General features: G+C 38.9%; 49 protein-coding genes (2 of these 49 cut by a window edge). 47 read left to right on the top strand and 2 right to left on the bottom strand.

What is annotated here, in order from left to right:
• The 37 genes from JFU01_RS01510 to JFU01_RS01330 all read left to right on the top strand — a co-directional run.
• On the top strand, window positions 1–778 hold the 3' portion of the coding sequence (locus JFU01_RS01510; protein ID WP_195855573.1) for a DUF1538 domain-containing protein. Its footprint begins 683 nt before the window's first position; only the last 778 of its 1,461 coding nucleotides appear in the window; its start codon lies off the left edge, out of view; it ends in the stop codon at window positions 776–778.
• A 32-nt stretch (window positions 779–810) separates the two neighbouring features.
• Complete coding sequence (locus JFU01_RS01505) at window positions 811–1,470, top strand: P-II family nitrogen regulator (RefSeq protein ID WP_230081907.1); 660 nt, start codon at window positions 811–813, stop codon at window positions 1,468–1,470.
• A 106-nt stretch (window positions 1,471–1,576) separates the two neighbouring features.
• Window positions 1,577–2,050 carry a ribosome maturation factor RimP gene (gene rimP / locus JFU01_RS01500; RefSeq protein WP_013668712.1) on the top strand — a complete coding sequence of 158 codons (474 nt, stop codon included), beginning with the start codon at window positions 1,577–1,579 and terminating at the stop codon, window positions 2,048–2,050.
• A 12-nt stretch (window positions 2,051–2,062) separates the two neighbouring features.
• A complete protein-coding gene (gene nusA, locus JFU01_RS01495; protein WP_195855572.1) occupies window positions 2,063–3,430 on the top strand; it encodes a transcription termination factor NusA in 1,368 nt (455 codons plus the stop codon).
• Window positions 3,431–3,441: 11 nt separating this feature from the next.
• On the top strand, window positions 3,442–3,738 hold the full coding sequence (rnpM, locus tag JFU01_RS01490; protein ID WP_195855571.1) for an RNase P modulator RnpM: 297 nt from the start codon (window positions 3,442–3,444) through the stop codon (window positions 3,736–3,738).
• Complete coding sequence (locus JFU01_RS01485; protein WP_195855570.1) at window positions 3,731–4,012, top strand: L7Ae/L30e/S12e/Gadd45 family ribosomal protein; 282 nt, start codon at window positions 3,731–3,733, stop codon at window positions 4,010–4,012. The genes rnpM and JFU01_RS01485 overlap by 8 nt, the downstream gene beginning before the upstream one ends.
• Before the next feature lie 71 nt (window positions 4,013–4,083).
• Window positions 4,084–6,348 carry a translation initiation factor IF-2 gene (gene infB / locus JFU01_RS01480; protein WP_195855569.1) on the top strand — a complete coding sequence of 755 codons (2,265 nt, stop codon included), beginning with the start codon at window positions 4,084–4,086 and terminating at the stop codon, window positions 6,346–6,348.
• Between the two features lie 21 nt (window positions 6,349–6,369).
• A complete protein-coding gene (gene rbfA / locus JFU01_RS01475) occupies window positions 6,370–6,723 on the top strand; it encodes a 30S ribosome-binding factor RbfA (RefSeq protein WP_013669767.1) in 354 nt (117 codons plus the stop codon).
• Window positions 6,724–7,513: 790 nt separating this feature from the next.
• On the top strand, window positions 7,514–8,482 hold the full coding sequence (locus JFU01_RS01470; RefSeq protein WP_195855568.1) for an ABC transporter substrate-binding protein: 969 nt from the start codon (window positions 7,514–7,516) through the stop codon (window positions 8,480–8,482).
• A gap of 79 nt (window positions 8,483–8,561) precedes the next feature.
• Window positions 8,562–9,446, top strand: a complete 885-nt coding sequence (locus JFU01_RS01465) for an ABC transporter permease (RefSeq protein ID WP_195855567.1) — start codon at window positions 8,562–8,564, stop codon at window positions 9,444–9,446.
• A gap of 16 nt (window positions 9,447–9,462) precedes the next feature.
• Window positions 9,463–10,305, top strand: coding sequence for an ABC transporter ATP-binding protein (locus tag JFU01_RS01460; protein ID WP_195855566.1), 843 nt, complete (start codon window positions 9,463–9,465; stop codon window positions 10,303–10,305).
• A gap of 52 nt (window positions 10,306–10,357) precedes the next feature.
• Window positions 10,358–11,839, top strand: a complete 1,482-nt coding sequence (locus JFU01_RS01455) for an aldehyde dehydrogenase family protein (RefSeq protein ID WP_195855565.1) — start codon at window positions 10,358–10,360, stop codon at window positions 11,837–11,839.
• Window positions 11,840–12,043: 204 nt separating this feature from the next.
• Complete coding sequence (recQ, locus tag JFU01_RS01450; RefSeq protein ID WP_195855564.1) at window positions 12,044–13,834, top strand: DNA helicase RecQ; 1,791 nt, start codon at window positions 12,044–12,046, stop codon at window positions 13,832–13,834.
• A gap of 14 nt (window positions 13,835–13,848) precedes the next feature.
• Window positions 13,849–14,760 carry a tRNA pseudouridine(55) synthase TruB gene (gene truB, locus JFU01_RS01445; RefSeq protein ID WP_195855563.1) on the top strand — a complete coding sequence of 304 codons (912 nt, stop codon included), beginning with the start codon at window positions 13,849–13,851 and terminating at the stop codon, window positions 14,758–14,760.
• 27 nt (window positions 14,761–14,787) lie between these two features.
• On the top strand, window positions 14,788–15,744 hold the full coding sequence (ribF, locus tag JFU01_RS01440; protein WP_195855562.1) for a riboflavin biosynthesis protein RibF: 957 nt from the start codon (window positions 14,788–14,790) through the stop codon (window positions 15,742–15,744).
• 308 nt (window positions 15,745–16,052) lie between these two features.
• Window positions 16,053–17,123 (top strand): heat-inducible transcriptional repressor HrcA, encoded by a 1,071-nt coding sequence (gene hrcA / locus JFU01_RS01435; RefSeq protein WP_060778223.1) that lies wholly within the window; start codon window positions 16,053–16,055, stop codon window positions 17,121–17,123.
• A gap of 4 nt (window positions 17,124–17,127) precedes the next feature.
• Window positions 17,128–17,790, top strand: coding sequence for a nucleotide exchange factor GrpE (gene grpE, locus JFU01_RS01430; protein WP_195855561.1), 663 nt, complete (start codon window positions 17,128–17,130; stop codon window positions 17,788–17,790).
• Between the two features lie 21 nt (window positions 17,791–17,811).
• Window positions 17,812–19,629, top strand: a complete 1,818-nt coding sequence (gene dnaK, locus JFU01_RS01425) for a molecular chaperone DnaK (protein ID WP_195855560.1) — start codon at window positions 17,812–17,814, stop codon at window positions 19,627–19,629.
• Between the two features lie 71 nt (window positions 19,630–19,700).
• Window positions 19,701–20,861 (top strand): molecular chaperone DnaJ, encoded by a 1,161-nt coding sequence (dnaJ, locus tag JFU01_RS01420; RefSeq protein ID WP_060778225.1) that lies wholly within the window; start codon window positions 19,701–19,703, stop codon window positions 20,859–20,861.
• A 213-nt stretch (window positions 20,862–21,074) separates the two neighbouring features.
• Window positions 21,075–22,901 (top strand): translation elongation factor 4, encoded by a 1,827-nt coding sequence (gene lepA / locus JFU01_RS01415; RefSeq protein WP_195855703.1) that lies wholly within the window; start codon window positions 21,075–21,077, stop codon window positions 22,899–22,901.
• Between the two features lie 65 nt (window positions 22,902–22,966).
• The gene (locus JFU01_RS01410; RefSeq protein ID WP_195855559.1) at window positions 22,967–23,191 is read left to right on the top strand and encodes a hypothetical protein; all 225 of its coding nucleotides are present in this window, start codon (window positions 22,967–22,969) and stop codon (window positions 23,189–23,191) included.
• Window positions 23,191–23,532, top strand: a complete 342-nt coding sequence (locus tag JFU01_RS01405) for a type II toxin-antitoxin system PemK/MazF family toxin (protein WP_070560232.1) — start codon at window positions 23,191–23,193, stop codon at window positions 23,530–23,532. Before JFU01_RS01410 ends, JFU01_RS01405 begins: the two co-directional genes overlap by 1 nt.
• Before the next feature lie 101 nt (window positions 23,533–23,633).
• Window positions 23,634–24,704, top strand: coding sequence for a baeRF3 domain-containing protein (locus tag JFU01_RS01400; protein WP_195855558.1), 1,071 nt, complete (start codon window positions 23,634–23,636; stop codon window positions 24,702–24,704).
• 248 nt (window positions 24,705–24,952) lie between these two features.
• Window positions 24,953–26,635: a formate--tetrahydrofolate ligase gene (locus tag JFU01_RS01395; protein ID WP_195855557.1), complete on the top strand. Its 1,683-nt coding sequence runs from the start codon at window positions 24,953–24,955 to the stop codon at window positions 26,633–26,635.
• Between the two features lie 72 nt (window positions 26,636–26,707).
• Window positions 26,708–28,624 (top strand): ABC-F family ATP-binding cassette domain-containing protein, encoded by a 1,917-nt coding sequence (locus tag JFU01_RS01390; RefSeq protein ID WP_195855556.1) that lies wholly within the window; start codon window positions 26,708–26,710, stop codon window positions 28,622–28,624.
• Between the two features lie 74 nt (window positions 28,625–28,698).
• On the top strand, window positions 28,699–29,640 hold the full coding sequence (locus tag JFU01_RS01385) for a thymidylate synthase (protein ID WP_195855555.1): 942 nt from the start codon (window positions 28,699–28,701) through the stop codon (window positions 29,638–29,640).
• A gap of 41 nt (window positions 29,641–29,681) precedes the next feature.
• Complete coding sequence (locus JFU01_RS01380) at window positions 29,682–30,182, top strand: dihydrofolate reductase (protein ID WP_195855554.1); 501 nt, start codon at window positions 29,682–29,684, stop codon at window positions 30,180–30,182.
• 18 nt (window positions 30,183–30,200) lie between these two features.
• Window positions 30,201–30,833, top strand: coding sequence for a YpmS family protein (locus JFU01_RS01375; RefSeq protein ID WP_195855553.1), 633 nt, complete (start codon window positions 30,201–30,203; stop codon window positions 30,831–30,833).
• Window position 30,834: 1 nt separating this feature from the next.
• Complete coding sequence (locus JFU01_RS01370; RefSeq protein WP_195855552.1) at window positions 30,835–31,056, top strand: YozE family protein; 222 nt, start codon at window positions 30,835–30,837, stop codon at window positions 31,054–31,056.
• A gap of 18 nt (window positions 31,057–31,074) precedes the next feature.
• Window positions 31,075–32,691 (top strand): S41 family peptidase, encoded by a 1,617-nt coding sequence (locus tag JFU01_RS01365; RefSeq protein ID WP_230086925.1) that lies wholly within the window; start codon window positions 31,075–31,077, stop codon window positions 32,689–32,691.
• A 17-nt stretch (window positions 32,692–32,708) separates the two neighbouring features.
• Window positions 32,709–33,236, top strand: a complete 528-nt coding sequence (gene lepB, locus JFU01_RS01360; protein WP_195855551.1) for a signal peptidase I — start codon at window positions 32,709–32,711, stop codon at window positions 33,234–33,236.
• A gap of 72 nt (window positions 33,237–33,308) precedes the next feature.
• Complete coding sequence (ylqF, locus tag JFU01_RS01355; RefSeq protein ID WP_195855550.1) at window positions 33,309–34,190, top strand: ribosome biogenesis GTPase YlqF; 882 nt, start codon at window positions 33,309–33,311, stop codon at window positions 34,188–34,190.
• Complete coding sequence (locus tag JFU01_RS01350) at window positions 34,183–34,959, top strand: ribonuclease HII (RefSeq protein ID WP_195855549.1); 777 nt, start codon at window positions 34,183–34,185, stop codon at window positions 34,957–34,959. The genes ylqF and JFU01_RS01350 overlap by 8 nt, the downstream gene beginning before the upstream one ends.
• A 49-nt stretch (window positions 34,960–35,008) precedes the next feature.
• Window positions 35,009–35,893 (top strand): DNA-processing protein DprA, encoded by an 885-nt coding sequence (dprA, locus tag JFU01_RS01345; RefSeq protein WP_195855548.1) that lies wholly within the window; start codon window positions 35,009–35,011, stop codon window positions 35,891–35,893.
• Window positions 35,894–35,980: 87 nt separating this feature from the next.
• Entirely contained in the window at window positions 35,981–38,071 is a 2,091-nt protein-coding gene (gene topA / locus JFU01_RS01340) for a type I DNA topoisomerase (RefSeq protein ID WP_195855547.1), read from the top strand.
• Between the two features lie 165 nt (window positions 38,072–38,236).
• Window positions 38,237–39,166 carry a tyrosine recombinase XerC gene (locus JFU01_RS01335; protein WP_195855546.1) on the top strand — a complete coding sequence of 310 codons (930 nt, stop codon included), beginning with the start codon at window positions 38,237–38,239 and terminating at the stop codon, window positions 39,164–39,166.
• Window positions 39,163–39,984: a GTP-sensing pleiotropic transcriptional regulator CodY gene (locus tag JFU01_RS01330; protein WP_195855545.1), complete on the top strand. Its 822-nt coding sequence runs from the start codon at window positions 39,163–39,165 to the stop codon at window positions 39,982–39,984. Before JFU01_RS01335 ends, JFU01_RS01330 begins: the two co-directional genes overlap by 4 nt.
• A gap of 32 nt (window positions 39,985–40,016) precedes the next feature.
• Here the strand turns inward: JFU01_RS01330 and plsY are convergent, their stop codons facing one another.
• A complete protein-coding gene (gene plsY / locus JFU01_RS01325) occupies window positions 40,017–40,628 on the bottom strand; it encodes a glycerol-3-phosphate 1-O-acyltransferase PlsY (RefSeq protein ID WP_232617429.1) in 612 nt (203 codons plus the stop codon).
• A gap of 142 nt (window positions 40,629–40,770) precedes the next feature.
• Between plsY and parE the strand changes: the two genes are divergently transcribed.
• The 8 genes from parE (at window position 40,771) to JFU01_RS01285 (ending at window position 53,576) form a co-directional block, all read left to right on the top strand.
• Window positions 40,771–42,846, top strand: a complete 2,076-nt coding sequence (gene parE, locus JFU01_RS01320) for a DNA topoisomerase IV subunit B (protein ID WP_195855543.1) — start codon at window positions 40,771–40,773, stop codon at window positions 42,844–42,846.
• Entirely contained in the window at window positions 42,836–45,292 is a 2,457-nt protein-coding gene (gene parC / locus JFU01_RS01315; RefSeq protein WP_195855542.1) for a DNA topoisomerase IV subunit A, read from the top strand. Before parE ends, parC begins: the two co-directional genes overlap by 11 nt.
• Window positions 45,293–45,424: 132 nt before the next feature.
• On the top strand, window positions 45,425–46,360 hold the full coding sequence (locus tag JFU01_RS01310) for a manganese-dependent inorganic pyrophosphatase (protein WP_195855541.1): 936 nt from the start codon (window positions 45,425–45,427) through the stop codon (window positions 46,358–46,360).
• Window positions 46,361–46,736: 376 nt separating this feature from the next.
• Window positions 46,737–49,520, top strand: coding sequence for an AAA family ATPase (locus JFU01_RS01305; RefSeq protein ID WP_230086924.1), 2,784 nt, complete (start codon window positions 46,737–46,739; stop codon window positions 49,518–49,520).
• Between the two features lie 3 nt (window positions 49,521–49,523).
• Complete coding sequence (locus JFU01_RS01300; protein WP_195855540.1) at window positions 49,524–50,150, top strand: hypothetical protein; 627 nt, start codon at window positions 49,524–49,526, stop codon at window positions 50,148–50,150.
• A 757-nt stretch (window positions 50,151–50,907) separates the two neighbouring features.
• On the top strand, window positions 50,908–51,861 hold the full coding sequence (locus JFU01_RS01295; RefSeq protein ID WP_230086923.1) for an ABC transporter substrate-binding protein: 954 nt from the start codon (window positions 50,908–50,910) through the stop codon (window positions 51,859–51,861).
• Between the two features lie 4 nt (window positions 51,862–51,865).
• A complete protein-coding gene (locus JFU01_RS01290; protein WP_195855539.1) occupies window positions 51,866–52,753 on the top strand; it encodes an ABC transporter permease in 888 nt (295 codons plus the stop codon).
• Window positions 52,754–52,769: 16 nt separating this feature from the next.
• Complete coding sequence (locus JFU01_RS01285; protein WP_195855538.1) at window positions 52,770–53,576, top strand: ABC transporter ATP-binding protein; 807 nt, start codon at window positions 52,770–52,772, stop codon at window positions 53,574–53,576.
• Window positions 53,577–53,647: 71 nt separating this feature from the next.
• Here the strand turns inward: JFU01_RS01285 and JFU01_RS01280 are convergent, their stop codons facing one another.
• Window positions 53,648–54,337, bottom strand: a complete 690-nt coding sequence (locus JFU01_RS01280; protein ID WP_195855537.1) for a MurR/RpiR family transcriptional regulator — start codon at window positions 54,335–54,337, stop codon at window positions 53,648–53,650.
• A 218-nt stretch (window positions 54,338–54,555) separates the two neighbouring features.
• Here JFU01_RS01280 and JFU01_RS01275 point away from each other — a divergent pair, with 218 nt between their 5' ends.
• Both JFU01_RS01275 and JFU01_RS01270 read left to right on the top strand, forming a co-directional pair.
• Window positions 54,556–56,427: a flavocytochrome c gene (locus JFU01_RS01275; protein WP_195855536.1), complete on the top strand. Its 1,872-nt coding sequence runs from the start codon at window positions 54,556–54,558 to the stop codon at window positions 56,425–56,427.
• A 30-nt stretch (window positions 56,428–56,457) separates the two neighbouring features.
• On the top strand, window positions 56,458–57,671 hold the 5' portion of the coding sequence (locus JFU01_RS01270; RefSeq protein ID WP_060778250.1) for a GntP family permease. Its footprint extends 121 nt past the window's final position; only the first 1,214 of its 1,335 coding nucleotides appear in the window; the start codon lies at window positions 56,458–56,460; the stop codon falls past the right edge of the window.

Below are 57,671 nucleotides of genomic sequence, written 5' to 3'. Positions count from 1 at the left end.
ATCGCAAAGTAATATTCAACCGGCTGAATCGGTGGTTGAACCGACACAAAATGTGTTTTATGCGATTGTATCCAGTTTTCTGCCGACTCTAGTTGAATCGATCATTGCCCTTATCCCGATTGTTCTCTTGTTTATCTATATGAACTGGAGACATTTCCAACTTGATAAAGAAGAATTGATGGATATTTTTAAAGGAATTATTTATACGGTAATTGGTTTAACTATTTTCCTAGTTGGTGTCCATGAAGGTTTCATGGATATGGGAAAATTTCTTGGCCAGGCCATGGCTGAAAGAGGAAATCTATGGTTAATCATTACTGGATTTATTCTTGGCTTAGTTGTTGTTCTCGCTGAGCCTGCTGTACATGTCTTGGGAGACCAAGTTGAGGATGTTACAGGTGGATATATTCCTAATAAAATCCTTATGATTGCACTCTCTATAGGGGTGGCTCTAGCAGTCGGTTTATCCATGTTACGAATTTCCAGTGATCAGTTAATGGTCTGGCATTTCCTCTTACCTGGTTTTGCCTTGGCAATTCTCTTGTCTTACCAAGTCCCTAATCTATTTACTGGGATCGCCTTTGATGCTGGTGGTGTAGCCTCTGGTCCGATGACAGCTACTTTTATTTTAGCCTTTGCCCAAGGAGCAGCTGACTATCTCCCCAATGCAAATGCATTAGATGCCTTTGGTGTGATTGCTTTTGTTGCTATGATTCCAGTGATCATGGTAGAATTACTCGGATTAATATTTAAGATTCAAACAAAGACAAGTGATTAAGTATAAGCGCTAATGGAGAAAGGGGAATAAAAGTGAATAAAGAACCGGTTTTATTTTTAGCCATTGTTAAAGAAGGGATGGCTAGCCGTTTATTGAAGCGTGCCAAACAAGCTGGTGCATCAGGAGGAACGATTATTAGAGCCTATGGGACTGTTCAAAGCAACTTATTGCGGTCCTTGGGTTTACAAGGAACTGAACGTGAAATCTTTTTAACCATTGTTCCAAAAGAAAAAGAAGCGGATATTCATGCCCATTTAGAAGATGCCTTGAAATTAAAGAAAAAGGGGACAGGTGTCCTATTCTCTTTTGATGTGTCTTCTTATTTAGGAAATCAAAACCATAGCTATCTCTTTAATGAGGCAGACCAGGAAAACAAAGACCAGCTCCTGGTAACCATAGTACAAAGGGATTTAGCTGATCAAGTGGTTGATGCTGCCCGTGATGAAGGGGCTAAGGGAGCAACGATTTTACATGGACGCGGAAGTGGCGCCCATGAAAAATCCAGCATTTTTTCCATTCAAATTGAACCCGAAAAAGAAATTGTTTGGATGGTTCTTCCCGCTAATAAAATTAAACAAGTAACAGATAACATTTCAGAGACAATGAAAATTACGGAGCCAGGCCATGGTCTAATTTTTTCCTTGCCGATCTCAAGTGTCAGTGGCTTGATAGGTCAGGGCAAAAAAGCCTAGCTATTGCTAGTTAATGAAAAATATGTTAGGATAATAGTGTTGTTATAGGAAGGAAGGAGTGAGCGCTAGCGCTCACTCTTTTTCATGAGTAGAAAGTGAGGGAAGTATGGCTAAAGTTACTGACCAAGTGAAAGCATTAATTGAAGCTGATATTAATGAAATGGGATATCAATTATTTGATATCACTTTTTCCAAAGAGGGTAAGGATTGGTATTTACGCATCTACATAGATAATAATGACGGCATAACGATCGCTGATTGTGTAAAAGCAAGTGAAAAGATTTCTGAAATCTTAGACAATGTCGAAGACGACCCTATTCCCCAAGCTTACTACCTAGAAGTGTCTTCTCCTGGAGCGGAACGTCCTTTAAATAATGATAATGCCATCCAACAAGCAATTGGTAAATGGGTTCATTTAAATTTTTATCATGAAATTGATGGTAGCAAATTTGTTGAAGGACGCCTTTTAGAAGCTAGTGAACAATACTTTACTTTAGAAGTAAAAGATAAGACCCGACGTTTAGTTCAAGACTTTCCGCGTAAAAGCGTGTCTTTAATTCGTTTGGCAATAGAATTTTAAAGAGGGATAGAAATGAGCAAACAACTAATTCAAGCCTTTGAAATGTTAGAACAAGAAAAAGGTATATCAAAGGATACCATTATAGATGCTGTGCAATCAGCATTGGTCTTTGCTTACAAGCGAAATTTTGACCAGGCGCAAAATGTCGAAGTTGTTTTTGATGATAAAAAAGGGAGTTTCCACGTTTATTCTGTAAAAGAAGTGGTGGAAACCGTGATGGACTCTAATTTAGAAGTTTCTCTAGAGGATGCCTTGGAAATCAATCGGGGTTACGAAATTGGCGATAAAATTCGCTTTGAAGTCACACCAGAAGATTTTGGGCGTATCGCAGCACAAACAGCCAAACAGGTTATCACCCAACGTTTACGTGAAGCAGAACGTGAAATCATTTATGAAGAATTTATCGATTATGAAGATGATTTGTTAACGGGGACCGTGGAAAGACAAGACCGGCGTTATATCTATGTGAATTTAGGTAAAATTGAGGCAGTTTTAACCCCTGAGGGACAAATCCCTGGAGAGTATTTCCAACCCCATGACCGTATCCAAGTTTATGTGGAAAGGGTTGAAAATACCACAAAGGGACCTCAAATCTACGTGAGTCGTACTCATCCAAATATGCTAAAACGCTTATTTGAGCAAGAAGTTCCCGAAATTTACGATGGGACCGTTGAAATTCGCGCAATTGCTAGAGAAGCAGGCGATCGGTCTAAGCTAGCTGTTTATTCTAATGACCCTAATGTGGATCCGGTGGGGACCTGTGTGGGGCCTAGAGGTAGCCGAGTGCAAACAGTAGTTAATGAACTAAAGGGAGAAAATATGGATATTATCGAATGGGATGAGGATCCTGCGGTTCTCATTGCCAATGCTTTAAATCCTGCTGATGTTCTCGCTGTTCACTTTGTTCCTAATGAACAGGCATGTGTGGTCGTTGTTCCAGATAATCATTTGTCTTTAGCCATCGGTAAGCGAGGGCAAAACGCTCGTCTAGCAGCTAAGTTAACAGGTTATAAGATTGATATTAAGTCTGAAACTGAGTATGAAGACTATCAAGATTCTGAAGAATACCAAGAAAAATTTTTACAAGATCAAAATCTTGAAGCTGAGAGTGAAGAAGTCGAAAGCCTCTTAAACGATGTTAACGTAGAGGAAGAACTCATGAGTGATCCGGCTGCCTTAGCCTCTGATTCTCTTGTTAGTGAGGGAACTGATCCTTTATTATCAGAAGTCTCAGCAGATGACCAAGCTGGTTTCGAAAATTACGATGAAGAAAATATCCATCCTGATGATATGGAAGAAATTGTTTCAGATGTTGAAGAATCCGATGAAGTGACTTACGATGAATTGTTGGATGAAGGTCAAGATCTTGAAAAAGAATAGAGGGGATATTTATGAAAAAGCGCAAAATACCGATGCGTCGGTGTGTGGTGTCTAATGAGCAATTTCCAAAAAAAGAGTTAATTCGGGTTGTCCGTACACCAGAGGGTAAAGTTGCTATTGACCCGAGTGGGAAAATGAATGGACGAGGTGCCTATATAGCGACCGACCCTGACTTAGTTCAAAAGGCATGGGATAAGCACCTACTGGACAAGCACTTGGAAGTTAGCGTTGATGACGCTTTTTATAATGAATTAAAGGATTACGCTGATCATATGAAAGCTAGAAAAGAGCTATATGGCAATGAATAAGCGCTTAAATCTTTTAGGCCTTGCCCAGGTTGCCGGCGGTTTGATCAGTGGAGAAAGCAGTGTTATTGAAGCTGTTCAAAACGGTAAGGCACTTCACGTCATCGCAGCGATAGATATAAGTGAGCGTTCATTAAAAACCATTAAGAACAAATGTGATTTTTACCAAGTTCCCTTGAGTTTAGAATTTACCCAAGCAGAGATAAGCCAAGCCCTCGGTAAGAAGCGGTCAGTTTGCGCTTTTACTAACCAAGGCTTTGCTAAAAAATTTAATTGATTGTGTTTCAAGTGATATTTCTTATAGGAGAGAACAAATCATGAAGCGATAAGATTAAGGAAGGTGATGACATGTCAAAAAAACGTGTCTATGAATATGCAAAAGAAAAAAATATTTCTAGTAAGGAGTTATTAGCTAGTGCTAAAAAGGCTGGATTATCCTACACTAGCCATATGTCGTCGATGACTGATGAAGATATCCAAACCATGGAAAAGTATTTTGCAAAGGAAAAAAGTCAGCCTAAGCAAAAAGAGTCTAGCCAAGACAAACAAGGCAATAAGCAATCTCAGTCTGAAAAAGCTGGTAAAAAACAAGATAAGCATAATAATAACAAAGGCGAAAAAAAACCAGCGAATAAGCAAGAAGAAAAAGGCCAAGACCATAAAAAGAATGATGGTCAATCCGGCAAAAATAGCCAATCAAATACCAATAAAAAGGCCAATAAGAAGAACAATAAAAAGAATCGCCGTAAAAATAACAAGCAATCAAAATATGAGGACAAGCATTTAAAACATAATCAACGTAAAAAAGTCCAACATAATAATTCTTCGGCTCCTAGCCGCAAGAAAAAAGAAAGTCCAGAAAAAATTGAATTTACTGATGGCATGACCGTTGCTGAGTTAGCTAAAAAAATCAAACGGTCTCCAGCTGATATTATTAAGAGTTTGATGATGCTTGGTGTCATGGCCAACCAAAACCAAGCTTTAGATTCAGACACTATTCAATTAATTTTAGCTGAATATGGCATTGAAGCTGAAGAAAAGGTTATCATTGATCCTACTGACTTCGATCATTATTTTGAAGAGGCTAAAGAAGAAAAAGCGGATAATTTAGAAGAACGTCCAGCCGTTGTAACCATTATGGGTCACGTTGACCACGGGAAAACTACCTTACTAGATTACTTAAGACACGCTAACGTGGTTGAAGGGGAAGCTGGTGGCATTACCCAACATATTGGAGCCTACCAAGTCCATGCTAATGACAAAGAAATTACCTTCTTAGATACTCCGGGGCACGCGGCCTTCACTACCATGCGTTCACGTGGAGCTGACGTTACCGATATTGTCGTCATTGTTGTAGCCGCTGATGATGGCGTTATGCCACAAACTGTTGAAGCAATTAACCATGCTAAGGCCGCTGAAGTACCTATTATCGTAGCAGTTAATAAAATTGATAAACCACAGGCCAACCCTGACCGCGTTAAACAAGAATTAACCGAATATGAGTTGATTCCAGAAGAATGGGGTGGCGATACCATTTTTGTTAATATTTCAGCCAAGTTTGGTGAAAATATCGATGAATTACTTGAAATGATTCTCTTAGTGGCTGAAGTTGAAGAACTAAAAGCCAATCCTAATCGCAACGCCCTTGGTTCTGTGATTGAAGCGGAATTAGATGCCCATCGTGGTGCCGTAGCGACTATTTTGGTTCAAGAAGGGACTTTACACCAAGGAGACGCTATTGTTGTAGGAGACACTTATGGACGGGTTCGTACCATGACTAACGACCAAGGTCGTCGGATTAAGTCAGCAGGTCCTTCAACGCCTGTTGAAATTACCGGTCTCCAAGAAGCTCCTCAGGCAGGCGACCGTTTTGTGGTCTTTGATGATGAAAAGACTGCCAGAAATATTGGTGAACGTCGTGCCCAACAAGCTCAAGAATTACGCCGCCATCAAACCCATAAGGTAACCCTTGATAACCTGTTTGATACCATTAAAGAAGGCGAAATGAAGACCGTTAACATTATTATTAAGGCCGATGTCCAAGGTTCTGTTGAAGCGATTGCCTCCAGTATGAAGAAAATTGATGTTGAAGGCGTTAAAGTTGATATTATTCATGGTGCTGTCGGTGCCATTAACGAGAGTGATGTGTCCTTAGCGGCAGCTTCCAATGCAGTTATTATTGGTTTCAATGTCAGACCAACGCCAACAGCTAAAACCCAAGCCCAAGAAGAAGAAGTCGAAATTCGTCTTCATAACGTGATCTACAACGCGCTTCAAGAAGTTGAGGATGCAATGAAAGGTCAGTTAGATCCAGAATATAAAGAAGAAATTACGGGTTATGTAACGATTCGGGAAACCTACCATGTTTCTAAGTTAGGAACCATCGGTGGAGGTTATGTCACGGATGGATATATCGAAAGAAACAGTAAAATTCGCTTAATTCGCGATAATATTGTTATCTACGAAGGCCAATTATCTTCCCTACGCCGCTTCCAAGATGATGTTAAACAAGTTAATAAAGGCTATGAATGTGGGTTGATGATTGAAGACTATAATGATATTAAAGTGGACGATCAAATCGAAGCCTACCATATGGTAGAAGTGAAGCGTTAATATTTAACAAGGAGGGATTTTATGTCTACGAATCGACGTGTAGAGCGAGTTAGCCAAGAAATCTTACGTGAAGTTAACTCGATTCTACGCAAAGAAGTTAAAGATCCTCGTGTCAAAAATATTACTATTACTGATGTTGATTTAACTGGTGATTTACAAAACGCTACCATCTATTATTCCACCTTATCCGATTCACAAAGTGAACATGAAAAAGTGCAAAAGGGACTTGATAAGGTCAGTGGCTTAGTACGTTCGTTGTTAGGTCAACGCTTACGTATCTATAAGACACCAGAAGTTGTCTTTAAGCGGGATGAATCGATCGAATATGGTCAACGTATTGACCAGTTATTGGCTCAGTTAAATAAAGAAGATTAATATTTCAGAAGCGAGTGTGACAAGCGCGTCAAAGAGCAAGATCGCTGGAAGGAAAATGTGTCAAAATTTTACCACCATTTTCTGAAGTAGCCGCTTGTCCAGAGCTTGAAAAGCATTTTGAAAAGAGGCTGTGTATTTGTAGGCCTCTTTTTTCTTTTAACTGAAACTTAGAAATGAAATTTTAATAAAAGACTAGCCGAGTGGATTAAGAAATCAGAGCTTATTTTGAAATAATGATCAAGATCGATCAAAATAATAGATCGGTTTAAAAAAATACTCTCCAAGAATACCCTTATATAAGTCTTTTCCTTCTATTATTTATATAATCAAATTTTAAATTTAGAAATATAAACTTATGTTTTAAATTAAGAGTTGACTTTACCTTAAAAATTGTTTACTATTACTTCAACAGCTTAAGAAAGGAGCATGTGATTATGTTAGTTAAATACCTTATCAACCAGAGCGCATGCTCTACTTATCAAAATGTACGATTTTACTTTAGCTATTTTAGATAGCGTTTGTACTATGAAACATCATAGATACAAACGTCAAACTCAAGTTTGTATCTATGATGGCTAAGGATCTTAAGCGTGTCTAGCCCTCATAGAATGGATAAATTCTAAATGGGCTATACCACTATTAATATATGCTATTATTCAGCCCATTTAGTTTTTTCCAAACTAGGTGGGCTTTTTTTATACCTTTTAGGGGAGTGATAGTATGGAAGGCCCGTTTAACAGTCAAAAACAATAGAAAATCAACTGTGTTTATTTAGTGTTATGGAGGAAAAATGATGAAAAAATATTTACGTTACCTAGCAGCAGGTTTATTAACATGTACATTAGCAGCTTGTTCCAATCAAGGTAGTGAAAGCAGTACTGAAAAGGTCGATGTGGGGATCATTCAATACATGGAACATGATTCCTTACAAAGAGCTAAGGAAGGCTTCCAAGATAGCCTGAAAGAAGCTGGCTATGAAGAAGGGAAGAATTTAGCGATTGAATTCCATAACTCCCAAGGCGACCAATCCAACTTGCAAAGTATTACCCAACAATTAAAAGGGAAAAAGGACCTGATTTTAAGTATAGCTACTCCAGCTGCCCAAGCCATGCTGAACACTGACAAGGAGACTCCGCAATTATTTACGGCTGTTACTGATCCGGTCGGCGCTAAATTAGTCGAGAGTATGGAAAAACCTGGTAAAAATATGACCGGTACCAGTGATATGGCCCCGGTTGCTGATGTCGTTGATTTATTATTAAAGGCTGATCCATCCATTAAAACCATCGGGATTTTATATAATTCAAGTGAAGTAAACTCAGAAGTTCAATATGAACAAGCCAAGGAATATATCGAATCCAAGGGCTTAAAGGTCGAAAGTATGACAGTGACCTCAACTAATGATGTGCAACAAGCGACTAAAATTTTAGCAGAAAAAGTCGATGGCATCTATCTACCAACAGATAATACCATTGCTAACACCATTCAAACCATTGGTAAGGTCCTAATGGAGAACAAGACGCCATCAGTAGCCGCTTTCGATGCCGCTATCGAAGGTTCTCTATGTGCCTATGGGGTAGATTACTATAAATTAGGACAACAAACGGGGAACATGGCAGTAGATATTCTGAAGGAAAATAAAAAACTAGAAGACATTCCAGTAGAAAATTCTAAGGACCTAGTCGTTAAGGTGAATGATGAAATGGCTGCTGCTTTGGGAATAGATAGTGAAGAATTAAAGGCGCGTTTAAAAGAATAATTTAAATGTTATTCATTAAGTTAATTAAAAATAAAAGATAAATAGCCATACCAGGCGTATTAGAAGAGGTGCAAGAAGAATGGATTTATTGATATCTAGTGTTTCGCAAGGAATGATGTGGTCTATCCTGGCCATAGGGGTATATATTACTTTTAGAATCTTAGGCTTAGCCGACTTATCAGCTGAGGGGAGTTTCCCCTTAGGCGCGGCTGTCTGTGCTAAATTATTAGTCAATCAGGTACCCCCTTTATTAGCGGTTCTAGCAGCACTTCTAGCAGGCGCTTTGGCTGGCTTTCTAACCGGTTTCATGACCACAAGGATGAAAATACCGGCCCTCTTGTCAGGGATCTTAACTATGACCGGACTTTACTCCATTAACTTAAGAGTCATGGGGCAAGCCAATACCCCCTTACTAGGAGAAAAAACCTTGTTAACTTCAATAGAGAACTTAGGCATATCGACAACATGGTCACCATTTTTACTAGGCTTATTAACCGTCATGGTTATCATTTTAGGACTTGTGATTTTTATGGGAACTGAGTACGGATTGGCTTTAATTGCAACTGGTGATAATGCCCTAATGGCAGAAGCTAACGGGATTCGGACGGACCACGTGCAATTAGTGGGCTACATGATTTCTAATGCCTTGATTGCTCTATCAGGGGCTTTAATCGCTCAGTATAACGGCTATGCTGACTTATCAATGGGAACCGGAACCATCGTCATTGGTCTAGCTGCCATTGTGATTGGCGAAGTCTTATTAAGCCAAGTAAAATTACCAAGTCGTTTATTTTCAATTATATTGGGTGCGATTATCTACCGAGTAATTATTGACTTAATCATGAAATATATTCCGATTTTACCAAGTGATATCAAGATACTATCCGCCATAGTATTGGCAATTATCCTATGGGGCCCACAAATAGAATGGAAGACTAAGAAAAGCGCTCGCTTAAATGATTAAAGAAAGGAAAATTATCATGAATGAATTAGTTCAATTAAAGAATTTAAATAAGGTATTTCAAACGCAATCGAGTAAACCCCATCAAGTCATTAAAAATTTAAATCTCTCCATTAAGGATAACGATTTTATCAGTGTCATTGGCAGTAACGGCGCCGGAAAGTCAACCATGATGAATCTTATTGCCGGAACGATTCCCTTAAGCTCGGGGCAGATTTATTTAGAAGACCGTGAAATTTCTGCTTTACCAGCTTATAAACGTGCAAAAATGATTAGTCGGGTCTTCCAAGACCCACAAATGGGTACAGCCAAATCTTTAAGCGTGGAAGAAAACTTAGCCATTGCTTATAAGCGAGGACACAAACGCAGCTTCCAAACATCTATTACAAAAGATATGCGTGAAGAATTCCGTTCTCGTTTAAGCACCTTAGCTATGGGCTTAGAAAACCGCATGCAAGAACGGGTAAGCTCCTTATCCGGGGGACAGCGCCAAGTGTTAACCTTACTGATGGCTGTCTTACAAACGCCAAAACTATTACTTCTTGACGAGCATACGGCTGCTTTAGATCCGCGCACAAGTGCAATGGTAATGTCTTTAACCCAAGACTTGGTCAGCGAATATCAATTGACAACCTTAATGATAACCCATGATATGAATGATGCGCTAGCTTATGGCAATCGTTTAATCATGCTTCATGACGGTCAGGTAGTCGTTGATATCTCTGGAGAAGAGAAAGAAAATTGTAGCATTGACGACTTACTACAACTCTTCCATCATAATGTAGGTGAAAGCCTTAATAATGATGAGTTATTATTAGCTAACTATGCAAAGCCAAATTCTTTTAATGAAAGCGCTTTTTAGGTATACTGAGATTACATTTTTAACTGTATTTTGAGATGAAAGGGAGATAACAATGGATATTAAGGACCTTAAACTTGAAAAGCGTTATCAATTGTTAATCAATGGTGAATGGACTAATGGCAGCGGTCAAGAGACGATTGAAGATTATAGCCCGGCAGATGGCGAAAAATTAGCTGAAATTACCGATGCCACTGAGGAAGATGTCAATCAAGCTGTTGCAGCTGCCCGCCAAGCCTTTCCTAATTGGGGAAGAACGGATGTCAAAGAAAGAGCTAAAATTCTCAATCAAATTGCTGATGTTATCGAAGATAACCAAGAGCGTTTGGCTTTGGTTGAAACGATGGATAATGGTAAGCCGATTCGAGAAACCCAAGGAGCTGATATTCCTTTAGCAGCTGACCATTTTCGTTACTTTGCTAGTGTTATCCGTAGCGAAGAAGATCACTTTAAAATGCTTGACGACAATACCTTATCCATGGTTCTTCGGGAACCAATTGGCGTTGTCGGCCAGATTATTCCTTGGAACTTTCCCTTTTTAATGGCGGCCTGGAAAATAGCGCCAGCCTTAGCAGCAGGGGATACTATTGTATTAAAACCCTCCTCTTCCACTTCGCTAAGCGTTTTAGAGTTAGCTAAATTAATTAATGATCTCTTACCCAAGGGCGTATTAAATATTATTACTGGAAGTGGTTCAAAGAGTGGAGAATACCTCCAACACCATCCAGATATTGATAAAATTGCCTTTACTGGATCAACTTCGGTTGGCCGCCAAGTAGGAATTTCAGCTGCTGAAAACCTCATCCCAGCAACCTTGGAATTAGGTGGAAAATCGGCCAATATTTTCTTTGAAGATATGGATATGGAACAAGCCTTAGAGGGAGCTCAATTGGGTATCTTATTCAATCAAGGGGAAGTATGCTCAGCAGGTTCACGAATTTTAGTGCAAGAATCGATCTATGATGAATTTATCGGTCGCTTAAAAGAAGAATTTAAAAAGGTAAAAGTTGGTTTGCCTTGGGAAAAAGACACTCAACTTGGTGCCCAAGCTAGTCATGCTCAACATCAAAAGGTGAGCGAATATATCCAAGTGGCTTTAGATGAAGGAGCTGAAATTATAACCGGTGGCCATTCAGCTTCAGAAGGAGATCTTGAAAAGGGCTATTATTTTGAACCTACTTTATTATTAGCAGACAATAGTATGCGGGTGGCTCAAGAAGAAATTTTTGGTCCCGTTGCTACTGTGATTAAATTCAAAGATGTTGAAGATGCCATCCGTATTGCTAATGATAGTGATTATGGTTTAGCAGGCGGTGTTTTCACTAAAAACTTAGACACGGCCTTTAAGGTAGCTCGTGGAGTAAGAACAGGACGAATTTGGATTAATACCTATAATAGCTTTGAAGCTGGGGCACCATTTGGAGGCTACAAAGATTCAGGGATTGGTCGAGAAACCCACAAAATGATTCTTAATGCCTATACCCAAGCGAAAAATATCTATATTAATTTAGCTGATGGCAGATCAGGAATGTATTAATCATTGGCTAAGTTGATCTATGAAGAGCTAGAAAAGCTAATTAAATAGTAAAACATCAAGGACTAGAAAATGCTACTTCACTTTGTTAAAGAGACAAGTTGGAGCATTTCTAGTCTTTTTTTCTTTGCATCTTAAAGGTGAAATATCCCTAAGCCTCTAGAAAATTTGTTATAATAAAAAGACGTGATGGAGAGGGAGGTTTCTATGCTAATTGAGCATGCTTTGGAAAAATATTTTGGCTATAAAACGTTTCGCCCCGGACAAAAGGAACTCATTGAGAGTATTCTAGCTGGTCGCGATAGTTTGGGGATTCTCCCCACTGGCGGAGGCAAATCAATTTGCTATCAATTACCTGCTTTAACCTTACCTGGTATTACTTTAGTAATCTCTCCTTTAATCTCATTAATGAAGGACCAAGTAGATAGTCTTAATGAACATGGAATTCATAGTGTCTACCTCAACTCCAGTCTATCCAGTGAGGATTATTTTGCTGTCCTGGATAGGATTAATTCTGGACAAGTCAAGCTGATTTATGTATCACCAGAAAGGCTAAAGAGCGAGTCTTTTCTACAATTAGCTAATGACTTACCCTTAGCTCAAATAGCTATTGATGAAGCCCACTGTGTTTCTCAATGGGGACACGACTTTAGAGCCTCTTACCGAGAGATTGCTAACTTTATTGGTCAGTTAAGTCACCGACCGGTTGTGAGTGCCTTTACAGCCACAGCTACCAATCGGGTTCAACAGGATATTATTCATCAATTGGCTCTTGAGAATCCCTATGTCCTCATTAATTCCTTTGATCGTCCCAATCTGACTTTTGAGGTTATGGAACCAGAATCAAAGAAGAAGACTGTAATTGATTTAATAGATAAAGAAGAAGCAGCTATCATTTATGCTTCTTCTCGAAAAACTGTTGACCGTTTGAGTGAATGGTTAAGAGACCAAGGACTTCCGGTGAGCGCTTATCATGCGGGAATGAGCCCAGCGGATCGGATGGCTTCGCAAAATGACTTCATCTATGAGCGTACTAATATTATTGTGGCAACCAATGCCTTTGGGATGGGAATTGATAAACCTGATGTTCGGCAGGTGATCCATTACAACTTGCCCACTAATTTAGAGAGTTACTACCAAGAAGCAGGCCGGGCAGGCAGAGATGGCTTGCCGGCTAGAGCCATTCTTCTCTACAGCCCCAAGGATATCTTGACCGCAAAATTTTTGATTAGTCAAAGCAATGATCCCACTAGTGAAGGTCGCTTAAATGATATGATTAATTATGCAACGACCTCTTCTTGCTTGAGACAACACATTTTAGCCTACTTCGGTCAGGAAGCTCCTGACCATTGCCAAAATTGCTCCAATTGTTTGCAGCAAGTCAAAAAGGTTGATGTCAGTCGAGAAGGACAAATGATCCTCTCTTGTATTGTTAGAATGGCTTATCCTTATGGCATGACCCTAGTCACAGATGTCTTAAAAGGAAAAAAACATCAAAAAATTAAAGACAAACATTTTGACCAATTATCAACCTACGCTTTATTAAAAGATATGAATGAGCAAACCATTAAGAATATTATTTCTCAATTAATTTCTGAAGGGGCCTTGGCGGTTAATGAATATAAGGGACTTAGCCTTACGGAAAAGGCGCTCCCAATTCTAAAAGGAATTAAGTGCCTTTATATTAAAGAATCTGCCTATATTCGATCAGAAAATAAAACGAAGACTAGTCAGAAAGCTCAATCACTGACTGATCATTTATCGCCAGAAGATGAAGAATTATTTGAAGCACTTCGTGAATTACGCTATAGTTTAGCTAGTGAAGAAAATGTTCCTGCCTATATTATCTTTAATAACCAGAGTCTCCTTGATATGGTGGAAATAAAGCCTAAGAACTATCAGGAATTTCTTGATATTAGCGGAGTAGGTCCAGTAAAGGCAGATAAATATGCAGATGACTTCTGTCAGTTAATCGAAGATTTTGTAAGTATTAAATAATAGGAGGTGAAGCCATGGATGGCATAATTCCTTTATGGAAGGAAAGAGGGATGACTAGTCACGATTGTGTCAATGCCTTGCGTAAATTGTTAAAGACCAGACGGGTGGGCCATACCGGTACCTTGGATCCCAATGTGAGCGGTGTATTGCCAATTTGTGTGAATAAGGCGACAAAAATGGCTAATTGGATCACTGATAAGGAAAAGGTCTATCAAGGAGAAATTACCTTAGGCTTTCAAACAGAAACAGAAGATTTAGACGGGGAAATTGTTCGTCAAACACCTGTCAAAGAAGCTGTCGATGGACAGCTTATTCAACAAGCGATGGATAGCATGTTAGGTACAATTACTCAAATCCCTCCCATGTATTCGGCTGTTAAAGTTAACGGCCGAAAGTTATATGACTATGCCCGTCATGGAGAAAAGGTTGACCGCCCGAAAAGACTGGTTAATGTCTTTGAATTTGACCTTCTAAAGCCCTGTCGATACGACCAAGACCAGCAAGTGCAAAGTTTTAATTTCCGCGTCCGTTGTGGCAAGGGGACCTATGTGAGGACCCTTGCTTCAGACCTAGGAGAGTCACTAGGCTATGCTGCGACCATGACTGACCTGAGTCGGATAGCTTCAAGCCCCTTTACCCAATCACAATGCTTTACTTTATCTGAAATTGAAGATCAAATTAGTCAAGAAAAAAATGATTTTATTTTTCCCATTGATTTTTTGATCCAAGACTTAGCTCATATTGAGATTAGTGGCAAATTAGAAAAACTCGTCAGCAATGGAGCGGTTCTAAACAAAAATAATTTGGCCGAAGAATATCGAGACCAATTGCCGGTGGCTTTTTATGGCCATCAAGGTCTCATGGCTATTTATGGACAACATCCTAGTGATGAAGAACAAATGAAACCGTTAAAAATGCTGATATAACTGATGACTTTAACAATGAGGTGTCTTATGCAAGTAATAACCATTCATCATCCCATAGACCAGAATCTTAAAAATAATGAGGGCATCGTTTTAGCTTTGGGTTTTTTTGATGGCGTCCATCGTGGCCATCAAGCAGTGATTAAAGCTGCAAGGAAGGAAGCCTTCAAACGCAAGCTTCCATTAGCAGTGATGACATTTAATATTTCACCTTTAATTGTTAATCAAGACCTTCACCCTAATCAAATGAAATACCTGACGCAAAATCAAGAAAAGATGCATTTACTTGAGACTTTTGGGGTAGACCGGGTTTACTTAGTTGATTATACCAGTGCCTTTTCTAATCAAAGTCCCAAAGCTTTCGTTGATAATTATCTGGTTGGCTTAAATGCTAAGGTAGTTGTTGCGGGCTTTGATTATACCTATGGTGCTAAAGCCATAGCCAATATGAAAAACTTGCCAGACTATGCTGAAGATCGCTTTAAAATTATTGAGGTCCCCGTATTGAATGAAAATAATAATAAAATTGCTTCCAAACAGATTCGCAAGGAGCTGACTGAGGGATCACTGGAAGAAGCGAACCAGGCTCTGGGCTATCCTTATTTCTTCCGTGGTTTAGTCATAAACGGCTTTAAACGAGGCCGTACTCTAGGCTTTCCAACGGCTAATATCTATACCCAGGCCAGTACTTTAATTCCCAAAGTGGGTGTTTATTTGGTTCAATGTCAAATCAACCATCAGCTATTCTGGGGGATGGCTTCCATTGGATATAATGTCACTTTTGGTGATGATAATGACAAGACCATTGAAATTAACTTGTTTGATTTTGAGTCAGAAATTTATGGAGAAGAAATGCTGGTATTTTGGTACGAATATTTACGGGGTGAAAAGAAATTCTCTAGTGTAGAGGCTATGGTGGAACAGTTGAATCAAGATAAAAGTGACTGTCTGAGTCGTCTACAAAAATATGAAAATTATCAAAATTAAATTCTCTAAAAGTTGGTGTCAATTTTGCCAACTTTTTTTATTTTGTCATTTTTTGTATGAGGCTAGAGACCGATCCAAGGTAAAGGTTGAGTCGCTAGTAAGTCATCACTGCCAGCTGTTATTACTGAGTAAGGGCTATCTTTTAACTTTATCTATAAAATCGTTTTGCTAAAGGTCAAAATAGGAATCGGAATGACTAGGAAATTCTTTGAAAAACAGTTTGACTTTTATTGACATATGCACTTAACCATGTTAGTATATAGATATGTTAGCAGAAGGAGCTGTCAAGTGCTAAAAGAGGTGATAAGATGTTAAGTAAAAGACAAATTATTGTTTTAAAAGCGATTATTGACGCCTATAGTCAAAGTGAAGAACCGATTGGCTCTAAATCGATTCTAAAACTGACTGGCCTTGAGGCAAGTTCTGCAACTATTAGAAATGATATGGCAAAACTTGAAAAACTTGATTTGATTAAAAAGATGCACTCGTCTTCCGGAAGAGTGCCCACTGAAGCCGGCTATCGTTTCTACATTAATTATATTCTTCCCAAGAACGGTGGAATTATCGATAGTGGATTAAGTGAAGCGGAAAATGAAAAGGTGAGTGAAATATTTCAATCACCTTACTTGGCTTTAGATGAAATTGTCAATCGCTCAACTGAACTTTTAGCTGAGCTAACTAACTATGTAGCGATTTCATTAGGACCTGACGCTTACCATTACCACTTAGCTGGCTTTCGCTTTGTACCGGTAACTAGCCGGCAAGTGATGCTTGTCTTAGTGACAGAAGAAGGGACAGTGGAAACGCAAATCTATCGTTTGCCAGACAGTGTATCTATGGAAGCTTTAGAGGATATGGCAAATATTATTAACCGTGATTTAATTGGTTTAAGTCTTCCTAGCGTTCTTGTACGCCTTAAAAGTAACTATATGTCCTATTTTGATGAATCAATTCGACGTTTACTTTATGAAGGAAGTATAATCGAAGATTTACTTAAAAAAATGGATGCCTCACGCGTCTTTGTTAAAGGTAAGGCAAATCTTTATAACCATCTCTATCAAAGTGATGCTTATCAACAGGTAGAGAATTTAAATCGTCTATTTGCTAATCCTAACTTATTAGATACACTCATTGATCCGGGTGATCAAGGGATTCAAGTGAAGGTAGGTAAGGACATGCAGGCTGATGGCCTCAATCATTTATCTATTATGGCTACCAATTTTGTTGGTGGTAATAATGATCAACAAACGATTTCTGTGGCTATTCTCGGCCCAGAAAATATGTCTTACCTGCGTATGGCTCAACTATTTCAAGGTGTGAGACTACAGCTCAATCACTATATCGATTCATATTATAAAAATGATAAAGAGGAGGGGTAAACAGATGAGCAAAGTTCATGATAAGAACAATCAGGATGTTGACCCAGAAAATATACATGAAGATGAAAAGTCAGTCCAGGATAAAAACAAGGCTCAAGATTTGAAACAAAATCAAAATATTAAAGCCGATAAGGATAATGAGTCAGAAAACCTGGCTGATGATGAGAAAAATAAAACCGCAGATGAAGATCAAGAAGTCCATGAGAATGATAAAGAGAGTGAACTTCAAAGTATAAAGAAAGAACTTGAAGAAAAAAATGATCAAATTCTTCGCTTATCTGCAGAAATTAAGAATATTCAAAGAAGAAATAATAAGGAAAGACAAGATGCTGCTAAGTACCGTTCCCAACATTTAGCTGAAAAACTCTTAGGTGCAGTTGATAACTTAGAACGGGCCTTGACTATTGAAGCAGATGATGAAGCGAGTCGCAGTATGAAACGCGGCATTGAAATGGTATTGGAAAGTATTCAAAGTGCCTTTAATGATGAAGAAATAAAAACGATTGATCCTAAAGGCGAAAAATTCGATCCTAACTTCCACCAATCTGTTTCATCTGTTCCTGCCAATGATGGTCAAGAATCAGATACTATAGTTGAAGTCTATCAAAAAGGCTATGTCATTAAAGACCGTGTCTTAAGACCAGCTATGGTAGTCGTTGCACAATAATAAAAAAGGAGATAATAAATAATGAGTAAAATTATAGGAATTGACTTAGGAACTACAAACTCTGCCGTTTCAGTATTAGAAGGTGGAGAACCAGTAATTATTACTAACCCAGAAGGCAATCGTACTTCACCCTCTGTAGTAGCTTTTAAAGATGGCGAAATTCAAGTAGGAGAAGTCGCTAAACGCCAAATGGTGACAAACCCAAATACAGTTGCTTCGATTAAACGTCATATGGGGGAATCCGGTTACAAGGTTCATGTCAATGATAAAGATTACACCCCAGAAGAAATTTCTGCTATGATCTTACAATACCTAAAAGGCTACGCTGAAGATTACTTAGGAGAAAGTGTAAGTAAAGCTGTTATTACTGTTCCAGCTTACTTTAATGACGCCCAACGTCAAGCAACCAAAGATGCTGGTAAAATTGCCGGCTTAGAAGTTGAACGTATTGTTAACGAACCTACTGCAGCTGCTTTAGCTTATGGTTTAGACAAAGATGATAAAGACGAACAAATCCTAGTCTTTGACCTAGGTGGCGGGACCTTTGACGTTTCTGTCTTAGAACTCGGTGATGGAGTCTTTGAAGTTTTATCTACTGCCGGTGATAATAAATTAGGTGGGGATGACTTTGACCAACGCATTGTGGATTACTTAGTTGAAGAATTTAAGAAGGATAATGGGATTGATCTTTCCAATGACAAAATGGCTATGCAACGTCTAAAAGATGCTGCAGAAAAAGCGAAAAAGGATTTATCCGGAGTTACCTCTACACAAATCAGCCTACCATTCATCTCTGCTGGGGAAAGTGGCCCATTACACTTAGAATTAACCTTAACTCGGGCAAAATTCAACGAACTTACTGATGACTTAGTTGACCGGACCACTAAACCCGTTCAACAAGCTTTAGCTGATGCTGATTTATCCAAGTCAGATATTGACCAAGTGATTTTAGTTGGTGGTTCTACTCGTATTCCTGCAGTGGTTGACCATGTTAAAGAATTAACTGGCCAAGACCCACACCGTGGTGTTAACCCTGATGAAGTGGTTGCTATGGGTGCTGCTATTCAAGGTGGTGTGATTACTGGTGACGTTAAAGACGTTGTCTTACTCGACGTTACGCCACTATCCTTAGGTATTGAAACCATGGGTGGAGTCTTCACCAAATTAATTGATCGGAACACGACTATCCCAACCTCTAAATCCCAAGTCTTTTCAACGGCTGCAGATAACCAACCCGCTGTAGATATCCACGTCTTACAAGGTGAACGTCCTATGGCTGCTGACAATAAGACTTTAGGTCGTTTCCAATTAACTGATATTAATCCAGCTCCTCGTGGTGTCCCTCAAATTGAAGTAAAATTTGATATTGACAAAAACGGGATCGTTAATGTTTCAGCCACAGATAAAGGCACCGGTAAGGAACAAGCGATTACCATTCAATCCAATTCTGGTTTAACCGATGAAGAAATTGACCGCATGATGAAAGATGCTGAAGCTAACGCTGAAGAAGATAACAAGCGTAAAGAAGAAGCAGAATTGAAGAATGAAGTTGAACAAATCATCCATCAAACTGAAAAAACTACTAAGGATGTTGAAGGTAAAGCGGATCAAGCAGATATTGATAAAGCCAACCAATTAAAAGACGAACTAAAGGCTGCTCAAGAAGCTGGAAATACTGATGAAATGAAGGCTAAGAAGGACGAATTAATGGAAGTTCTTCAACAACTAACGGTAAAACTTTACGAAGCCAACCAAGCAGAAGGCCAAAGTGAAAATCAAGATAATAATGATGATGGTACTTTTGAAGGTGACTTCGAGGAAGTAAATGACGATAAATAATCGACTATAGTAGGCTTGTCCCTGTCTTAAGGCAGGGACAAACTATTGTATCGAGGATAAGGGGGTAAAATATGGCTAAAGGAGATTACTATGACATTTTAGGTGTCAGTAAAGACGCCAGCCAGAAAGATATCAAGCGTGCTTACCGTAAACTAGCAAAAAAATACCATCCTGACTTAAACCATGATCCCGGTGCTGAAGAAAAATATAAAGAAGTAACGGAAGCATATGAAGTTTTAAGTGATGAAAACAAACGAAAACAATACGATCAGTTTGGTCATGCTGGTGCAAATGGTGGCTTCGGTGGCTTTGGCAATGGAAGTTATCAATCCTACTCAGGACAAGGTTTCTCTGGCTTTGAAGATATCTTCGATCAGTTCTTTGGTGGTCAAGGTGGCTTCGGTGGCTTTGGCTCATCTGCTAGTCAACGGTCTAGGACTGCACCTCGCCGTGGGGACGACTTACAATACACCATGGATTTAAGCTTTGAAGAAGCTATCTTTGGTAAAGAAGAAACGATCTCCTATAAACGCGAAGAAGCTTGCCAGGTTTGTGAAGGCTCTGGTGCTAAGCCGGGAACGTCCAAGAAAACTTGTCCAACCTGTAATGGCCAAGGGGTAGTTCAACAAGTAAGAAATACCCCATTTGGACAAATGGCTAGTCAAACCACCTGTAGCCAGTGTCAAGGTGAAGGTAAGATTATCGAAGACCCATGTACTAATTGCCAAGGAAGCGGTCGAGAAGAGAAGACCCATACGGTTAAAGTGAAGGTTCCAGCCGGTGTAGAAGATGGGCAATCGATTCGTCTTTCCGGACAAGGGTCAGCTGGCTACAATAAGGGGCCAGCCGGTGACCTCTATGTGGTCTTCCGAGTAGCTAAAAGCAATATCTTTCAAAGGAAAGGCTCGCAAATCAGTATTGACTTGCCTCTAAACTTTGCCCAAGCCGCTCTGGGTGATGAAGTTGAGGTCCCAACCGTTCACGGCAAAGTGAACCTTAAAATTCCTGCAGGTACACAAAGTGGCGATACCATCCGTTTACGTGGCAAAGGCGCCCCAGTATTAAACCGTGATCGCAATGGGGACCAATTGGTCAATATTAAGATCATTACACCTAAACATCTCAATGACAAACAAAAGGCCGCTCTTCGCGACTATGCTAAGGCATCAGGAAATAATGTCACTGAAGAAGAGAAGAATTTCTTTGATAAAATTAAAGATGCCTTTTCATAAGCAAAATAAGGTTAAATTTTTTAACTGATTTTAATCATCTAAAAACCGTAATCTTCTGCCTAGGAAGGTTACGGTTTTTGCTTTAGCTTTACTAGAACTTTTTTTAATGCTTTGTTTTAGATATCATCTGATCTCTGGATGGCTATATGTTATAATGAAGGGTGAACTCTTTATAGATTAGATAAGGAAGTGAGCAAACGAGTGACAAAATCAATTGATATTAATGAATTAAAAGAAAGACAGAAACGCATTAGAAATTTTTCGATTGTGGCCCATATTGACCACGGTAAGTCAACCTTAGCTGACCGTATTTTGCAAAAGACTGGGACGGTCTCTGATCGGGAAATGCATGATCAACTACTTGACTCCATGGACTTGGAGCAAGAACGTGGCATCACCATTAAACTAAATGCCGTTGAATTAGAGTACCAAGCTGAAGATGGGGAACAATATATCTTTCATTTGATCGATACTCCTGGTCACGTCGACTTCGCCTATGAAGTATCACGGAGTCTGCAAGCCTGTGAAGGGGCGCTCTTGGTGGTTGATGCGGCTCAGGGGATTGAAGCTCAAACCTTGGCTAATGCTTACTTAGCCGTGGATAATGATTTAGAGTTAGTGCCAGTCATCAATAAGATCGATCTTCCTGCAGCTAATCCTGAATATGTTAGAACTGAAATTGAGGATATTATTGGTATTGATGCCAGCGAGGCGGTCTTGTGTAGTGCTAAGACTGGGATTGGTATTGAGGAAATCCTGGAACAAATTGTAACTAAAATACCTGCTCCCCAAGGGGATATCGAAGCGCCTCTCCAGGCACTGATTTTCGACTCCGTCTATGATTCTTATCGGGGAGTCGTTCTTAGTGTGCGGATTGAAAACGGCATAGTAAAACCTGGTGATACCATTGAATTGATGAGTAATGGTAAGCAGTTTGATGTCACTGACCTAGGAATTATGTCGCCTCACCCCATTAGTCGGGATTATTTAATGGCAGGGGATGTTGGCTATATTACTGCAAGTATCAAGACTATCCAAGATACTAAGGTGGGCGATACTGTGACTTTAGCGGATCGTCCTGCGGCAGAAGCCTTACCTGGTTATCGTCCCATGATGCCTATGGTATATAGTGGTCTATATCCGGTAGATTCTGCTGACTATGTTGCGCTTAGAGAAGCCTTAGAAAAGCTGCAATTAAATGACGCCTCTCTAACCTTTGAGCCAGAATCTTCTCAAGCTTTAGGTTTTGGCTATCGGTGTGGTTTCTTAGGTATGCTCCATATGGATGTTACTCAAGAACGACTCGAACGTGATTTCAACCTAGATTTAATCATGACTGCACCATCGGTAATTTACCATGTATATAAAACCGATGGGGAAATGGTAGAAGTCTCCAACCCTTCTGAAATGCCAGATAATACCCAAATTGATTGGATTGAAGAGCCTTACGTCCGTGCTGAAATTATGGTACCTAAGGATTTTGTTGGAAATGTCATGGAACTCGCCCAACAAAAGCGAGGGAATTTTATCAACATGGAATATCTGGATGATATTCGAGTAAATATTATTTATGAAATGCCCCTGAATGAAGTGATTTTTGACTTCTTTGACCGTCTAAAATCCGGCACCAAGGGCTATGCTTCGCTTGACTATCAACTGATTGGTTATCAAAAGAGCAGTTTAGTCAAACTCGATATCTTACTAAGCGGAGAACCTGTCGACGCCTTGAGTACTATCGTCCACCGTGATTTTGCCTATGATCGCGGGCGTAAACTAGCCGAAAAATTAAAAGAAGTGATTCCCCGGCAAATGTTTGAAGTGCCTGTTCAAGCAGCTATTGGCAATAAAATTATTGCCCGTACCACGATCAAAGCTTACCGAAAAGATGTTACTGCCAAGTTATACGGTGGTGACGTCACCAGAAGACAGAAGCTGTTGAAGAAACAAAAAGAAGGTAAGAAGCGTATGAAGGCAGTAGGATCTGTTGAAGTGCCTCAGGAAGCCTTCCTGGCCATCTTGGATATGGATGATGAGAAATAGAGTAAAGAAAAAAGACTGCTTAGGCGGTCTTTTTTCACATGAAGAATTAAACTTGAGGAGGCTAAATGTTGGATTTAAAAATTATTCACACTGAAGAGGGGCCTGCTTTACTGCTGCCAAATGAAGAAATATTTAAAGAATATAGTCAATGGACTTTAAAGGAAAATGACGACCAAGAAGATAGCTTTATTTTACTTCCTCGGGTAGATAACCCTTATCGTCATGCTTGTGATGGGGAATTTTACCTGGGAGAGGCCTGGGATGATTACGATCATAAGGAGGTGGACTGATGGCCTACCAACCACGGCAAAAAGACATTGTCTGGATTAATTTTAACCCTTCCAAGGGTCACGAAATTCAAAAACGCCGGCCAGCTTTAATCGTTTCCTCCGATGACTACAACCATGCCACCCATTTTGTCATTGTCTGCCCGATAACCAATACAAAAAGGAAACTTAAAACTCATTTAAGACTTAAGGGCTACCAAACTACAGGTCAAGTGATGACCCAGCAAATGTATTCTTTAGATGTGACTGAAGCTGGTGGAAGAGAAATTCAATACATCGAAAGATTGTCTAAGAAAGATTTCCATCTTATTAAACAACTGATTCAATATAATTTTGACTTTTAACCATTTGATTATTTTAAAGTAAACCTTTCCGTTAGTAAAAAGCCAATATTTATTTTATAGTAGATATAGAAGTTGAAGCGCTTAAGGGAAAGGAGACTACTATGACTGTCGACAAACGTTTATATCGTGTAGTTAAAGCCAATGCTGAAAAGGGGAACCCGAAAATTTCAATATATATGCCAACCCATCGAGCTGCTCCGGAAAATCAGCAAGATCCTATCCGTTATGAAAATTTACTCAATGAAGTCAAGACTCAATTAGAGACTAATTATCCCGATAGTGATTGGCAAAGGACTTTTGATCATTTGTCTAAATTAATTGATGAAAAAGTCGATTTTTGGCAAAAAAATAAAGAGGGCTTGGTGATATTAGCTAGTGATCAGTTGATTGAGATCTTTAGATTACGGCAAGAGCAAGAGGAAATCGCCTATGTAGGAGATTATTTCCATTTGGTTCCCTTATTAGCTTACTATGAGGAAGCTTTTGATGTCATTTTGGCCGATATTGCTAAAGACCAAGTTCAATTATACTTAGCTGACCAGTATTCTTATGAACCGACTGAAATTGATGAAATCAAAAGTTCATTTTACGATATTTATGATGATAATGATTCCGAAAACAAGCAAACGACATCTAGGGGCCAAAGGTCTATTCATTCTAATCAAAGCAAGTCCGCCCAAGTTGAAAGAGATCGTGATAAATATTTCAGCTACCTAGATCAAGAATTTGACAAACTGGCTAAGGAAGTGGAAAGAAAAATATTATTAGCTGGAACCAAGGAGAATATAGCTGCCTTTAAAAAGGAATCTTCATCGAAGGTTTACTTGGATACAGCGATTGATCAGCCCATTAGTGGCGAAAACCACCAAAGAATTAAAGAGCTTTTAGCTGAGACTCTATCACCACTAGCCAAAGACAATGTTAAAACCATAGAAGATAATATTGAAGAGGCTAGGGGAGCTTCTCTTCTTATGGAAGAAGTTGAGGATATTCAGCTAGCTGCTAATGAAGGGCGGATTGCTGAGCTAGTAATTTTCTATGGAGAGTCGTCGACTTATGCGAGTTTGATTGATAAATTAATCCATCAAACCATTATAAATGGTGGGGAGATTTCAGTTATTCCTGCTAGCTCTGTTTCAGAGACGTCTACTTATGCCTTGTTACGTTATTAGGAGAATGAGCTTATTAAAACGGACTAAGTATAAACGGATATGAAATTCTGGTGTTGATTGAGGACTTAAATTCCTCGTCGACACCATTTTTCTTGGTTAAAACCGTAGCTAAGATAGGGACTCCTTTCCTTGATCGAAATAGTCAAAGCTTAAGTTTTTAATTTTAAAATAGAAAATTATTTTCTTAAGGCTCAAGTTAAATTCCTATAGTATAATTTAACTACTAAGCAGTGAAATGAGGTTATAACATGTTAACGGATATCGAAATTGCACAAGCTAATAAGTCTTTACCTATTAAAGAGATTGCCAAAGAAGTCAATTTAAGCGAAGAGGATCTGATTCCTTATGGCCATGATAAGGCTAAAATTAACCATCAGGCCCTTGAAAAATTAAAAGATAATAAAAAAGGTAGGCTAATTTTAGTAACATCGATTAATCCTACCCCTGCAGGCGAAGGAAAATCTACCTTGACTATTGGCTTAGGTGATGCCCTAAGACGCTTAGATAAAAAAACCATGATTGCCCTAAGAGAACCCTCACTGGGACCGACAATGGGATTAAAAGGCGGGGCAGCTGGCGGTGGCTATGCCCAAGTTGTGCCTATGGAAGATATTAACTTACATTTTACCGGTGACCTACACGCGATTACTCAAGCTAATAATCTTCTATCAGCAATTATTGATAACCACATTCAACAAGGAAACCAATTAGGTATTGATAGCCGACGCATTACCTGGAAGCGGGTCATGGATATGAATGACCGGGTGCTACGTCATATTGTGGTCGGTCTGGGGAGTCCTGGTAATGGCTATGTACGCGAAGATGGTTTTGATATTACCGTTGCTTCAGAGATTATGGCAATCCTTTGCCTTTCTAGAAATCTTGATGAATTACGTCAACGCTTCGATAAAATTGTGATTGGCTATACTCGAGACCAAGAAGCGATTACAGTAAAAGATTTAGGCTGTTCTGGTGCCATGGCCTTATTAATGAAGGATGCTATTTTACCTAATTTAGTGCAAACTCTAGAACATACGCCAGCGTTGATTCATGGGGGACCTTTTGCTAATATTGCCCACGGCTGTAATTCAGTGATTGCAACCGATACAGCTCTTCGTTTAGCAGATTATGTGATAACTGAAGCTGGCTTTGGAGCTGACTTAGGGGCCGAGAAATTTATGGATATCAAGGTTCCTATCTTAGAAAAATCTCCCGATGCCGTAGTTATCGTGGCTACTGCAAGAGCCCTAAAACATCACGGCAATCCTGATTTGGATAAAAATGCCGCTTTAGTGGATAGAGTCGAGGCAGTTAGAAAAGGCTTCGCTAACCTAGGTCGACATATTCAAATTATGAAATCCTACCAAGTCCCTGTTTTAGTAGCTATTAATCACTTTAAGGACGATGCTGATGAAGAGATTGAACTGATAAAAGAGCTCTGTCAAAAAGAGAAAACGCCTTCTTACTTGGCAGATGTCTGGGAAAAAGGAGGCCAAGGGGCGCTTGACCTTGGCCAAGCCCTGATCGACTCCATTGATGGAGAGCAAAATACTCACTTTCAACCCCTTTATCAAGCTAATCAATTGAGCGTTGAAGAAAAAATTCAAGTAATTAATCAAAAAATATACGGCGGGGAGGGTGTTGAATATTCAGCCGAGGCTAAGAAACAATTAGCGGCTATCAAGAAAAACGGCTGGGATCACTTACCGATATGTATGGCAAAAACCCAATATTCCCTGAGTGATGATCCTAAATTGCTAGGTGCTCCAGAGAATTTCACCCTACATATTCGCGAGTTAGTTCCCAAGCTAGGGGCAGGCTTCATTGTTGCTTTGACGGGTAACGTTTTAACCATGCCAGGTTTACCTAAGCAACCAGCTGCTCTCAAGATGTCCATTGATAATCAAGGAAAGATTAGTGGACTTTTCTAGCAATTCACTGACTATGCCCAAGTCTATGAATTGTGCTAGAATGGAACAGAAGTTAAAAGAGGAGCGATTATTTTGCAAGATTACTTAGCTAAAAATTGGAGTAAAACATATGGCATCAAGCAGTTACTTGATGATGTATCTTTTTTAATTCGTGAAGGCGACCATATTGCCTTGATCGGCCCCAATGGATCAGGGAAGTCCACCTTATTAAAAATTTTAGCCGGTAAGGATCATTTGGATAGCGGAACGATCGAACATAGTAACGATTATTCCATCGGTTTAGTTAGTCAAAACCCAGATTTAGATGATCAGCAAAGCCTCTTTGAAGCGGTATATTCTGGAGATAGTCCCTTAGTCAAAACAGTTAAAGCCTATGAACAAGCCACACAGGCTCTGTCTCAAGATCCTAATGATGAAAAGAAACAAAAGAAATTTTCACATTGGGAAAGCGAAATGAATCGCTTAGATGCTTGGCAGTTAGATACAAATATTCAAACTATCCTTACTAAGTTGGAACTCAAGGATCTCTATCAAAAGGTAGGGCATTTAAGCGGGGGCCAAAAACGCAGGTTGGGATTGGCTAAAGTATTAATCGATGAACCTGATCTTTTATTGTTGGATGAACCGACTAACCACATGGATTTTGAAATGGTCAAGTGGCTGGAAAATTATATTAATAATTATAAAAAATCAGTGGTTATTGTTACTCATGACCGTTACTTCCTGGACACGGTAGCCCAACGAGTATTTGCCTTAGATAGAGGGAAAATGACTGAGTACCAGGGAAATTATCAAGATTACTTGAATAAACGTGCTGTTGAGTTAGATGTCGAGGCCGCTAATCAAGCCAAACAAAAGAAATTGTATAAGCAGGAACTGGCCTGGATGCGCCAAGGGGCTAAGGCCAGGTCTACCAAGCAACAGGCCCGTATTAATCGTTTTAATGATCTTAAAGAGGACTTAAATCAGCACCGGTCTCTTCAAGGTTCCGTTCAACTAGACTTTGATCAAGAACGTTTAGGGAAAAAAGTTATTTCTCTAGAAGACGTTAGTGTGGGTTATGATAGCCGCCAGCCTTTACTTGAAGATATTAATTTACTAATCCAAAATCGCGACCGGATCGGTATTATTGGAGAGAATGGAGTCGGTAAGACCAGCTTACTAAATACCATCGCGGGAATAATCCCTCCTTTAAGTGGGCAGATTGAGATTGGTCCTACTGTTAAGATTGCTTATTTTCAACAAGTGCCCACTGATTTACCAGAAGATAAGCGTCTAATTAACTATATCAGTGAAGTCGCTGATGAAATTGTTTATGATGATGGACGTAAACTGTCAGCATCGCAAATGTTAGAAACTTTTTTATTTAACCGGGAAAGTCATGGTCAATTAATTGCTAAATTGTCCGGTGGTGAAAAGAAACGTTTGTATCTTTTGCGCTTATTAATGGAACGGCCTAATGTCTTATTCCTAGATGAACCCACCAATGACTTAGATATTGATACTTTAACAGTCTTAGAGGATTACCTGGCTGAATTTCCGGGAGCGATGTTGACGGTTAGCCATGACCGCTACTTTTTAGATAAAACGGTTGATAAATTATTAATTGTTCATAAGGACAAATCTTGCCAACTCTTTTTTGGAAATTTTACTGACTATGAAAGGGAGCATAAAGAAAAAGCCAAAAGTGGCCATTCTCCAAAACAAAATCCAGCCCAAAAAAGTGATGATTCACCTAAAAGTAATGACTCTGACACAAATCAAAGTAGTAAGAAAAGAATGACCTATAAAGAAAAGCAAGATTGGCAAGTTATTGAGAGTCAAATTGACCAATTAGAGAATGATATCCAAAGGATAGATAACGATATGCTAGCAAATGGATCTGACTACGGAAAGTTATCTGAGTGGCAAAAAGAAAAAGAAAGCAAAGAAAATGATTTGCTAGAAAAAATGGAATATTGGGATTATCTGAGTGAATTGAAACCTTAAGCTAGGATAGGAGAGTTTTGAGGGAGACTCTGTGTTACTATGAAGCCTTAATATGATTATTGGAGGGAAAAGTAGTGAAGCAATATTTAGACTTGTTACAGACCATTTTAGAAAAGGGCCATGACAAGTCCGACCGTACTGGTGTTGGCACGCGTTCAATTTTTGGTTATCAAATGCGTTTTGATCTTAATGAAGGTTTTCCGATCTTGACAACTAAGAAGGTAGCCTTTGGACTGATAAAGAGTGAACTTCTATGGTTTTTAAGAGGAGACACTAATATTCGTTATTTATTAGAAAATAATAACCATATATGGGATGAGTGGGCCTTCGAAAACTGGGTAAACAGTGAGGACTATCAGGGCCCAGATATGACTAATTTTGGTTTACGGGCAGAAAAGGATCCAGAATTTAAAGCAGAATACTTGAAAGTTAAAGCAGACTTTTGTCAAAAGATCCTTAATGATGAAGACTTTGCTAAAAAATATGGTGAATTAGGTAATGTCTATGGCAAACAGTGGCGGGATTGGGAAACTCGTGATGGCGGTTCTATCGATCAAATTGCGAATATTCTAGAGCAGCTTAAAAATACTCCTGATTCCCGTCGGATCATCTTATCCGCCTGGAATCCAGAAGATGTCCCTAATATGGCCTTGCCTCCCTGTCATACCTTAAGTCAATTTTACGTTAATGACGGCAAGCTTTCATGCCAACTCTACCAAAGAAGTGGCGATGTCTTTTTAGGGGTTCCTTTTAATATTGCATCCTATGCTTTATTAACCCATTTAATTGCCCGTGAAGTTGGCTTGGAAGTTGGGGACTTTGTTCATACTTTTGGTGATGTTCATATCTATAATAATCATTTCGATCAAGTAAAAGAACAATTAAGTCGTCAACCTGGTCAATTACCCCAGCTTGAAATAAAAAGCGACAAATCCATGTTTGACCTTGAAAAGGATGATATCGTTTTGAATAATTATCATCCTCAATCTCCAATAAAGGCTCCAGTGGCTGTATAGATTTAGGCTGATTGAAAATGTATGGATAAAAGGAGGCTATCATGTTAATAGCTATATGGGCCCATGCGGCTAATGGTATTATAGGGAAAAATAATCAACTTCCTTGGCATATTAGCGAAGATATGAAATTTTTTAAGCAAGAAACTCTGCATAAGACTGTAGTTATGGGCCGAAAAACCTTCGAGTCGATGGGAAACCGCCCATTAAAAGAACGAAAAAATTACATTCTGACCCGTAAGAAAAACTTACCGGGGGTTAACCCTGGTGATGAGGATCAAGTTCAAATCATTAATCAGATGGATGAGATTATCGAGCTAGCTAAAGAAGAAGATGTTATGGTTATCGGAGGCGCAGAAATTTACCGCTTATTCTGGCCGTATTTGGATGAGCTTCGTATTACTAATATTGCTGAAAATATTGAGGGGGATACTCGCTTTAATCCTGATCTGAGCCAATTTAGACGCTATGCGGTTGTTGACCAAGATCTTAATAGCGAATCGAATTATCATTACCAGTTCGAATTCTGGGAAAGAAAGAAATGAGACTAGGGAGGTTCTACGATGGAGAATAAAAAGAAGCAAAGAAATCCATGGAAAATTGCATTTTTAAGCTTGCTTACCTTTTTGGCGGTTTTATTTGCTTCTGTTTATTTTTATATCTATCAAAATAGTCAAGTAAACACATACCAGGATAAAATCCAAGTAAATCGGCCCAAGAGTTCTGACCATGCAATGGTTCCAGTTAAACTAGCGATGACCGTTGACCACCTGGTCCGTCTTCTCAACCAAGAAGACCTGCCTTTTCTTTTGGAAAATAATCAGGACACGATCGTTATAAAAGGGAAAATTCAGCTTTTAAACCAATCCCTTGCTTACACCTTAACTACTCGCCCTGAGGTTCACGCCAGTGGCAATCTTAGTTTGAAAGTAGTTAATTTCTCAATATTATCCTTAGATCTTCCTTTAAATCTCTTTTTACCCATTCTTTCCAAGATAATGCCTAGTGACTTGCCTTTAGCTGTTGATACTGAATCAGAATCGATCATTATTTCTATAAAAGAACTACTCGCTAAGGAAGGCATTGCCTTTAAAGTTGAAGCAATCGATTTGACTAATGATCAAATTGTTTTACAATTAGCAGTTCCTGAGCAGAAAATTAGCCAAATCTTAGACCAGTTGGGAGAGAAAGAATAAAGTGAAGCCATTTTATCAATATATTCAAAAACACCGCAATAGTAGTGGGACAAGTCAAGATCCCAAGAGCCAATTGGCTGAATTAATCTATCTTGATGGAGATTTTCCCAAAACTGCTACTGATTTTGCTAGTATTAGTAATTATATTGAGTTAAATAGTCGCTATTCTCAGTGGGTTTCGCTATTCGATGAATTGTGGCAAGATTATCTCAACAATGACTAATGACTAGGAAGTGAAAATATGACGGATGAAAATAGAAAACCAGCAGATAAACAAGAAAATAATGAAGTTAAAAAAACTGAAGATGGTCAAGCTTCCCATGCTTCAAAATCTCAAGCAGACTCTGAAATAAAAGAGAAAATTTTGCAAGGGCAGGAAGAAAATTCTGAAAAGGCAAACGCTGAAGGTCAATCTAACCCTAAACCATCTTGGACGCGATTCTTATCAGCCTTATTAGCTATCGCTCTAACAGCTTTAGTGACTTTCTTTTTCACTAATTATCTGACCACAGGACGATTACCTTGGCAAATTCACGCTCAAAATACCATGTCTACTCAGGAAATTAGTAAACTACAAAAAACATTTTCATTAATTACTGATGGCTACATTGGTGATGTGAACCGTGAAAAATTAATCGATGGTGCCTTAAAAGGGATGACAGAAGCTGTCGATGACCCCTATACGACATACTTGCATGGCGATGAATCTTCTCAATTAGACCAAACCATTGAGGCGAATTTTGAAGGTATTGGCGCCCAAATTACAGTAAGGGATAATCAAATTGTGGTCATTAGCCCCATTAAGGGTAGCCCAGCTGAAAAGGCAGGCATACAAACCGACGACATCATTAAAAGCGTTAATGGTGAATCTTTGGAAGGAAAAAATGCCCAAGAAGCGGCTAATATGATCCGAGGAGAAGCGGGAAGCCAGGTTCAACTAGTGATTGAACGCGGTGGCGACCAACAAGAGCTGTCCTTAACCCGAGCAGAAATTCCCTTGCAGACGGTCTATAGTCATCAAATTGAAGGCCATCCCGAAATTGGTCTCATTCAAATTTCTTCTTTCTCTGAACCTACCGCTAAAGATGTCCAGGAAACGGTCAAGAGCATGCGTGAGGAAGGTGTTAAATCCTTTATCTTCGATGTTCGTGGCAATCCTGGGGGCTTACTCAGTTCAGCAATTCAAATTTCAAATTACTTCTTAGCCGACGGAGATACTATTGTTCAAATTGAAGATAGCCAGGGTAATCGGAAGAAGATTCAAGCCGATAAAAGCAAGATGGGGGACTTTAAAATTGATGAACCCAGTGTCATCTTGATTGATAAGGGGAGTGCAAGTGCTTCTGAGATTCTAGCAGGTGCCTTACAGCAATCTGCTCATATTCCAGTCATTGGTAGTCAAAGTTTTGGTAAGGGTACCGTACAAACAGTGGTTAAATTGGATGATAAGGACCAATTAAAAATAACTTATGCTCATTGGCTAACTCCTGATGGTTCCTGGATTCATAAGCAAGGCATTAGTCCAGATATCGAAGCCCAATTACCAGATTACTCAGAACTTTCTTTAGTTGATGGCAGTCAAAATTACCAATTAGGGGAAGAATCTGATAAAATAAAAAATATCCAAGCGCAACTTGCCTTATTAGGCTATCTGGAATCTGATCAAGTACAAGGGAAATTTGATGAACAGACTCAGACAGCCCTGGGGGCTTTCCAAGCAGATCATGAGCTTGAAAAAACTGGTCAAGTGAATGATGAAACTGCGCAAGCCTTAACTCGTGCGTTAAGAGACTATATTTTAGCCCACGATACCCAAAAAGATAAAGCTGTTGACTATTTACTTGAGCATGCACAATAGAAGAAGGTTTTAGATTAATGAAGAAATTTCTTAGTGGTATTGGAGAAATTATTATTATTGTAGCGGTTGCCCTCTTACTCTATCTAGGGATTCGCCATTTCATCGGTTTTCAATTTACTGTTAGGGGGGCCTCTATGAATCCCACAACGGAGGATGGCCAGCATCTCATCGTTAGCCGCCTGGGGGATGTGGACCGTTTTGATATCGTTGTATTAGATGCTCCGGATAATAGCGGGGATAAATATATCAAAAGAGTTATAGGTATGCCAGGAGACAAGGTGGAGTATCATGATAATCAATTATATATTAATGACCAAGCGCACGATGAGCCTTATCTCAATGAATTAAAAGCCGAAAATCCCGGGAAATTAGTGACTGATAATTTTACTATTGAAAAGGTTCCCGAAGATTCCTATTTTGTAATGGGAGATAATCGAGAAGTTTCAAAGGACAGCCGTGCTTTTGGGCCAGTAGCTGGTGATCTCATTTACGGAGAAGTCAATTGGAGGATTTGGCCTTTTGATGAAGCCGGCCGAATTGAGTAATAGAATAATCGAATGGATGAGAAGGCAGTTTCAAAGATGTAGCTGCCTTTTCTTATGAGGAAGGTGAAGAAAATGAGCACAATACAATGGTTTCCTGGCCACATGGCCAAGGCTAAAAGACAAGTTCAAGAACAATTAAAGAGTGTGGATTGGGTAGTAGAAATTCGTGATGCCCGAATTCCCATAGCTAGTAAAAATCCTTTGATTGATCAAATAATTCAACAGAAAAAACGTTTAATTGTCTTAAATAAAGCTGATTTAGCTGATCCGAATCAAAATAAACTGTGGCTAAATCACTTAAGAAATAAAGATACCGATGCCATTGCTATCGATAGTAAAAATAATAAAGAAATAAAGAAGCTCCGCCACTATCTCTTGGAAGTGACTGGTGGTGAGCGGCAAAAATGGCTAGACAAGGGCATGAAACAAAAAACGATACGTTTAATGGTACTAGGGATTCCTAACGTGGGTAAGTCGACCCTGATTAATCAACTGACCCATAAGAAATCAGCACAAGTAGGGAATCGTCCTGGTGTTACTAAAGGACAGCAATGGGTACAAATTGATAAAGACTTTTCCTTATTGGATACCCCTGGGATCCTCTGGCCTAAATTTAAAGACCCACTGGTGGGGATGAATCTCGCTCTGACAGGAGCTATTAAAGACACCCATTACTACAGTGATGACATTGCCCTTTATGCCATGCAATTTATGATGGATTATTATATGGAAGACTTTTGTCAGTTCTTTAATTTATCAGAAGAGGAAGCCCAACCGCCTTATCCTGAATTAATGATGTCATTGACAAATAAAATGGGAATGAAAGATGACTATGAGCGCTTTAGCGACTGGTTAATTCGTGAATTTCGTAGTGGAAAAATTGCGCCAATGACCCTTGATCGTTATGAAGATTATCGTCTGGAACAAGTTGAGGAAGGATCAGCTGATGACTAAAGATAAGCTAACCGTACAAGCGATAAAAGACTACCTGAAACAGGACCTATCAGCCATTGATACCGACTTAGTGGCTAGCTGGCGATTAGACCAGCGACAGGGCGTTATCAAGGCTTTAAGCCAGTATGATCGTCGTTTGACTAAGGAGTCAGAGCGTCAAGAACATATACGCTATATGAACCAAATTGAAGCTGACTTACATGCTCAGGGCTTTCAATACATTGCCGGTGTAGATGAGGTCGGGCGTGGTCCCTTAGCAGGGCCAGTGGTCACTGCCGCAGTCATTTTAAAGCCTAAGCGGCCTCTGTTTGATTTGCGCGATTCTAAACAACTTAGTCCAGTCCAACGGCAAAACTTAATTTCTTTGATTAAAGAGAATAGTGTCGCTATAGCTATTGATGTTCAAGATAATGAAGCCATTGATCGCTACAATATTTTAAATGCCACCAAACGCTCAATGATGAATAGTATAAAGAAATTAAGTCCGCAAGCAGAATATGTTTTAATTGATGCTGTCGATCTTTCTTTAAATATTCCTCATAGTAGTCTAATTAAGGGGGATGACCGGGTAAGCGCAATCGCAGCTGCTAGCATTATCGCTAAAGAATATCGTGACCAAATTATGCGTGATTATGCTAAGCAATATCCAGCTTATGGCTTCGACCGCAATGTCGGTTATGGAACCAAGGAACATCTTAAAGCAATAGAGACTTATGGCCCCTGTCCCATCCATCGGAAAAGCTTTGCACCAATTAAGAATTATTTCTAATAAAATTGTCACCCTTTTACGGCTGAATAGGCTATGAAAGGGTGGTTATATGTATGATGAAAGGAATTATCAAGGCGCTAGGCAAGTACTCATTCATTTAACGGAGTCTGCCATAGTGGGTTATGAGGACCGAGTCCAGGTATTTAAAGGCCTATTAGAGAATCCTGATGATCAAGGGGTGCTGAGACATTATTTAAAAGGAAGAAAGTATTATCCAAAACTTCTTCGCTTTTTGAGTCATAGACCTTGGTCTTTCTATCAAAGCTATTATGAAAAAGAGAAAATTTTTCCCATCACTTACTTTGATCCTCAATATCCAGACCTTTTAAAAGAAAGTCATAAGCCGCCTTTGGCTTTATTTTGTCAAGGCAATATTGACTGGTTAAAAGCTGACTGTTTGTCTATAGTTGGGGCGAGAGATTGTAGTAACTATGCCCAAAAAGTTATTGATAAACTGATGCCAAATCTTGTTAACTCTTTAGTTATCGTTAGCGGTTTGGCTCGTGGCGTTGACAGCCTTGCCCACTGCTCCAGTATTCAAAATTCAGGAAGAACCATCGCTGTGATAGGGACCGGTCTAGCTAAAGTTTACCCTAAAGAACACCGCGCTTTGCAAGATTTTATTTCTAAAAATCACCTGCTGGTCTCTCCACTGCCTAGTTTTGCCGGGGTAAAAAAGTGGCATTTCCCTTACCGGAATGAAGTGATTGCGGGTCTTTCCAGGGCCACCTGGGTTGTTGAAGCTAAAGAAAAATCGGGCAGTTTAATTACTGCTAATTATTCCTTACAGGCCAATCGCGAGGTTTTGGCTACTCCAGGTAATATTTTTAGTATCCGTTCCCAAGGCACTAATGCTTTAATTCAGGCAGGAGCCAAACTGATTAGCGAAGCGGATGATATCTTAGAAACTTATCGTTATCCTTCTTTTATTTAACAGCTAAAAATCTTATATTTGACAAGGTTAAAAAATTCGCCTATGATATGAAGCGTTTAAATCTCCCAAGAAGAGAGGAGCATATTATTGGCTACAAAAAGAAAGAAAACACCTAAAAAAGATTTAGTGATTGTCGAATCACCAACGAAAGCAAAAACGATTGAGAAATACTTAGGACGTAAATATAAAGTGGTGGCAAGTAAGGGCCACTTACGTGATCTTCCTAAAAGTAAAATGGGAATAGATATCGAAAATAATTATGATCCCCATTATATTACAATTCGTGGTAAGGGAGATACGATCAAGGATCTTAAAAAAGAGGCTAAAAAAGCAAATAATATCTACTTAGCTTCTGACCCGGACCGGGAAGGAGAAGCGATTGCTTGGCACTTAGCCCATATTTTAAAATTAGATCCCAAAGAAGATATCCGGGTCACTTATAATGAAATTACCAAGGATACGGTTAAAGAAGCGATCAATAATCCACGCGCCATCGATAAGGACTTGGTGGATGCTCAGCAGGCTAGACGGATCTTAGACCGCTTGGTGGGCTATAATTTGTCCCCAATTTTATGGGCTAAGGTCAAGAAGGGCTTATCCGCTGGGCGGGTGCAATCTGTTGCCTTAAAAATGGTCGTTGATCGCGAAGAAGAAATCCGTAATTTTGTGCCTGAAGAATATTGGAGCATTGAAGGCGTATTCCAAAAAGGAAAAGAAACTTTCAAGGCCAATGCCTCCAAATTTAAGGGTAAAAAAATTGATCTAAAAAATGAAGATGATGTTAAAGCCTTAATGGCTAACCTCAGCAGTGATCAATTCGAAGTTCAAAATTTGACCAAAAAGCAAAGAAAACGGAATCCGCAAAAGCCATTTACAACTTCTTCCCTCCAACAAGAAGCTTCCAAACGCTTACGCTTTAGAACGCGAAAGACGATGATGGTTGCCCAACAGTTATATGAAGGGATTAAATTAGGCAGTGAGGGGACAGTGGGGTTAATTACTTACATGCGTACTGACTCCACCCGGATCTCTGAGGGTGCTAAACAAGAAGCCGGCCAATTTATCCAAGACAAATACGGTAAGGAATATATCGGTAAGGGGACTAGCGGGGCCAGCGGGCAAGGTGCCCAAGATGCCCATGAGGCTATTCGACCGACTTCTGCCTTTCGTCATCCCGATAGCGTTGAAGCGTATCTCAGTAAAGACCAATTCAAGCTATATAGTCTTATCTGGTCTCGCTTTATGGCTAGCGAAATGGCACCAGCTGTCTATGATACGGTGGCCTGTGATCTGGTTCAAAATGATGTGAGCTTTAGGGCAAATGGATCAAAAATTAAATTTACTGGTTACCTTAGAGTTTATCCGGATAATAATGAAAAGGATAATCTCTTGCCAGAACTAGAAAATGGTGAAAAGGTAAAGAGTAAAGAATTAACTCCTAACCAACATTTTACCCAACCACCAGCTCGTTATACTGAAGCGAGCTTAATTAAGACTTTAGAAGAATTAGGGGTGGGTCGTCCTTCTACTTACTCACCAACTTTAGAAACCCTGATTAAGCGCTACTATGTTAAATTAGAAGCTAGACGCTTTGAACCCACTGAATTAGGTGAGATTGTTAATAGTTTAATTTCTGAATTTTTCCCTGATATCGTTGATCCACAATTTACCGCTAACTTGGAAGATGAATTAGACCATGTAGAAGACGGTAATAAGAATTGGATAGACGTCGTTGATGCTTTCTATCAACCCTTTAGTAAGGATATTGAAAAAGCTGACCAAGAAATGGAAAAAATCGAAATTAAAGACGAACCAGCAGGCTTTGATTGTGACGTCTGTGGTCATCCAATGGTTATTAAATTAGGACGTTATGGGAAGTTTTATGCATGTAGTAATTTCCCTGATTGCCGTAATACTAAGGCCATTGTTAAAGAAATCGGCGTGAATTGTCCAACCTGTAAGGAGGGACAAGTTGTCGAACGGAAATCGAAGAAAAAACGGATCTTTTACGGTTGTTCCCGTTATCCTGATTGTGATTTTGTTTCCTGGGATAAACCGGTGGGGCGGTCCTGTCCTAAATGTGACCATTACTTGGTTGAAAAGAAAAAACGCGGCTCTAAACAAGTGATTTGTAGCAATTGTGACTATAAAGAAGATGTCCAAAAAGGCGATGATTAAAGCTTTTGCTGATAGAATAAGAAACCTGATAATCAAAAAGGATTACAGGTTTTTTATTTTCACTCAGAAAAAGGTAAATTAACTTTATAAATGTTTCGAAAATTCCGACAATTACTTGTAAAAAGCCCCTTAATATGGTAGATTATATGAGCTAAGAGGGATTTTATGACTTTTGAAAGTTATCGAAAAAGGTTAAAAGAATATATAAAAGATGAGAAACATTATAGTGATCAGACCTTAAAAGCGTATTTAAGCGATTTTGACGACTTTATTTCTTTTCTTAGGGACGAACTATTAATAAGCGATTTCGAGCAGTTAAGCTATCGAGATATTCGCCTCTATTTAAGTCATCTGCAAAGAAAGGGATTGAGTCGTAAAAGTTTAGCTCGTCATTTAAGCAGTTTGAGAACCGCCTTCAATCGTTTTCTTGACCAAGGTCTGGTGAAAGATAATCCTTTTACCTATGTTCAAGCGGCTAAAACGGGACTAAGATTACCCGATTTTTTTTATGAAGCTGAGATAGATCCCTTGTTTGAGGCGGCTAAGGGGCCGCGAGCCCTGGATAAGCGAAATATAGCGCTGTTAGAATTCTTATATGCGACTGGTGCTCGGGTGAGTGAATGTACTAACTTGACCATAAAGCAAGTGGATCTTAAAAATTCTATTGCCTTACTGCATGGTAAGGGGAGCAAAGATCGCTATGTTCCTTTTGGTTCCTATTGTAAAAAGGCGCTGGAAGAATACTTGGATTCTGGCCGACCTGATCTCTTAAAGGGCCATGATCATGAGTACATCTTCGTTAATAGTCGGGGAGAAGCCTTGACTCCATCAGGCGTGACTTATATTTTGAATGATTTAGTCAAAAAAAGCGCCAGTAACCTGGATATTCATCCCCATAAATTACGCCATTCTTTTGCTACCCATCTCCTTAACCATGGAGCTGATATAAGGACAGTACAAGAATTATTAGGACACTCAAGTTTATCTAGTACGCAAATTTATACACATATGTCAAAAGAATCTTTAAAAAATAATTATTTGAAATACTTTCCAAGAGCAAAGCATAGTGATGTACATAAGGAGGACAAAGAATGATAGCTGAATCGGTAGAGGGTGTTTTAGAAAAAATTAGAGACATTAATAAGGTTATCCGTGAAGGGAATATTTATGATGATGAGATGGCAGATTTTCCCTTTCAAAAGTTAGTCCGTTACTTAGCGGAAAATTTAGAGGCCAACGCTTATTTAGTATCTGTTGAAGGAGAATTATTGGGGTATTTTGCTATTTATGAGGAAATCAATAGTGAGCGGACCGAAGCGATGATGCAAGCCCACCAACTCGACCCCAATTATTTAGATATTATCTCACCGATCCAAGAAACCAAGTCAAACATTCCAACTTCAGATGACTGGACTATCTTGGCCTTGGAATTTCGTGATAAATTTAACAAAGGCATGACCACCATTATTCCTATCTATGGTAATACCACCAAATTAGGTTATTTAATCCTAGCTCGCCCCTATGAAGACTTTAATTGCTATGACCTGATTCTTGGTGAATATGTGGGGACAGTTCTAGCTATGGAGATGGTGTTTATTAAACGCCGTCGTCAAGAGGAAAAAGAACAGAAAAAACAAGTGGTGGATTCAGCGATTCGCTCACTTTCTTATTCGGAATTAAATGCCTTATATGTTATTTTTAAAGACCTAGAAGAGCCACGTACCCGCATAACGGCCTCTAAAATTGCTAAAGAAGAGAATATTACCCGTTCTGTGATTGTAAATGCCCTACGAAAAATGGAATCTGCTGGGGTATTTACTTCCCGCTCTTTAGGGATGAAAGGGACCCATATTGATACTCAGAGTAAAGAAAACCTGGAATATTTGAAAAAACGTTTAGCAGAAGAAGTTTAAAGCAAAAAAATCGCGCCAGCTGACGCGATTTTTTATTGTTTATTTTTTTTGTAGCCCAGGCCAAATGGCACTTTAGCTTCTTTACCAGCTAGGATGCGTTTAATATTATCTTTGTGGCGGTAAATGATTAGAAGGGTAATGAATAAGATCAAAATCCTAATCAAAACAGCATAATGAAAAGAAATGATAGAAGCTGCGATCATGGCTATAATGCTCGCTAGACTTACCATTCTAAAAAGATAGAGAACAATGAAAAAGACTGCAATCCCTCCTAAGGAAGCCAGGGGTGCCAGAGCTAAACCTACGCCAAAACTGGTCGCTACGGCTTTTCCACCTTTGAAGTGGAGAAAAAGTGAGAAGGTATGGCCTAAGATAGCCGCTAAACCAAAAAGCGTGCTATCAATATCAGTAAAGTGAGAACTGTAATTAGCGATAAGAACCGGTAGCATTCCCTTTACCATATCGCACAGGAATACCAATAAGCCACCCTTGGGACCAAAGGCACGGAAGGCGTTGGTTGTACCAATATTTCCTGAGCCCACTCCCCGAATGTCTTTGTGGTAAAGATACTTACCGATAACCACACCGAATGGAATTGAGCCCAGTAGATATGAAATAAATAGGAAGATAAGATTAATTATCATTAGCTGATTCCTTTCTATTCAGTTATTGGTATTATAGCATAAGTCAAAGGGAGCGTTTGAGCTAGAAAAAAATTTTGCAATTTAATGAAATTAAAGTATTATGGTAAATATGCATATAAATAGGTTAGAGGAGATGCACTGCATGGCAAAAAATTCTAAGGCAACTTATGATGAGTCATCCATTCAAATATTAGAAGGCTTAGAAGCGGTTCGTAAGCGACCAGGAATGTATATCGGGTCAACCGATAATCGCGGCTTACATCACTTGGTCTATGAGATTGTAGATAATTCTATTGATGAAGCTTTAGCAGGCTACTGTGATGAAATTTCTGTGACCATTCATGAAGATAATAGCGTTACGGTAACTGATAATGGACGGGGAATGCCGATCGGTAAACATAGTAGTGGCAAACCAACTGTTGAAGTGATTCTGACCGTCCTTCACGCGGGAGGGAAATTTAGCGAAAGTGCTTATAAGACCTCTGGAGGGCTCCACGGAGTAGGATCTAGTGTTGTTAATGCCTTATCTGATTCCTTAGAGGTCACCGTTTACCGGGATAATAAAAAGTATTATCAAAGCTTTAGTCAGGGCGGTAAGCCCCATAAGCCTAAGTTAACCAGCCATAAAAGTAAGCAGACTGGAACAAGTATTCACTTTCACCCCGACCCTAAGATCTTTGGTGCAACGGAATTTAATAGTGACACCATTAAAGAACAATTAAGGGAAAAGGCCTTTTTAACTAAAGGCTTAGCGATTCATTTTACTGATGAAAAAAATGCTAGCCAGGAAAGCTTCCACTATGAAGATGGTCTGGTCGAATTTATTCATTATTTAAATGAAAATAAAGAAGTTCTCCAAGAGGTCACTTATATTGAAGACAAGGATAAAAGCTCTAATATCGAAATGGAATTAGCCTTTCAATATAATGATGGCTATTCTGAGACCATCTTGTCCTTTGTTAACAATGTGCGTACGCCAGATGGCGGGACCCATGAAACGGCTTTAAAAACCGGGATGACCAAGGCCTTTAATGAGTATGCTAGAAAGGTTAATCTGATTAAGCCCAAGGAGAAAAATCTAGAAGGATCAGATGTTCGTGAGGGCTTTACAGCAGTCATCTCTGTTAGGATTCCTGAAGAAATCTTACAGTTTGAAGGACAAACCAAGGGGAAATTAGGGACTCCGCAAGCGCGTTTAGCCGTAGAAAATATGGTGAACACCCATTTATCGATCTATTTATTAGAGAACGGCGAAATTGCCCAAATGCTAGTTCGGAAGGCCCTAAAAGCACGCCAGGCCCGAGAAGCAGCTCGTAAGGCTAGGGAGGAAAGTCGACATGGCAAAAAGGGCAAGAGTAAAGAAACCTTACTTTCCGGTAAACTCACTCCCGCACAAAGTAAAAATACCAAGAAAAATGAACTCTTCTTAGTCGAAGGAGATTCAGCGGGGGGTTCAGCCAAGCTAGGGCGGGACCGTAAATTCCAAGCTATTCTTCCATTAAGAGGAAAGGTTTTAAATACGGAAAAGGCAAGCCTAACCGATATTCTTAAAAATGAAGAACTAAACACCATTATCCATACCGTAGGTGCAGGCGTGGGGCCAGAGTTTGATATCCATGATTCTAACTATGATAAAGTGATCATCATGACCGATGCGGATACTGACGGTGCCCATATTCAAGTCTTACTCTTGACTTTCTTTTACCGTTACATGCGCCCCTTAATTGAAGCGGGCAAGGTTTATATTGCCATGCCACCTTTGTATAAACTCTCCCGAGGCAAGGGTAAGAACGAAAAAATTGCTTACGCTTGGACCGATGAAGAACTGGCCCAAGAGACTAAAAAGTTTGGTAAGGGCTATACCCTCCAACGGTATAAAGGTTTGGGGGAAATGAATGCTGACCAATTATGGGATACCACTATGAATCCTGAAAGTCGGACCTTAATTCGTGTCACCCTCGATGACCTATCGCAAGCTGAAAAACGGGTATCTGTGTTGATGGGAAATAAAGTTGAACCGCGGCGGGATTGGATTGAAGATAACGTTCAATTTACCATGGACGAAGAAGATAAGTTATTGGAACACGCCAACCATGAAGAGAACGATGCGATCGAAGCTAGTGAATTAATCGCTCAATCGGACCAAGTCACAAGTATGAGTGATCAGGAAGGGCAAATGGATTTATTTGATGAAGGAGCTGAAGTGAATGGCGATTGATATTCAAGAATTAAGCCTTGATGAAGTGATGGGCGATCGTTTTGGTCGTTATTCCAAATATATTATTCAGGATCGCGCTTTGCCGGATATCAGGGATGGACTCAAACCTGTCCAACGGCGTATTTTATATGCCATGTACCATGATGGCAATACTTCAGACCATGCTTTTAGAAAGTCTGCCAAAACCGTTGGGAATGTGATTGGGAATTACCACCCTCACGGGGATAGCTCAGTTTATGAAGCTATGGTTAGAATGAGTCAAGCTTGGAAAAATCGCATGCCCCTGATTGATATGCATGGGAATAATGGCTCCATGGACGGCGACCCTGCGGCAGCCATGCGCTATACTGAAGCACGCTTATCAAAGCTGGCCGATGAACTACTTAAGGATTTAAACAAAGATACTGTCGATACCATCTTGAACTTTGATGATACTGAGGAAGAACCTGTTGTTTTACCTGCTGGCTTTCCTAATTTACTAGTCAATGGCTCACAGGGAATTTCAGCAGGTTACGCTACTGAAATTCCTACCCACAATCTGGGGGAAGTCATTGATGCAGTCAATTACTATATTGATCACCCTAAAGCTAAGGTAGAAACCCTGATGAAGTATCTTCCTGGCCCTGATTTTCCCACTGGGGGCATTATCCAAGGAAAAGACCAGCTGATTAAAGCCTATAAAACGGGTCGAGGCAAGGTAGTAGTTCGGGCACAAACGGAAGTGGAATCGCTTAAGGCAGGCCGTAAACAGATCGTAATTACAGAGCTGCCTTTTGAGGTCAATAAGGCTGATTTGGTCCGTAAAATGGACGAATTACGCCTCAATCGGAGTATTGATGGGGTCATGGAAGTCCGTGATGAATCTGACCGATCTGGTTTACGTATTATTGTTGAACTGAAGAAAGATGCTGATGCCGATCAAATTTTACAGTATTACTTTAAGCATACTAATTTACAAATTAACTATAATTTCAATATGGTGGCCATTAACAAGCAACGTCCGGAACAGGTTGGTTTAATTGCTATTATTCAAGCCTATATCGACCACCGCAAAGACGTGGTGAGCCGTAGAACCCAATATGACTTAAACAAGGCCCAAAGCCGCCGCCATATTGTTGATGGTTTGATTAAGGCTATTTCCATTCTTGACCAAGTGATTGCAATTATTCGCAACAGTTCTGATAAAAAGGATGCCAAAAATAATCTGATCAGTGAATATCAATTTTCTCAGGCCCAAGCAGAAGCCATCGTGACCTTACAACTCTATCGTTTAACCAATACGGATATTACGGCTCTGCAGGAAGAAAAGTTATCTCTAAATGAAGCCATTAATCAATACCAAGCCATTTTAAGTGATGAAACGATCTTAATGAAGTTAATTCAATCAGAATTGAAGGCTATCAAAAAAGCTTATGCGACTGACCGCTTGACTAAGATTGAAGCTGAGGTAGAAGAAATAAAAATTAAGAAGGAATTTTTAATTCCTGATGAAGAGGTCGTTACTGTAGTGACCCGGGGCGGTTATATTAAGCGTTCTAGCTTAAGAAGCTACCAATCCTCTAATTTTTCCGACTTAGGCTTAAGGGATGGCGACCATGTCTTATACTTAGCCGCCCATTCAACTTTAGATAATTTAGTCCTTATTACTAATAAAGGAAATTATGTTTTCCAACCGGTTTATGAAATGCAAGAACTCCGCTGGAAAGACCTTGGTGAACACCTTTCCCAACGCATCCCTATTGCTTCCGATGAGAAAATTATCCAAGTCTATCCTTATGATAAGGACAGTCAGGATACGATTGTCATTGCTAGTCGTGAAGGGATGATTAAACAAAGTAAGCTCAGTGAATTGAAGAAAATCCGGGGCCATAAGAATAAAGCTTCTCAAATTATGCCTTTATCCAGCCCTCTTGATGAAGTGGTTAACTGCTATTTAGTCAATAACCAAAACGATAAGCAAAATGGCGAAGTGATCCTATTTACCGCCTTAGGTTTTAGCCTGCGTTACCAAATCAGTGAAATTAATACAGTGGGTTTACGTGCTAAGGGGGTTATTTCCATCAACCTTAAAGACCAAGACCAGGTGGTTAATTTTGTCTACCAAGACCAGGTGGATGAGGACAAGCAAATCCTCCTTGCTACTCAACGGGGCTATATGAAACGGATACGCTGGCGGGATATTCAAACCATGACCCGGGCTAAGCGGGGCCTGATGGTACTACGCGAGGTTAAATCAAAACCCCACCGTTTAGTTCAAGCCCTAGAGGTTGAATCAACTCAAGAAGTCTATGAATTATATACCAGTAACGGAGAATTAAGTCAGATTAAGGCTGTCGATGTGCCCCTTCATGAGCGTTATAGTAATGGCTCACAAATTATTGACGAAGGCCGTTTAGGTGAATTGCTTAATGTCATTCCCCTATACAGAAAAGATCCAGAAAAATAAGCGATCAAAACCTTTGATTTACGATTTATTCTATTAACAATTGGGCCTGCTTTTGTTACACTAAATATAAATTTGAAATAATTCTTTTGAATACTTTATTTATACTATTCAGAGTAAAAGATAGGAGTTATTATGAGTAAAATTTTAATTTTTGGCCACCAAAATCCTGATATGGATGCGATTACCAGTGCTATTTCCTTAAGCTATTTATTAAATACCCTAGGTCATGAAACTGAACCTGTTGCTTTAGGAGAAGCCAACGATGAAACCCAATATGCCTTAGACCATTTTAATCATGAAGGTCTTCGTGTGATTGAAAAAGCCGGTGATGAAACGGATACCGTAGCTTTAGTAGACCATAACGAGTTCCAACAATCTGTTGCAGATATTAAAGACCTTAATGTCTTTGCTGTGGTTGACCACCACCGGGTAGGAAACTTCGAAACTTCTGCACCACTTTATTACATTGCTAAACCTTTAGGATGTACCCAAAGTGTGATTTATGACCTTTACCAAGAAAAGGGCGTTGAAATTCCTCAACAAATTGCAGGATTAATGTTATCAGGGATTATCTCTGACACCTTACTCTATTCTTCTCCAACCTGTACCGAAAAAGACAAGGAAATCGCTAAAAATTTAGCTGAAATTGCTGGAGTAGACGATGAAAGCTACGGAACCGAAATGCTTAAGGCTGGTGCTAATGTTGATGATAAATCAGCTGAAGAAATCGCTGATGGGGACGCTAAATCCTTTAGTATGGGAGGCAAAGAAGTCCGTATCGGCCAAGTGAATGTAGTTGATGCCAACGATGTCATCAAACGTAAAGATGAAGTCCTTAAAGCTATGAAAGAATTACTAATTAATAATAATTACGATGCTTTCTTATTAGTAATCACTAACATATTAACCAATGACTCAGAAGGTCTTTTAGTTGGCGATGATTCCCTAACCAAGAACTTTGAAAAAGCTTTTGATGTAGATGTCACTGACCATCAATTAGCTTTGAAGGGCATCGTTTCGCGTAAGAAACAAATTGTCCCTCCACTAACCGATTCATTTGAAGGCTAATCTAGTCTTTGATTAAGTATTAAATGAATATAAACAAAATGTCACAATGATAAGATTGTGGCATTTTTTGTATGCTTATAGGATTATCTAGGAATTGAATAGTTTATTGCATATTAAAAAAGTTTATTTTGGCTTGAGGAATAGATTTGGATTATATGCTAATATTCTATAAATATAAAAAAAGTTTACAAAAAGTTTATTAAAATATAACTCTTATATAAAATTAATGTATAATATTTTCTATACTTCCGTGTTAATTTACTTCTTAATTATGGGAATAGCTTAATAGGCTATTATTTCCTGACGTCATTCATTTTTGCGCAGGATAAATATCTTAAAAATAGAAGAATAAATGAACTTGTAATGGAGTGAAAATATGTCATTTTATAAAGTTGGAATAGGCGATGATGCCTGGGATTTAGTCGCTGCCTATGAAGCGGCAAGCGATGGCGATACCATTGAATTTGAGCCAAATTATGCTTTAGAACAAACATATATAGAATATATAACACTTACTAAATCGCTAAATTTTGTAGGAAATATTGAGGCCAAAAATGATGGAGGTCGATTATTTACTAATGCTATTAAAGCACCGATTCTTGTTACGGGTGGGGCGAAAGTAACATTTACTGACTTATGGATTGACCGTGTTTATAAAGATTGTATAGCAATTCATATTTTAAATAGGTCTAGTGTAACTTTGAGCAATTGTATTGTAAATGTTGTGAATAACAGTCAAAAAAATTTGATAATTTCTGCGAAGAGTGGATCTAATCTCACTATGATAGATTGTACAACCTATCCCCAAAATTCAGATTTTCAGAAATATATAAACCTTATTGATTCTAAAGGAACATTCAGCAATTCGACTTTTTACTCGAACTTATGGTTCGTAGGATCAAAAGTAGATATAACTAATTGCATAATGATAAATTATGGAGGGAGTGTAGTTAGGCCACGTTCTTCCAATTTAACTATTAGGCAATCTCGTATTGAAGGGGGTAGTAAAGAAGGTTATTATCCTGCACTTATTATAAATAATTCGTCCGTAACAGTAGATAGCTCATCAATTATTCAGGAAGTGAAAAATGGTGAAAGCTTTACTGAGTCAGTCTGTTCTAGAGATGGATCTAATCTGAATTTTATTGATTCTTTTGTGAGTTCTATATTTGCATACGATTCTAAATTATTTTTGAATTCATTGGAGATTTCTTATATTTTATCTCTTAATGATTCATCACTAGCAAAGATAGAAAACAGAGTAAATTTTCAAGGGAATAATAATGGAAAAATCGATTTAGTAGTTAATAACAGTTCAGCTTTGATTGCTGATGAGATAAAGATTAATCGACTATTTGATCCTAATATTCGAGTTAAGCAAGGTTCGCACTTATATATTAATCAGCTAGACTATAATCAGGGAGCAGCGTCAGATCTAATTTTTGAAGTGGATGAAACGAGCTATTTCAATCTTTTAGCTGAAAAACAAGAGAATACTGAAGACACGCAAATTTCTCAAAATCAAGAAGAAGCAGAAAGAAATCCCCACACTTCGATGGAAAAATTTAATAATTTAGTTGGGCTCACTAAGGTTAAGGAAGAAATTCATAAAATAATTCGGATGGTGGAATTTAATAAGCACCGAATAGCTCAGGGACTCAAACCCCAAAAAGTCGTTCTCCATTCCGTTTTTATGGGAAATCCAGGAACGGGGAAAACAACTTTAGCTCGAATTTTAGGTGAAGTCTTATTTGACTATGGCATTTTTATAGGTGATGAATTGAAATTCATTGAGGTAAAAGAGGCAGACCTTATTTCTGGTTATGTGGGTCAAACTGCTATTCAAACACAAAATATTTTAGACCAAGCTAAGGGCGGAATCCTTTTTATCGACGAAGCCTACACTTTAAATAAGAAAGACGCTAGTGTCAATTTTGGCCAAGAAGCGATTAATACGCTTTTAACCTTCATGGAAGATAATCGTGATGATACGATGATTATTTTTGCGGGCTATACTAAAGAAATGGAACAGTTTCTGAAGACCAATCCAGGATTAAAATCAAGAGTGCCTAACACCTTCCTTTTTGAAGATTATACGGCAGATGAAATTGTCGCCATGGGTGAGAATCAGTTAATTGAAAATGATTATCGATTAGAAGATAGCGATTATTATAGGCGTAATGTTTCCAGGGTATACAATGCCTCGCTGGATCGAAGTAATGGTCGCTGGATCCGAAACTTTAATGATAAGCTCTATAAAGCCTTGGCTGATCGTTGCTATAAAAACGAACAATTTGAAGATCTTAATACCATCACTAATCAAGATATTGATGAGGTCCTAGGTAAGCATGCCGGTTATGAAGTAAAGACTGGAAAGGATGCCTTTGACTCCTTAAATGAATTGATCGGACTGGCAAAAGTTAAACAGCAGATCTCAGAATTTGTGCATTTAGCAGAATTAAATCGTCGACGGGAAGAAGAAAATGGTGGTGAAGCTAAATTTACTCTCCATTCACTCTTCTTAGGAAATCCAGGAACAGGAAAAACAACTGTTGCTCGTATTCTAGGAGAAATTTTTTATCAAAAAGGAATTATCGCTCAAAAGAAATTTATCGAAGTATCGAGAAGTGATCTTGTCGCTGGCTATGTGGGTCAAACCGCTTTGAAAACGAGAGAAGTCTTGGAATCTGCTTTAGGAGGGGTTCTCTTTATTGATGAAGCTTATTCATTAGCTAATAGTAATGATAATTTCGGCCAAGAAGCTATCAATGAGATCCTTAAATTTATGGAAGACCATCGTCAAGATATTATCATTGTTTTAGCGGGTTATACTAAAGAAATGAATGCATTTTTAAGTACTAACTCTGGCTTAACTAGCCGTATTCCAAATGTTTTTGATTTTGAAGATTATTCTGAGGACGAAATTGTAAGAATCGGTCGTTTAGGATTGAGCAAACAAGGTTATAGATTCAATGAATCGCTTTATGGAGAGATCATTAAAAAAGCTTATGCCAGCTCGAATGACCATAGCAATGGCCGTTGGATCAGGAATGTTAACGAGCGCTTGATTAAACACCTATCCAGTCGAGTAGCAAATGATCTTGAAGCAGATATCAATCAAATTACAAATGAGGATATTTTAAAATTATTGGAGGACTAAAATATGACAGATAAAGACTATGTTAAACCACCAAAAAAAGATGTTGCAGCAAATAAGGAATATGTTCAGCCACCAAAAAAAGATGCGTCAGTAAATAAAGACTATGTTCAACCTCCCAAAAAGGATGAGTTGTTTACAAATTCAACGAATAATGAAAGTTTCTATGAAAGTCTTAATAGCAATGAGCAAACATTAGAAGCTCAGGATAAAGGTGAATCTTTTTTGCAATCCATTAAAAACCATCTTGCTCCTGAATATAGGGAGGAATATAACGTTCGCCGCTTTTTTGGCTGTCTTATGGTATTTTTACTTTTGTTCGGTGGGAGCGGCGCAATATTGTTTAGTTTAGGGGGCCTATTTACCTTAGTCTGGACATTTTTGGCTTGGGAATTTTGGCATTATTCCTTCTGGAGTTACAATCGGGGATTTATTAATAACTTTTTACAGAATATTATTTATTTTGGCTCTTTCTCTTCATTGCTTGGGCGGGCTATCCTTCAAAATTTCCTGGTTCTTTTATGGGTCTCCTTTATCGCCCCTATCTCTGGATTTCTCGCCTGGCGGCAAGCAGTAAGGCATCACAGACCCTTAACTATAGATAATGAGAGAACAAGAGTATGGAGAGATTAATTAAAAGTGGCTTTTAATTTAATTATTTTTCTTAAAGCATTTTGAAAAGATCCTTGTTCTTGATTTCACTAACTATCAAGTCACTTTGAAAGATAATTACTTATTTTTAATTTAAGTAGTCAACTGAATATAAGTAAAATGAAGCTGGGCTTAAGGTCCGGCTTTTTTGGTTAAGTATTTTTTAGGGTTCACTTTTATTGAAAAATTTATTCTTTTAAAATTTAAGGTTTTTTATCAATGCTTAAACCTATGATTTGGGGCTTACTTGACTTCGGGTGGAGATTATTTTACTGACACGAAGCCGACTTTGTCTCAATAAATTTCAAATTGTTTGAATATTAAAACAAGAAAAGCGTTGACATTTATCATTTTCCTGCTTATGATGGATTTATCTTAATAAAAAGGACGTAATAGAAATGTTAGCAATCCAATTTAATTCGCATATGGTTTTATCTTTAGATATCACCACTAATACATATTACTATAGCTATTTTAGATAATGTTTGTAGCTGTGACTCTATCATAGGTACAAACAAACGCAAGTTTTTGTATCTATGATGGCTACAGTTTTTATGTGTTCAAGCCATCTGGAATGATAAATTCTAATGGCTTGAGGCGAATTCTTTTGGAATACACTCGCAAAAGGTTCAATTAGTTTTTATCGAAACTAATTGAACCTTTTTTTATTTTTTATTAAGACTGTGTTGTTAGAAATAAAGAAAATAGTGATTTTAGAAGTTAGAAAGAGGAGATTATGATGAAAAAACAAGTGATGAAAATAATGACTTTAGGAGCCTTAGCTCTGGGACTAATGGGCTGTGGCCAAGGGAAAGACAACGATCAAAAAGAGATTGGTATCATTCAATACGCAGAACACCAAGCACTGAATGATTCTCGTGAAGGTTTCCTAGAGGGATTGGCTGAAGGCGGCTTAAAAGATGGTGAAAAGATCAAGGTCGACTACCAAAATGCCCAAGCAGACCAATCCAATCTCAATAGCATTGCTCAGGGAATGAAAGGGCGAAAAGATCTCGTCTTTACTATTGCTACACCCGCTGCCCAAGCAGCACTCAATGCTGATAAGGAAACCCCAACTTTATTTACCGCAGTCACCGACCCCGAAGCGGCCAATCTGGTTAAATCAAACGATCATCCAGGGACCAATGCTAGTGGGACTAGTGACAGAGCTCCCGTTGAAAAAGCGGTCGACTTGCTCTTGAAGATCAACCCAGAAATGAAGACAGTTGGCATGCCTTACAATTCAAGCGAGGTCAATTCTGAAATTCAATTTACTGCCTTTAAAGAATACGCTGAAAGTAAAGGTTTAAAGGTCGAAGCTCAAACAGTAACCACCACCAATGAAGTGCAATCTGCAATCACTGCTTTAGCTAAAAAGGTAGATGGTATTTGCTTACCGACGGATAATACCATTGCCCAAACCATCCCTACTATCGGTAAAGTAGTAAAAGAAGAAAAAGTTCCAACTATTGGCGCAGAAAGTGCTCATATTGAGGGTTGTCTTGCGACCTACGGAGTCAATTTCAAACTGTTAGGCCGTCAAACTGCTGAAATGGCCCTTAAAATTTTAGAAGAAGATGCTGACATTAGTGAGATGCCAGTAGAAAAAGCAAATCAATTCGAATTACAAGTGAATGAAGAAATGGCAAGCGCACTTGGGATCGATACCGAGCAGTTGAAGAAGGGAGAATAGAACAATGGCCATCATTATTTCTAGTATTTCACAAGGTCTAATGTGGGCAATTTTAGCCATTGGGGTTTATTTAAGCTTTCGCATTTTAGATATTGCTGATATGTCTGCTGAAGGAAGTTTTCCTCTAGGGGCAGCGGTATGTGCCAAGCTGATTGTTTCAGGTTGGCATCCCTTATTAGCTACATTGCTCGCTTTCCTTGCTGGTATGCTGGCAGGAGCAGTTAACGGTTTTATGATTAATAAGATGCATATTCCAGCCTTATTATCAGGGATTCTAACCATGACCGGACTATACTCGGTAAATATACGCATCATGGGACAAGCCAATACGCCCTTGTTAGGTGAATCCAGCCTAATGGATAACCTCTATAATCTGGGCTTTAATTCAACAGCTGCTTCCTTAACTATCAGCTTGATTTTCGTCATTTTAGTGATCTTTGTTTTGGTACTATTTATGAATACGGAGTATGGTTTGAGTTTGAGAGCGACCGGGGATAACCCCCTCATGGCGGAAGCCAATGGTATTCGAACTGACCAAATGAAATTAGTTGGCTTGATGATTTCTAACGGTTTGATCGCTTTATCTGGTGCGATTATCTGTCAAAATAACGGTTATGCCGACATTGCTATGGGGACAGGAACCATTGTTATTGGTTTAGCAGCAGTTATTATTGGTGAGGCTATTTGTCGGAATTTGAGCTTTGGAAAACGTTTAGTAACAATTGCCGTAGGGGCAGTGATTTATCGTTTAATTATTGACTTTATCATGCAGCAGCAAGTCATTCCTGTCTTACCAAGTGATATAAAAATCTTATCGTCCTTAGCCCTAGCGATTATCCTCTTTGCTCCTTATGCCAAGAATCAAATCGACCACAAGAGAAAGCAAAAATAGTAGAAAGGTGGTTATTATGTCAGAATTATTAAAATTAAAGCAGGTTAACAAGGTTTTCAATGTGAATAGTGCTAATGAAAATCATGTGATCAAAGACATAAATTTGACCATTCATGAAGGAGAATTTGTTTGCGTGATTGGTTCCAACGGTGCTGGAAAATCAACCCTCTTGAATCTGATTGCTGGCACCCATCCAGTGACTTCCGGGCAGATCTTTTTAAAGGAAAAAGAAATTACTACAGATCCTGCCTTTAAACGGGCTGGTCAGATTAGTCGGGTTTTCCAAGACCCACAAAAGGGCACTGCACGTAACTTAACCATTGAGGAAAATCTAGCTATTACTTATAAAAGAGGGAAGAAGCGTTCTTTTAAGCTGGCGGTTACTGAAGGCATGCGGCAAGTTTTCCATAAAGAATTAAGCCGACTGAATCTGGGACTGGATCAACGTTTAACTACGCCAGCTGCTAATTTATCAGGCGGACAGCGTCAGGTGTTAACCCTCTTGATGGCTATTTTGCAGAAGCCAGAACTTTTACTCCTGGATGAACATATTGCAGCTCTTGATCCCCGGACCAGTGCTATGGTTATGGGCTTAACAGACCAATTAATTTCAGAACATCAATTAACCAGCTTAATGATTACTCATGATATGAACGACGCTTTAAGCTATGGAAACCGTTTAATTATGCTTCATGAAGGGCGAATTGTGGTTGATGTCAGTGGAGATGATAAGAGCAAGTTGTCAGTCGAAGATCTTATGGATCTCTTTAAAAAGAGCGTTGGTAATCAATTAGTCAGTGATGAAATATTACTCAATGTTTAGTAAGATGAAACCATAAAATCAGCCCAGTGAATTGTCTAATATCCACTGGGCTTTTAAATATTTATTAATTGCTATCTGTCTAATCTTTTCAAGGAATCAGCGATTAATTCCTCAAAATAAATGAGTGTCAGGCCAAAAAAGACCTGGGGCTTGTATTCCTTATAGCGGAAAATCGAATAAGACTTGGTATCGATTGTTAATTTTGCGTTTTCTTGCAGCTGACCACTCGGGTTCCCGGTAAAAACCATATATTCCACACCATTCTTATGGGCAAGCTGGGCTAAACGCACGAGGTACTCGGTCTCACCAGAATGACTAATGAAAATAATAACTGCTTCATCAGCAAAGGTTTTATTGATGAATTCCTCGTAAGTATTACTTATGGAGCGAAAGCCAAAAGTATTTAAGAGGTCAGACATATAATTAGCTAAGTGTAAGGAAAAGCCTAGACCCATAAAAATAAATAGCTTATCTTGGTATTTTTCAATCATTTTATAAAAAGCATCACCATAGCAATCGATGATTGATTGTTGCCTGACGTGCATTTCTTTTTCACGTTCTTGGTTAAATTGAAATAATAATTCACTATAACCAGAGAAGTTCATTTTTTTGGCTAAATGGATAATGGTTGCCGGGGAAACATAGGCTTTTTCTGCTAGCTCGCGGATCGTTAGTTTAGCATCAGATTGGATTAAATGCTTTAAAATATCAACTTCAGTGTCAGTTAAATGATATTTACTGATAATACGGTCTAATTTCATTTAATTACCTCATTATATTTATTAATAAATTACATTATAACATTTTTACAAGAATCCTTGATAGCGATTACTTTAATCACTAATGGGTTATTTTCTATTTTGTTTAGTTTGAAATTGAACATGTTTATATTAACTCCTAAAGTATAGTAACAGCTATTCTTAATATGTTATCCTTATCACGAACACAGGTTATCTATTTATTTTTAGGAGGTATAAAGATGACAAAAGGTCTTTTTGAACCAGGTAGTTATTCTGTTAGAGCAGCAGGACACAATGGGTCTTTACCTATGGAAGTCACTCTGACTGACGATCGCATTAAGAGTATTGAGATTGATACTAGTGGTGAAAGTAAGGGAATCACTTCACCAGTCTTTGAAAGAATTCCTAAAGCAATTATTGAAGGCCAAACCCTCAATGTCGATACCGTCAGTGGAGCGACAGTAACCAGTAAGGGCATTTTAGCAGGGGTTGCCGATGCTATTGAAGCAGCCGGTGGGGACCCTGAAGAATTCCGTAATCGTCCTAAATACCAAGCTGACCAAGCTGACAGCCCTGATGAAAAAAGTGCTGATGTGGTTGTATTAGGTTCAGGTGGAGCCGGTTTATCAGCAGCTATCGGTGCCATTGATAAGGGAGCTAAGGTCATTCTTCTTGAAAAATTCCCTTCACTCGGCGGAAATACCACACGGACAGGGGGACAAATTAACTCTGCTGACCCTGAATGGCAAAAAGGCTTTGATGCTTTCCCAGGGGAAGTTAATAACTTAAAGGGAATTTATCAAATGGATGAAACGGACATTCCAGAAGCCTATCGCCCACAATTCCGTGAGTTAAAAGGCGAGCTAGAAAAATACTTCGCTGATATGGAAAACGGAAAAAATTACCTCTTTGATTCAGAAAACCTCTTCTGTATCCAAACCTTATTAGGAGGAACGCGGAAAGACTTAGATGGTAATGTTACCTATGGTAATTACGACTTAGTATCTAATTTAACCCACAAAGGTCGTCAAACCATTGAATGGATGAAAACCAAGGGTGTTGAATTTGATGAAGAGCATGTTACTGAACCTGTGGGAGCTTCCTGGCGTCGTGCCCGTGAACCAATCCCTACTGGTGGTTACGGCTTTATTGACCCCTTGCAAAAATACTTTACCCAACAAGGTGGAGAAATTATTACTGACTGCCAAGCTAAAGAATTACTGGTAGAAGACGGTAAAATTGTTGGTGTGAAAGCTCAATACAGTAACGGCAACGACTTAACCGTTCACGCTAAGAGTGGGGTAGTTATGGCTACTGGTGGTTACTCAGCTAACTATGAAATGGTCAAAAAATATGATAATTACTGGGGGAATCTTCCTGAAACGATCCCAACAACCAATTCACCAGCTTTAACAGGTGATGGTATTACAATGGGGCTATCAGTTAATGCAGCTCTAGTAGATATGGGCTTTGCTCAATTAATGCCTAGTGCCGACCCTATTACAGGTAATATCTTTAGTGGGATTGACTGCCCACCTTCTGATTTCGTCTTTGTTAACTTAGAAGGTAAACGTTTTGTTAATGAATATGGGACTCGTGACCAACTTTGCCAAGCAATCTTTGACCAAGGCGGCTTGATTTACAATATTTCTGACAAGAATATTGCGGCAACTCGTTTCAATTCTACTGATGAACAACTCGAAAATGATATTAAAAATGATGCTTGCTTTAGAGCAGATACCTTGGAAGAACTTGCTGAACAAATTAATATTGATCCTGAAGTTCTGGTTGATACCATTGAGAAATATAACCAATATGTTGAGGATGGACACGATCCTGAATTTAATAAGGGTTCATTCAACTATAAGGTAGAGGTTCCTCCATTCTACGCGACTCCAAGAAGTCCTGCAACCCATCATACCATGGGTGGTTTGAAAATCAATGTGAATGCCCAAGTAATCAATGAAGCTGGTGAAGCTATTGATGGCTTATTTGCAGCTGGTGAAGTTGCAGGCGGTATTCACGCAGGAAACCGTCTTGGTGGAAACGCCTTAATTGACATCTTTACTTACGGAAGAATTGCTGGCGAAAACGCTGCAAGCAATCGATAGTCTTTAGAACGAGGAAAGGTGTATTAACTTATGGAAGTTATTGGTATTATTGGGCTAATTGTAGCCATAATTAGCGTCATTTACCTTTCATTTAAAGGTTTAAGCATGGTAGTGGCAGCGCCACTATCTGCTTTAATTATTATCTTATGTAACCAAATGGATATCTTTGGATCATTAATTGGTCCAGAAAATTCTTATATGGCAGGATTGGCCGGCTTTTTAATTAAGAACTTTGGGATTTTCATCCTGGGTGCTATTTTAGGCCAATACATGGATAAAAGTGGAGCAACTGTTTCTATTGCTAACTTTATTTTAGACAAGGTTGGTACTGAAAGTGCCTATAAAGTGCTGGTAGCCTTAACCTTTATCGGGGCCTTATTAACCTTTGGCGGTATTAGTATTTTTGTGGTTTTCTTTACTTTAATTCCTCTTGCCAGACCGATTTTTAAGAAATTAGACATTAACTGGAAATTATTATCTATTCCATTATATTTAGGAGCCGGAACCTTTACCATGTCCATGATTCCGGGGACTCCGTCCGTACAAAATGCTATCCCTACAACGACACTAGGGACGAGCTTAACGGCTGCTCCAGTGCTTGGGATTATTTCTACTGTAGTCATGCTGGGCTTTGGTCTATGGTATATGAAATACGAACTCGACAAGAGTCAAGCAAAAGGGGAAGGTTTCTATTCATATCTTGAAGGAGATACGAGCCAGATCGAAGAAGACGTCGTTGAACATTCTGATAATGACCTACCATCCTTTGTGACCAGTATTATTCCTTTGGTTATTTTAATTGCGACTATTATGATTTTTTCAAATGTTGATAATATCATCTTAATTGCCTTAACCATTAGCATTGTGTTATCTGCATTCTTATTTAAATCTTATTTACCGAAACAAACAGAAGTCTTAAATGCTGGTGCTACAGGCTCAGTAGGCTCTTCCTTTGGGGCAGCAAGTGCTGTAGCCTTTGGGGCGGTATTAACCAGTGCACCAACCTTTGACGCGATTAAACAAGCCATCCTTAATATTCCTGGACCACCATTAGTTAGTTTAGCGGTTGCAACTGCTATTCTTTCAGGGGTTATGGCTGCTTCAGGTGCTATTGGGACAGTTATTACCCAATTAGCCCCAACTTACTTATCAATGGGGATTCCAGCTGAAATTATCCACCGTATCGTTGTTATTGGTGGTGGAGTAATTACAGTTGTTCCTCAATCAGGAGTTGTCTTAACCTT

Origin of the sequence: Aerococcus sp. Group 2 (assembly GCF_905125285.1) — a bacterium.
Lineage (GTDB): Bacteria > Bacillota > Bacilli > Lactobacillales > Aerococcaceae > Aerococcus > Aerococcus urinae_E.
This window is presented reverse-complemented; position numbering and strand designations above follow the sequence as displayed.

Coding starts and splice junctions, on each gene's coding strand:
- infB (WP_195855569.1), top strand. CDS start 4,084: ATGTCAAAAAAACGTGTCTATGAATATGCAAAAGAAAAAAATATTTCT.
- nusA (WP_195855572.1), top strand. CDS start 2,063: ATGAGCAAACAACTAATTCAAGCCTTTGAAATGTTAGAACAAGAAAAA.
- hrcA (WP_060778223.1), top strand. CDS start 16,053: ATGTTAAGTAAAAGACAAATTATTGTTTTAAAAGCGATTATTGACGCC.
- recQ (WP_195855564.1), top strand. CDS start 12,044: ATGCTAATTGAGCATGCTTTGGAAAAATATTTTGGCTATAAAACGTTT.
- JFU01_RS01465 (WP_195855567.1), top strand. CDS start 8,562: ATGGATTTATTGATATCTAGTGTTTCGCAAGGAATGATGTGGTCTATC.
- rnpM (WP_195855571.1), top strand. CDS start 3,442: ATGAAAAAGCGCAAAATACCGATGCGTCGGTGTGTGGTGTCTAATGAG.
- JFU01_RS01305 (WP_230086924.1), top strand. CDS start 46,737: ATGTCATTTTATAAAGTTGGAATAGGCGATGATGCCTGGGATTTAGTC.
- dnaJ (WP_060778225.1), top strand. CDS start 19,701: ATGGCTAAAGGAGATTACTATGACATTTTAGGTGTCAGTAAAGACGCC.
- ribF (WP_195855562.1), top strand. CDS start 14,788: ATGCAAGTAATAACCATTCATCATCCCATAGACCAGAATCTTAAAAAT.
- JFU01_RS01330 (WP_195855545.1), top strand. CDS start 39,163: ATGATAGCTGAATCGGTAGAGGGTGTTTTAGAAAAAATTAGAGACATT.
- truB (WP_195855563.1), top strand. CDS start 13,849: ATGGATGGCATAATTCCTTTATGGAAGGAAAGAGGGATGACTAGTCAC.
- JFU01_RS01290 (WP_195855539.1), top strand. CDS start 51,866: ATGGCCATCATTATTTCTAGTATTTCACAAGGTCTAATGTGGGCAATT.
- JFU01_RS01395 (WP_195855557.1), top strand. CDS start 24,953: ATGTTAACGGATATCGAAATTGCACAAGCTAATAAGTCTTTACCTATT.
- ylqF (WP_195855550.1), top strand. CDS start 33,309: ATGAGCACAATACAATGGTTTCCTGGCCACATGGCCAAGGCTAAAAGA.
- parE (WP_195855543.1), top strand. CDS start 40,771: ATGGCAAAAAATTCTAAGGCAACTTATGATGAGTCATCCATTCAAATA.
- JFU01_RS01410 (WP_195855559.1), top strand. CDS start 22,967: ATGTTGGATTTAAAAATTATTCACACTGAAGAGGGGCCTGCTTTACTG.
- JFU01_RS01300 (WP_195855540.1), top strand. CDS start 49,524: ATGACAGATAAAGACTATGTTAAACCACCAAAAAAAGATGTTGCAGCA.
- JFU01_RS01365 (WP_230086925.1), top strand. CDS start 31,075: ATGACGGATGAAAATAGAAAACCAGCAGATAAACAAGAAAATAATGAA.
- JFU01_RS01405 (WP_070560232.1), top strand. CDS start 23,191: ATGGCCTACCAACCACGGCAAAAAGACATTGTCTGGATTAATTTTAAC.
- JFU01_RS01455 (WP_195855565.1), top strand. CDS start 10,358: ATGGATATTAAGGACCTTAAACTTGAAAAGCGTTATCAATTGTTAATC.
- JFU01_RS01350 (WP_195855549.1), top strand. CDS start 34,183: ATGACTAAAGATAAGCTAACCGTACAAGCGATAAAAGACTACCTGAAA.
- JFU01_RS01285 (WP_195855538.1), top strand. CDS start 52,770: ATGTCAGAATTATTAAAATTAAAGCAGGTTAACAAGGTTTTCAATGTG.
- dnaK (WP_195855560.1), top strand. CDS start 17,812: ATGAGTAAAATTATAGGAATTGACTTAGGAACTACAAACTCTGCCGTT.
- parC (WP_195855542.1), top strand. CDS start 42,836: ATGGCGATTGATATTCAAGAATTAAGCCTTGATGAAGTGATGGGCGAT.
- grpE (WP_195855561.1), top strand. CDS start 17,128: ATGAGCAAAGTTCATGATAAGAACAATCAGGATGTTGACCCAGAAAAT.
- JFU01_RS01485 (WP_195855570.1), top strand. CDS start 3,731: ATGAATAAGCGCTTAAATCTTTTAGGCCTTGCCCAGGTTGCCGGCGGT.
- JFU01_RS01460 (WP_195855566.1), top strand. CDS start 9,463: ATGAATGAATTAGTTCAATTAAAGAATTTAAATAAGGTATTTCAAACG.
- dprA (WP_195855548.1), top strand. CDS start 35,009: ATGTATGATGAAAGGAATTATCAAGGCGCTAGGCAAGTACTCATTCAT.
- lepB (WP_195855551.1), top strand. CDS start 32,709: ATGAAGAAATTTCTTAGTGGTATTGGAGAAATTATTATTATTGTAGCG.
- JFU01_RS01275 (WP_195855536.1), top strand. CDS start 54,556: ATGACAAAAGGTCTTTTTGAACCAGGTAGTTATTCTGTTAGAGCAGCA.
- rimP (WP_013668712.1), top strand. CDS start 1,577: ATGGCTAAAGTTACTGACCAAGTGAAAGCATTAATTGAAGCTGATATT.
- JFU01_RS01335 (WP_195855546.1), top strand. CDS start 38,237: ATGACTTTTGAAAGTTATCGAAAAAGGTTAAAAGAATATATAAAAGAT.
- plsY (WP_232617429.1), bottom strand. CDS start 40,628: ATGATAATTAATCTTATCTTCCTATTTATTTCATATCTACTGGGCTCA.
- JFU01_RS01310 (WP_195855541.1), top strand. CDS start 45,425: ATGAGTAAAATTTTAATTTTTGGCCACCAAAATCCTGATATGGATGCG.
- JFU01_RS01280 (WP_195855537.1), bottom strand. CDS start 54,337: ATGAAATTAGACCGTATTATCAGTAAATATCATTTAACTGACACTGAA.
- JFU01_RS01470 (WP_195855568.1), top strand. CDS start 7,514: ATGATGAAAAAATATTTACGTTACCTAGCAGCAGGTTTATTAACATGT.
- rbfA (WP_013669767.1), top strand. CDS start 6,370: ATGTCTACGAATCGACGTGTAGAGCGAGTTAGCCAAGAAATCTTACGT.
- JFU01_RS01295 (WP_230086923.1), top strand. CDS start 50,908: ATGAAAAAACAAGTGATGAAAATAATGACTTTAGGAGCCTTAGCTCTG.
- JFU01_RS01375 (WP_195855553.1), top strand. CDS start 30,201: ATGGAGAATAAAAAGAAGCAAAGAAATCCATGGAAAATTGCATTTTTA.
- JFU01_RS01380 (WP_195855554.1), top strand. CDS start 29,682: ATGTTAATAGCTATATGGGCCCATGCGGCTAATGGTATTATAGGGAAA.
- JFU01_RS01400 (WP_195855558.1), top strand. CDS start 23,634: ATGACTGTCGACAAACGTTTATATCGTGTAGTTAAAGCCAATGCTGAA.